At 45.9% G+C, this 57,671-nt stretch carries 56 protein-coding genes (2 of these 56 only partly in view); 46 read left to right on the top strand and 10 right to left on the bottom strand.

Annotation, left to right across the window (positions count from 1 at the left end; all coding sequences use genetic code 11):
* The 6 genes from trpS to P8F77_RS12410 all read left to right on the top strand — a co-directional run.
* Positions 1-117, top strand: the final stretch of a protein-coding gene (trpS, locus tag P8F77_RS12435) for a tryptophan--tRNA ligase (protein ID WP_148459026.1). Its footprint begins 891 nt before the window's first position; the window shows 117 of its 1,008 coding nt (coding positions 892-1,008); its start codon lies beyond the left edge, outside the window; the stop codon is at positions 115-117.
* A gap of 278 nt (positions 118-395) precedes the next feature.
* Entirely contained in the window at positions 396-1,550 is a 1,155-nt protein-coding gene (locus tag P8F77_RS12430) for a BMP family ABC transporter substrate-binding protein (RefSeq protein ID WP_148459027.1), read from the top strand.
* 139 nt (positions 1,551-1,689) lie between these two features.
* A complete protein-coding gene (locus P8F77_RS12425; RefSeq protein ID WP_024727005.1) occupies positions 1,690-3,246 on the top strand; it encodes an ABC transporter ATP-binding protein in 1,557 nt (518 codons plus the stop codon).
* Positions 3,233-4,327: an ABC transporter permease gene (locus tag P8F77_RS12420; protein ID WP_148459028.1), complete on the top strand. Its 1,095-nt coding sequence runs from the start codon at positions 3,233-3,235 to the stop codon at positions 4,325-4,327. Before P8F77_RS12425 ends, P8F77_RS12420 begins: the two co-directional genes overlap by 14 nt.
* Positions 4,324-5,280: an ABC transporter permease gene (locus P8F77_RS12415; protein WP_024727007.1), complete on the top strand. Its 957-nt coding sequence runs from the start codon at positions 4,324-4,326 to the stop codon at positions 5,278-5,280. The genes P8F77_RS12420 and P8F77_RS12415 overlap by 4 nt, the downstream gene beginning before the upstream one ends.
* Before the next feature lie 117 nt (positions 5,281-5,397).
* Positions 5,398-8,523: an LPXTG cell wall anchor domain-containing protein gene (locus P8F77_RS12410; RefSeq protein WP_287517897.1), complete on the top strand. Its 3,126-nt coding sequence runs from the start codon at positions 5,398-5,400 to the stop codon at positions 8,521-8,523.
* 253 nt (positions 8,524-8,776) lie between these two features.
* Here P8F77_RS12410 and P8F77_RS12405 read toward each other — a convergent pair whose 3' ends face one another.
* Positions 8,777-10,075 (bottom strand): polysaccharide biosynthesis protein, encoded by a 1,299-nt coding sequence (locus P8F77_RS12405; RefSeq protein WP_148459030.1) that lies wholly within the window; start codon positions 10,073-10,075, stop codon positions 8,777-8,779.
* Positions 10,076-10,215: 140 nt separating this feature from the next.
* Between P8F77_RS12405 and P8F77_RS12400 the strand changes: the two genes are divergently transcribed.
* From P8F77_RS12400 to P8F77_RS12380, 5 genes are read left to right on the top strand one after another with little or no spacing between them, the layout of a single operon-like run.
* Complete coding sequence (locus P8F77_RS12400; protein WP_287517893.1) at positions 10,216-10,674, top strand: Rrf2 family transcriptional regulator; 459 nt, start codon at positions 10,216-10,218, stop codon at positions 10,672-10,674.
* A gap of 8 nt (positions 10,675-10,682) precedes the next feature.
* Positions 10,683-11,861 (top strand): cysteine desulfurase NifS, encoded by a 1,179-nt coding sequence (nifS, locus tag P8F77_RS12395; RefSeq protein ID WP_148459032.1) that lies wholly within the window; start codon positions 10,683-10,685, stop codon positions 11,859-11,861.
* 51 nt (positions 11,862-11,912) lie between these two features.
* Positions 11,913-12,350, top strand: a complete 438-nt coding sequence (gene nifU, locus P8F77_RS12390; RefSeq protein WP_148459033.1) for a Fe-S cluster assembly scaffold protein NifU — start codon at positions 11,913-11,915, stop codon at positions 12,348-12,350.
* 9 nt (positions 12,351-12,359) lie between these two features.
* The gene (mnmA, locus tag P8F77_RS12385; protein ID WP_024727013.1) at positions 12,360-13,430 is read left to right on the top strand and encodes a tRNA 2-thiouridine(34) synthase MnmA; all 1,071 of its coding nucleotides are present in this window, start codon (positions 12,360-12,362) and stop codon (positions 13,428-13,430) included.
* Between the two features lie 23 nt (positions 13,431-13,453).
* On the top strand, positions 13,454-14,329 hold the full coding sequence (locus tag P8F77_RS12380) for a hypothetical protein (protein ID WP_148459034.1): 876 nt from the start codon (positions 13,454-13,456) through the stop codon (positions 14,327-14,329).
* A 56-nt stretch (positions 14,330-14,385) separates the two neighbouring features.
* On the opposite strand, the gene P8F77_RS12375 is transcribed toward P8F77_RS12380, so the two are convergent.
* Positions 14,386-15,270 (bottom strand): Cof-type HAD-IIB family hydrolase, encoded by an 885-nt coding sequence (locus tag P8F77_RS12375; protein ID WP_148459035.1) that lies wholly within the window; start codon positions 15,268-15,270, stop codon positions 14,386-14,388.
* Positions 15,271-15,449: 179 nt separating this feature from the next.
* Here P8F77_RS12375 and P8F77_RS12370 point away from each other — a divergent pair, with 179 nt between their 5' ends.
* The 7 genes from P8F77_RS12370 to P8F77_RS12340 all read left to right on the top strand — a co-directional run bounded on the left by P8F77_RS12370 (position 15,450) and on the right by P8F77_RS12340 (position 21,344).
* The gene (locus tag P8F77_RS12370) at positions 15,450-16,355 is read left to right on the top strand and encodes a DUF368 domain-containing protein (protein ID WP_287517888.1); all 906 of its coding nucleotides are present in this window, start codon (positions 15,450-15,452) and stop codon (positions 16,353-16,355) included.
* Positions 16,356-16,480: 125 nt separating this feature from the next.
* Positions 16,481-17,158 (top strand): response regulator transcription factor, encoded by a 678-nt coding sequence (locus P8F77_RS12365; protein WP_024727017.1) that lies wholly within the window; start codon positions 16,481-16,483, stop codon positions 17,156-17,158.
* Complete coding sequence (locus P8F77_RS12360; RefSeq protein WP_024727018.1) at positions 17,159-18,637, top strand: HAMP domain-containing sensor histidine kinase; 1,479 nt, start codon at positions 17,159-17,161, stop codon at positions 18,635-18,637.
* A gap of 49 nt (positions 18,638-18,686) precedes the next feature.
* Positions 18,687-19,469 carry a hypothetical protein gene (locus tag P8F77_RS12355; protein ID WP_024727019.1) on the top strand — a complete coding sequence of 261 codons (783 nt, stop codon included), beginning with the start codon at positions 18,687-18,689 and terminating at the stop codon, positions 19,467-19,469.
* A 3-nt stretch (positions 19,470-19,472) separates the two neighbouring features.
* On the top strand, positions 19,473-20,078 hold the full coding sequence (hisH, locus tag P8F77_RS12350; RefSeq protein ID WP_148459036.1) for an imidazole glycerol phosphate synthase subunit HisH: 606 nt from the start codon (positions 19,473-19,475) through the stop codon (positions 20,076-20,078).
* 12 nt (positions 20,079-20,090) lie between these two features.
* Entirely contained in the window at positions 20,091-20,852 is a 762-nt protein-coding gene (gene hisF / locus P8F77_RS12345; RefSeq protein WP_024727021.1) for an imidazole glycerol phosphate synthase subunit HisF, read from the top strand.
* A gap of 30 nt (positions 20,853-20,882) precedes the next feature.
* Positions 20,883-21,344 (top strand): hypothetical protein, encoded by a 462-nt coding sequence (locus tag P8F77_RS12340; RefSeq protein WP_148459037.1) that lies wholly within the window; start codon positions 20,883-20,885, stop codon positions 21,342-21,344.
* A gap of 145 nt (positions 21,345-21,489) precedes the next feature.
* On the opposite strand, the gene P8F77_RS12335 is transcribed toward P8F77_RS12340, so the two are convergent.
* The 4 genes from P8F77_RS12335 to P8F77_RS12320 all read right to left on the bottom strand — a co-directional run bounded on the left by P8F77_RS12335 (position 21,490) and on the right by P8F77_RS12320 (position 23,690).
* The gene (locus P8F77_RS12335; protein WP_347256141.1) at positions 21,490-21,720 is read right to left on the bottom strand and encodes a hypothetical protein; all 231 of its coding nucleotides are present in this window, start codon (positions 21,718-21,720) and stop codon (positions 21,490-21,492) included.
* An 89-nt stretch (positions 21,721-21,809) separates the two neighbouring features.
* Positions 21,810-22,454, bottom strand: coding sequence for an ABC-2 transporter permease (locus tag P8F77_RS12330; protein WP_148459039.1), 645 nt, complete (start codon positions 22,452-22,454; stop codon positions 21,810-21,812).
* On the bottom strand, positions 22,448-23,311 hold the full coding sequence (locus tag P8F77_RS12325; protein ID WP_148459040.1) for an ABC transporter ATP-binding protein: 864 nt from the start codon (positions 23,309-23,311) through the stop codon (positions 22,448-22,450). Before P8F77_RS12325 ends, P8F77_RS12330 begins: the two co-directional genes overlap by 7 nt.
* Positions 23,301-23,690 (bottom strand): GntR family transcriptional regulator, encoded by a 390-nt coding sequence (locus tag P8F77_RS12320; protein WP_148459041.1) that lies wholly within the window; start codon positions 23,688-23,690, stop codon positions 23,301-23,303. Before P8F77_RS12320 ends, P8F77_RS12325 begins: the two co-directional genes overlap by 11 nt.
* A gap of 145 nt (positions 23,691-23,835) precedes the next feature.
* Here P8F77_RS12320 and P8F77_RS12315 point away from each other — a divergent pair, with 145 nt between their 5' ends.
* Together P8F77_RS12315 and P8F77_RS12310 are read left to right on the top strand one after the other, a co-directional pair.
* Complete coding sequence (locus P8F77_RS12315) at positions 23,836-24,243, top strand: C-GCAxxG-C-C family protein (protein WP_148459042.1); 408 nt, start codon at positions 23,836-23,838, stop codon at positions 24,241-24,243.
* An 11-nt stretch (positions 24,244-24,254) separates the two neighbouring features.
* On the top strand, positions 24,255-25,181 hold the full coding sequence (locus P8F77_RS12310; protein ID WP_148459043.1) for a LysR family transcriptional regulator: 927 nt from the start codon (positions 24,255-24,257) through the stop codon (positions 25,179-25,181).
* A gap of 95 nt (positions 25,182-25,276) precedes the next feature.
* Here the strand turns inward: P8F77_RS12310 and P8F77_RS12305 are convergent, their stop codons facing one another.
* Positions 25,277-29,491, bottom strand: coding sequence for a 2-hydroxyacyl-CoA dehydratase (locus P8F77_RS12305; RefSeq protein WP_287517875.1), 4,215 nt, complete (start codon positions 29,489-29,491; stop codon positions 25,277-25,279).
* Positions 29,492-29,692: 201 nt separating this feature from the next.
* Here P8F77_RS12305 and P8F77_RS12300 point away from each other — a divergent pair, with 201 nt between their 5' ends.
* From P8F77_RS12300 to P8F77_RS12265, 8 genes are all read left to right on the top strand, one after another.
* Entirely contained in the window at positions 29,693-30,037 is a 345-nt protein-coding gene (locus P8F77_RS12300) for a LysM domain-containing protein (protein ID WP_024727030.1), read from the top strand.
* 86 nt (positions 30,038-30,123) lie between these two features.
* Positions 30,124-31,056: a magnesium transporter CorA family protein gene (locus P8F77_RS12295; protein ID WP_022260798.1), complete on the top strand. Its 933-nt coding sequence runs from the start codon at positions 30,124-30,126 to the stop codon at positions 31,054-31,056.
* A gap of 12 nt (positions 31,057-31,068) precedes the next feature.
* A complete protein-coding gene (locus P8F77_RS12290) occupies positions 31,069-31,953 on the top strand; it encodes a rhomboid family intramembrane serine protease (protein ID WP_024727031.1) in 885 nt (294 codons plus the stop codon).
* Between the two features lie 60 nt (positions 31,954-32,013).
* Positions 32,014-33,447 (top strand): pyruvate kinase, encoded by a 1,434-nt coding sequence (gene pyk / locus P8F77_RS12285; RefSeq protein ID WP_287517867.1) that lies wholly within the window; start codon positions 32,014-32,016, stop codon positions 33,445-33,447.
* A gap of 48 nt (positions 33,448-33,495) precedes the next feature.
* The gene (locus tag P8F77_RS12280) at positions 33,496-33,807 is read left to right on the top strand and encodes a hypothetical protein (RefSeq protein ID WP_024727033.1); all 312 of its coding nucleotides are present in this window, start codon (positions 33,496-33,498) and stop codon (positions 33,805-33,807) included.
* Between the two features lie 4 nt (positions 33,808-33,811).
* Entirely contained in the window at positions 33,812-34,732 is a 921-nt protein-coding gene (locus P8F77_RS12275; RefSeq protein ID WP_287517864.1) for a DUF2953 domain-containing protein, read from the top strand.
* 4 nt (positions 34,733-34,736) lie between these two features.
* A complete protein-coding gene (locus P8F77_RS12270; protein ID WP_024727035.1) occupies positions 34,737-35,114 on the top strand; it encodes a GerW family sporulation protein in 378 nt (125 codons plus the stop codon).
* Between the two features lie 118 nt (positions 35,115-35,232).
* Positions 35,233-35,370, top strand: coding sequence for a hypothetical protein (locus tag P8F77_RS12265; RefSeq protein WP_006565877.1), 138 nt, complete (start codon positions 35,233-35,235; stop codon positions 35,368-35,370).
* A gap of 87 nt (positions 35,371-35,457) precedes the next feature.
* Here P8F77_RS12265 and rpmB read toward each other — a convergent pair whose 3' ends face one another.
* Complete coding sequence (rpmB, locus tag P8F77_RS12260; protein WP_006565876.1) at positions 35,458-35,643, bottom strand: 50S ribosomal protein L28; 186 nt, start codon at positions 35,641-35,643, stop codon at positions 35,458-35,460.
* A gap of 190 nt (positions 35,644-35,833) precedes the next feature.
* Between rpmB and P8F77_RS12255 the strand changes: the two genes are divergently transcribed.
* The 8 genes from P8F77_RS12255 to P8F77_RS12220 all read left to right on the top strand — a co-directional run bounded on the left by P8F77_RS12255 (position 35,834) and on the right by P8F77_RS12220 (position 42,447).
* Entirely contained in the window at positions 35,834-36,190 is a 357-nt protein-coding gene (locus P8F77_RS12255; RefSeq protein WP_148459048.1) for an Asp23/Gls24 family envelope stress response protein, read from the top strand.
* Between the two features lie 17 nt (positions 36,191-36,207).
* Entirely contained in the window at positions 36,208-37,848 is a 1,641-nt protein-coding gene (locus tag P8F77_RS12250; RefSeq protein ID WP_287517859.1) for a DAK2 domain-containing protein, read from the top strand.
* 89 nt (positions 37,849-37,937) lie between these two features.
* Positions 37,938-39,968 (top strand): ATP-dependent DNA helicase RecG, encoded by a 2,031-nt coding sequence (gene recG / locus P8F77_RS12245; RefSeq protein ID WP_148459050.1) that lies wholly within the window; start codon positions 37,938-37,940, stop codon positions 39,966-39,968.
* Positions 39,969-39,980: 12 nt separating this feature from the next.
* A complete protein-coding gene (locus P8F77_RS12240) occupies positions 39,981-40,253 on the top strand; it encodes an acylphosphatase (RefSeq protein WP_024727039.1) in 273 nt (90 codons plus the stop codon).
* 113 nt (positions 40,254-40,366) lie between these two features.
* Positions 40,367-40,591 (top strand): alpha/beta-type small acid-soluble spore protein, encoded by a 225-nt coding sequence (locus P8F77_RS12235; RefSeq protein WP_006565871.1) that lies wholly within the window; start codon positions 40,367-40,369, stop codon positions 40,589-40,591.
* 189 nt (positions 40,592-40,780) lie between these two features.
* A complete protein-coding gene (gene rsmD, locus P8F77_RS12230; protein ID WP_347256140.1) occupies positions 40,781-41,344 on the top strand; it encodes a 16S rRNA (guanine(966)-N(2))-methyltransferase RsmD in 564 nt (187 codons plus the stop codon).
* Positions 41,345-41,347: 3 nt separating this feature from the next.
* Positions 41,348-41,845, top strand: a complete 498-nt coding sequence (gene coaD / locus P8F77_RS12225) for a pantetheine-phosphate adenylyltransferase (protein ID WP_024727041.1) — start codon at positions 41,348-41,350, stop codon at positions 41,843-41,845.
* Positions 41,842-42,447, top strand: a complete 606-nt coding sequence (locus tag P8F77_RS12220) for a hypothetical protein (protein ID WP_024727042.1) — start codon at positions 41,842-41,844, stop codon at positions 42,445-42,447. The genes coaD and P8F77_RS12220 overlap by 4 nt, the downstream gene beginning before the upstream one ends.
* Here P8F77_RS12220 and P8F77_RS12215 read toward each other — a convergent pair.
* Together P8F77_RS12215 and P8F77_RS12210 are read right to left on the bottom strand one after the other, a co-directional pair.
* Positions 42,430-43,338, bottom strand: a complete 909-nt coding sequence (locus tag P8F77_RS12215; protein ID WP_024727043.1) for a sporulation protein — start codon at positions 43,336-43,338, stop codon at positions 42,430-42,432. The two genes, P8F77_RS12220 and P8F77_RS12215, sit on opposite strands and share 18 nt — an antisense overlap.
* Before the next feature lie 40 nt (positions 43,339-43,378).
* On the bottom strand, positions 43,379-44,593 hold the full coding sequence (locus tag P8F77_RS12210; protein ID WP_287517853.1) for a nucleotidyltransferase family protein: 1,215 nt from the start codon (positions 44,591-44,593) through the stop codon (positions 43,379-43,381).
* Positions 44,594-44,837: 244 nt separating this feature from the next.
* On the opposite strand from P8F77_RS12210, the gene pta reads away from it, so the two are divergent.
* From pta to glgB, 10 genes are all read left to right on the top strand, one after another.
* Entirely contained in the window at positions 44,838-45,842 is a 1,005-nt protein-coding gene (gene pta / locus P8F77_RS12205; RefSeq protein WP_148459053.1) for a phosphate acetyltransferase, read from the top strand.
* A gap of 34 nt (positions 45,843-45,876) precedes the next feature.
* Positions 45,877-47,070: an acetate kinase gene (locus P8F77_RS12200; RefSeq protein ID WP_024727046.1), complete on the top strand. Its 1,194-nt coding sequence runs from the start codon at positions 45,877-45,879 to the stop codon at positions 47,068-47,070.
* A 63-nt stretch (positions 47,071-47,133) separates the two neighbouring features.
* Positions 47,134-47,652: a DUF177 domain-containing protein gene (locus tag P8F77_RS12195; protein ID WP_024727047.1), complete on the top strand. Its 519-nt coding sequence runs from the start codon at positions 47,134-47,136 to the stop codon at positions 47,650-47,652.
* A gap of 5 nt (positions 47,653-47,657) precedes the next feature.
* Positions 47,658-47,837: a 50S ribosomal protein L32 gene (gene rpmF / locus P8F77_RS12190; RefSeq protein ID WP_006565851.1), complete on the top strand. Its 180-nt coding sequence runs from the start codon at positions 47,658-47,660 to the stop codon at positions 47,835-47,837.
* Positions 47,838-47,946: 109 nt separating this feature from the next.
* Positions 47,947-48,957 (top strand): phosphate acyltransferase PlsX, encoded by a 1,011-nt coding sequence (gene plsX, locus P8F77_RS12185; RefSeq protein ID WP_024727048.1) that lies wholly within the window; start codon positions 47,947-47,949, stop codon positions 48,955-48,957.
* Between the two features lie 5 nt (positions 48,958-48,962).
* Positions 48,963-49,658, top strand: a complete 696-nt coding sequence (rnc, locus tag P8F77_RS12180; RefSeq protein WP_024727049.1) for a ribonuclease III — start codon at positions 48,963-48,965, stop codon at positions 49,656-49,658.
* Positions 49,659-49,660: 2 nt separating this feature from the next.
* A complete protein-coding gene (gene smc, locus P8F77_RS12175) occupies positions 49,661-53,221 on the top strand; it encodes a chromosome segregation protein SMC (protein ID WP_148459055.1) in 3,561 nt (1,186 codons plus the stop codon).
* A 25-nt stretch (positions 53,222-53,246) separates the two neighbouring features.
* A complete protein-coding gene (ftsY, locus tag P8F77_RS12170) occupies positions 53,247-54,179 on the top strand; it encodes a signal recognition particle-docking protein FtsY (RefSeq protein ID WP_024727051.1) in 933 nt (310 codons plus the stop codon).
* On the top strand, positions 54,180-55,397 hold the full coding sequence (gene ilvA / locus P8F77_RS12165; protein WP_024727052.1) for a threonine ammonia-lyase: 1,218 nt from the start codon (positions 54,180-54,182) through the stop codon (positions 55,395-55,397). It begins immediately after the preceding gene.
* A 403-nt stretch (positions 55,398-55,800) separates the two neighbouring features.
* Positions 55,801-57,671 carry the 5' portion of a 1,4-alpha-glucan branching protein GlgB gene (gene glgB, locus P8F77_RS12160; protein ID WP_148459056.1) on the top strand. The gene runs 394 nt beyond the window's last position, so only the first 1,871 of its 2,265 coding nucleotides appear in the window; its start codon is at positions 55,801-55,803; the stop codon falls past the right edge of the window.

The raw sequence follows: 57,671 nt of genomic DNA, 5'->3' as shown, positions 1-57,671 counted from the left end.
AATAAAGATTATTTGAATAAGATTATAAAAGATAATGGGGAAAAGGCTTCTTACTATGCGACGAAGACATTGAGAAAGGTACAGCACAAAGTGGGATTTCCCGACCGTATCCGCTGATATGTGCGGGATATGAGTATAAAATAGCAAGATCCGGTGTGAGCAGCTTTAAGAGGCTGTTTTCGCCGGATTTTTTGATGCATAAGGAAAGTTTATAATGAGCAACAGAAAACTGATTCGGGGATCATATTGCTCGCCATTTGAGGCCTGAATAGGCAGGCAAAAGTACCTTGCAGTGGACAGGCACTTTTGTTATAATTTTAATATCATTTAATGCGCGCAGGCGCAGTTTTGGCATCCGTGCACAAGACGGAAGCCAGGCAGAAGGAGGAAGGTTTATGAAGAAAAAAGTTTTGAAAGTCACTGGCATTATTTTGTCGTTAGTGCTTGTCTTGGGATTGATGACAGGCTGCGGCTCTAAAAAGACTACAAGCGACAAGAAGGAGGAGAAAAAACAGTTCAAGATTGCAAAGAAAGATCTGAAGATCGGGGTGATTCATATCTCTGATCCTTCAGAGGGGTCAGGGTATACATATACACATGATCAGGGCATCATAGCGATGCAGAAGAAACTTGGTCTGAAAGACAGCCAGATCGTGAGAAAGACCAATATCACAGACACAGACCCGACCAAGACAGAGACTGCGATCAAAGAGTGCATCGAAGACGGTTGCAATGTGATCTTTGGTACAAGCTGGGGCTATATGGACACGATGGAAGCTATGGCAAAAGAGTATCCTGATGTAGCATTCTCTCACGGAACCGGATATAAGAAGAATGATTCCAACTTTAACAACTATTTCGGAAGAATTTATCAGGCAAGATATTTAAGCGGTATCGCGGCAGGCCTTAAAACAAAGAGCAACAAGATCGGATATGTTGCCGCTATGGGCAAGGACAATGCCGAGGTTACCGGGGGCGTAGATGCATTTGCCATGGGTATTTACTCTGTTAATAAAAAGGCAAAGGTATATGTAAAAGTTACAAACAGCTGGTTTAACCCGAATGAAGAGACAAATGCGGCAAAAGCTCTGATCTCTCAGGGCTGTGACGTGATCGGACAGCACTGTGATACGCCGAACCCACAGCTGGAAGCGGAAAAAGCAGGTGTATGGGGTGTCGGATATAACTCTGATATGACAAAAGATGCTCCGAAAGCTACGCTGACTTCTACTATTTGGAACTGGGGTGCTTACTATACAGAGGCAGTTCAGGAGCTCATCGACGGAACATGGAAGCCGGAAGTTTACTACGGCGGCATGAAAGAGGGATTGGTTGACATTGCTCCGCTTAACAAGAAACTGATCGCTCCAGGTACAGAAAAGAAGATCGAGGAGGCAAAAGAAAAGATGCTTTCCGGCGATTTCAATGTATTTGACGGTGTCATCGAGACCAACGACGGCAAGAAGGTCGGCAAAAAGGGTGAGACTTTAAGCGACGAAGACATCAAAGGAAAAATCAACTGGTACTTCAAAAACATCGTTGTAAAATAAGCAGCACAGCAGAAATTTCCATGAGAGACATGGATGAATGAGAAGGGCATTGTATATTCTGAAACAGAAGGCAGTGCCCTTCTTTCTTGGAACTTAATGAAAGAAGAGAGGCAGAAAACACATGATACGAGGTGATGAAATGGCACAGGAGAAGAAGGATACATATGCCATAGAGTGCAAAGGCATCCGAAAGACTTTTGGGAGTGTTGTGGCAAACAATAACGTAGATCTGGATGTAAAATATGGTGAAATCCTTGCCCTTCTCGGAGAGAACGGTTCGGGAAAGACGACTCTGATGAATATGCTCTCCGGGATCTACCACCCGGATGCCGGAACCATCAGGATCGGAGGACAGGAAGTTTCCATCAATTCTCCGACGGATGCGATCGGCCTGGGGATCGGCATGATCCACCAGCATTTTAAGCTGGTGGATGTGCACAGTGCGATGGATAACATTGTGCTTGGGACAAAAGAAAAGAGAATCCGTCCGAAAGAACTGAAAGCAAAGATCGAAGAGATCAGTTCAAAATTTGGCCTGGAGGTGGATCCGGAAAAGAAGATCTATAATATGTCGGTCAGTGAAAAACAGACTGTGGAAATCCTGAAAGTCTTATACAGGGGAGCGAGCATCCTGATCCTGGATGAGCCGACGGCGGTGCTGACACCCCAGGAGACAGAAAAACTGTTTGCGATCCTTCGGAGAATGAAAGAGCAGGGCTGTGCCATCGTCATCATTACCCATAAATTAAATGAGGTGCTGGCTATCAGCGACCGTGTTGAGATCCTTCGAAAAGGGGAGAGCATCGGGACCGTGGACACAAAAGACAGTGATGAGAAAAAGCTGACAGAGCTGATGGTGGGACGTCCGGTGACACTGGAGATCGACCGTCCCGAAAGGAAGGCCGATGCAGTTCCTGAAATCGTCATTCGCAATCTGAACGTCGAACGTCCGGACGGCACACCGGGTCTTACCAATGTGAATTTTGAACTGATGGAAGGTGAGATCTTAGGAGTGGCGGGAATCGCCGGAAGCGGCCAAAAAGAGCTGTGTGAAGCGATCACGGGGCTCACGGAGATCAAAGAAGGAAGCATCGTTCACAGAGAAGAAGAACTGGTGGGTATGACGTTTAAGGATATCCGAAGCCGCGGCATTCGTATTTCTTTTGTACCGGAAGACCGGCTTGGCATGGGACTGGTGGCGTCTATGGGGATGGTGGACAACGTCCTCCTGAAACACTATCAGGATCAGCAAGGTATTTTTATAGATCGGAAAACTCCGAGAAAGATGGCGGAGAAAATGGTGAAGGAACTGGGCATCCTGACTCCGAGTGTGGATACGCCGGTGCGGATGCTGTCCGGAGGAAACGTACAGAAAGTACTTCTGGGAAGAGAGATTATTGCAGAGCCGAATGTACTCCTTACGGCATACCCGGTCCGCGGACTGGATATCAATTCTTCCTATACTGTATATGACCTGCTTAATGAGCAGAAGAAAAAGGGTGTGGCGGTGCTGCTGGTGGGAGAAGACCTGGATGTGCTCTTATCTATCAGCGACCGTATTTTGGTACTCTGTCACGGAGAAGTCTCCGGCATCGTGGATGCGAGAAAAACGACAAAAGAAGAAGTCGGCCTGCTTATGACAGGAGTAAAAGGAACGAAAGAGGAGAAGGAGGAGAGCACAGATGGAAGCAAGTAAGAAGACAGGAAGGAAACCGCTGCTGCGTACAGTGAAGCGGGCGGAGCTTTCCCGGGAAAAGACCATGATCCTGCGCGCTGCTTCCGTGCTGCTTGCCCTGCTGGCAGGAGGAATCTTCCTCCTGATCATCGGTTTTAACCCATTTACTGTGTATCAGACAATTATAAGCGGAGCCTTCCGGAGTGAGATGGCGGTCCAGGCTACGATCCGCATTATGATACCGCTGCTGATCTCTTCCCTGGGCGTTACCATGGCATTTAAGATGAGATTCTGGAATATCGGGGCAGAGGGGCAGATCATCATGGGAGCAATTTTTGCCACCTATTTTGCACTGTATCAAAATGCGATGCCTCATGTCCTTCTGCTGATCATTATGTTTATATTCAGTGTGATCGGAGGAGGGCTGTTCGGCTTGATACCGGCGTTTTTCAAGGCAAAGTTCAATACCAATGAAACATTGTTTACTCTGATGCTGAATTACATCGCTCTGAATGTGATCGTATATCTGAGGGACGGCCCGTGGAAAGATCCGGCCTCCTCCGGATTTCCCAAGATCGCAAGGTTTGATCTCAACGCACAGCTGGATTCAGTTCTGGGCGTCCAGGCCGGCTGGATCATTGCTTTGTTGCTCACCGCGATCGTCTATATTTATCTGAAATATACGAAGCAGGGGTATGAGATCTCCGTAGTGGGAGACAGTCATGCCACGGCCAAATATGCAGGGATTCCGGTAAAGCGTATGATGCTGCGGACCATGTTTCTCAGTGGTGCTATCTGCGGTATTGCGGGTATGGTGCAGGCAACGGGCTCCGACATGACATTGGCAACCTCTGTGGCAGGAGGAGTCGGATTTACGGCGATCATCGTAGCGTGGCTGGCCCGTCTAAATCCGGCTGCAATCGTGATCGTGTCTTTCCTGTTCAGTATTCTGGAAAAGGGAAGCAGCGTTATGCAGTCCACCTATGGGCTTTCCAGCTATTCGGCTGATGTTCTTCAGGGGATCATCCTGTTTTTTGTTCTCGGATGTGAGTTTTTTGTGCGTTATAAATTTGTCGGAAGAAAAGGAGGTGCCGGGAAATGAGTACGGTATTGAATCTGTTTGTGGCAGCAGTGCTGGCCGGCACGCCTCTGCTGTTTGGCACTGTCGGTGAGATCATGAACGAAAAGGTCGGACATCTGAATCTGGGTGTAGAAGGTATGATGTCGATAGGTGCATGTGCAGGATTTATGGTCGGGTATCAGACGGATAATGTTGTGCTTGCTCTTCTGGCTGCGTTCGCTGCCGGGGTGGCGGCGGCACTGATCTATGCGGTCCTGACGATTACGTTTATGGCGGATCAGAATGTAACGGGGCTTACATTGACTATTTTTGGCGTAGGACTTGCAAATTTTATCGGCGAATATATGCTGAATCATTCTGCCACTCAGTCATTAAAACTTCCGGAACACATTTCTGCACAGATTGCAAATCTGCATATCCCTGTGCTGAGTGATATCCCGGTGTTGGGGAAATTGCTGTTTTCCTACAATATCTTTGTATATATCGGTATTGTGACAGCTGTGATCTGCTGGTACTATCTGCAGAAAACAAAAACCGGGCTCAATGTCCGGGCAGTGGGAGAAAATCCTGGTGCTGCCGATGCAGCCGGAATCAGGGTTATCCGTGCAAAGTATATCAATGTACTGATCGGCGGAGGGATCTGCGGTATCGGAGGAGCCTATTCTGCCATGATCATCTGCGGAGGTGTATGGATCAGCAACTGTGTCAATGGATTGGGGTGGATCTCTGTTGCACTTGTTATCTTTGCATCGTGGAGTCCGGTAAAAGCGATCTATGGATCTCTGGCTTTCGGCTGTTTCAGTGTTTTGAAATACTATGTGCCGAAGAGCATCATCAGTATACCGAATGCATTTTATGATATGCTCCCATTCGTGATCACGGCGCTTGTACTTGTAATTTCCTCTGTCAGGCAGTCAAAAGAAAATAATCAGCCGGCATCCTGCGGGACAAACTATTTCCGGGAAGAACGGTAAGTGAATTTCCCTAAAAGCATTGAAAAATGCGATTTCTATGCTACACGTACACTACGTATAAGCAAAAACAAGAATAAAAAGGTTTATAAATATTTTTGAAGAAAGGAAAGGTCAATTATGAAACGAGCAAAGCAAAGTGAGTTGCTGGCGCTTATGCTGGCGATCACAATTTTGCTGACTATGTTTCCTGCTACAGTTTTTGCGGAAGGGGATAAAGCAGCGGATATGATGACCAGGGCATCAAAGCTCTCGGATAACAGTTCATGGGAGGAGTGTGTCGATTGTTCGCAGGATAAACCACATTTAATTTCAACACCTGCTGATTTAGATAAAATCAGAACACATACTCACACTGAAAACGGAAAAACATCAATAACTGGCTACTTTAAACTTGCAAACGATATCGTTTTTAATGACTCCGATTTTGAAGAAAACGGCGCTTTTTATAATGATGGAGCCGGATGGATTGCAATAGGTAAGGAATCAGCCCAGGCTACTTCTTTAGCCCACTATTTTTCTGGCATTTTTGATGGAGATGGACATTCAATTTGCAATATTAGAACCGGAAATCAGACTACTTCCGTAGGGCTATTCGGGAAAATTGGAGCCAATAATACACAGAGAGATGGTGTGGCAAAAAATTTCACACTCAAAAATTGTATTTTTAATGAAAATTATACAGTTGTATCAGGCAAGATGGATGGAAGAACAACAGGAGGCGTTACTGGTGCACTCCATGGAACAATTTCTAATGTAACCATTGATGGCTGTCGGTTTTATGCAGTAAAAGGGCATGTGGGTTCTATTACTGCTTGGCTTAGTGGCGGAATAGTTGAGAACTGCGTGGTGAAAAATACTACTGTTAAAGCAATTAAAACTCCAGATGGCGGCAACAATAATGGTGATAAAGCTGGGTTAATTTGCGGCAACGCAGATACCGATGCACAGATCCTAAATTGCTCAGTTTCTGACAGTAAAATTACTGCTGAAAGCCGTGGGGCAGGTGGTGTTTGCGGAATGCAATATGGAAGTTCCATCAAGAATTGTACAGTGACTAATTGTGAAATTAATGGAACTGAAAATGTAGGCGGTATTAGTGGGGGTAACTATGCCGGTACTTGGGAAAGCTTCATCGAAAATTGCATTGTATCAGATTGTCAAATCAATGCTACATTAAATGCCGGTGGCATTGAGGGTACTGTCTACGGTGGCACTATATCTGTAAACCTCAAAAATAACGCAGTATTAAATACGAATATAGCACTGATTGGAAATACTGCAAACAATAAAACTGCTGGTGGTCTCTGGGCAGGCTCGGGCGCTAATGTTACAGGAAAGATTGAAAACTGCCTGGCATCCAATGTTAAAATAGATACTACAAAAATTGAAACCCCCCCGACCAGCTTAAAACTTGGCAGCGTTTGCGGATCGGGTGTAGCATCAACAGAAATTTCTAATACGTTTGCCGATGTGGAAATAATTTGCAATGAAACTCAAAACGCAACAGTAGGGGGAATTTGCTCAAATCAAAACATTAAAAGTTCAACAAATAGTTTTTATATTCAATACAATGGATTTCCTTCAACGGATTTTTCTGAAGTATCAGATAGCAAATATGCATTGCAAAAACACAATAAAGCAACCGTTGAATATGGAACAGACATTTCATTGTTGAAACTCTTTAATGCGAAAAAGCTTCCAAGTGGCGATATGGTAAAATATCGCAGCAGTAATGAAGATGTTTTATCTGTTAAAGATAATAATTTAGTCGTTAAAGGAACTGGCGATGCAACTATAACTTGCTATATTGTTATCAATAATACTGAAAAAGCCTTTATTAGCGCTAAGGCTACAGTCACACCGTTATCAATCATCTACGGGACACCGAACGAAACTAACAAGGATGGCCTCCCGTACATTGAATATGCCTTGAATGCAGACGGCACAGCGCCAAAAATCAGCGAGCTGCTAGGGTTTTATCCGACAAAAAAAGGTCCAAACGGCACTTATGAAGCAGATACTTCTAGACGACCAATCTACCTAACCCCAGGTATGGGAAAAGATGGAGATGTGGAATATACCTATACAAACGATGTCAGTGGCAATATCATTATGACAGATACATTGCCGATACACCCGACGAAAGATGCAAACGGAAATCCGCACAGTATCCGAGTTGAAATGAAACTGAAAAATCCGAACTACCGGTTCTGCACCGTAGGTACAAATTGGAAGCCGAAAGATACAATAGTACTTTATGTTACCTGTCATGAAGAAGGACTGACCGAAGTAGATATGTATCTGAAAGGGGATAAAGAACCTCTGAAGAGCTTTGAAGACCGTCAAGAGTATGAGTACAGCGGAAAAGGTATCGTTCCGACAGAACGGAATCTGACCACATTATATACACAAGGTAAAAATAGCCAAAACAGCATTACGGAGTTTACCGTTCATTTCCATGCGGTAGATGAGGGAAGCTCCTTTACCGGAACACACTTGTATAATAAAAAGAGCAGTGAACTGACTGCGGAGGAGATCAGAAAAATTGCTCCGACAGAACCGGGGGTATATTCCTTCGTTGTGAACGGATACAACCCGGATACCAAGACATACTGCTACGTTTCCCGCCGATACAGCATCGTGAAAGGTAATCCCACCGGCAGTCCCACCGTTAACACCGTGAACAGCGGTGTGGCTCTGTCGGAAGTTACCCTGTCAGGCACGATGAAAAATGCACTAGGCGCTGAAGTTGAGGGTACGTTCGCTTGGGATAATGCAAGTCAGATTGTGGCATGCGGAACTGCGTACGGATGGACATTTACTCCGAAAGATATAGCTCATTATAACGCGGTAAAAGGTAAGTCAGTGGTATTATCGCACAACTGGGAAAATGAGTGGAAGAATGATAAAAATAGTCATTGGAAGGAATGCACAGGCTGTGGTGAAAAAAATACTGCAGCGGCTCACACATTCCAGTGGGCTATCGATAAGGAAGCTACGGCTACCGGCAAGGGCATCAAGCATGAGGAATGCTCTGTTTGCGGCTATGAGAAAGCGGCTGTTGAAATTCCGGCAACCGGCGGTACTGAAACCTCCGGAGATAACGACAAGCTGTCTAAAGCGGATACAGACTCTCCGCAGACAGGTGATACCAGCAATATCTTCTTATGGGTTGCTCTGCTGATTGTATCCGGCGGCGCAGTACTGGCGCTGAAGCTGAAAAGAAAACGTCAAAACATGTAAGCCGCATATGCGTTAAAACGCAATCCCGACTGAAAGGGCGGAGGCTTTGAAAGTATCAAAACGGAGCAAATAATTGATAGCAAAAATCCGATGAATACGAATTTCTTTCGATTCATCGGATTTTTTTCACGGTGCCTTTGCAATGCCAGATGATTCAGTACAGTTAATACTTCCTAAATTACTTCCTTATCAGGTGTTAGCAAAAAAAGAGATTCCTTTTTTGTGCTTTAAAAAGCCCGGAGCTGTATGGAGTTCATTTTATTTTCCGGTAATGCATGATGACCACCAGAAGAGTGCTTGCCATCAGTCCCCAGAGATATCCGTTGATCCCCACCATTGGGACCACAAATACGATAAAAGAGATCCTGAGCAGGAGGGAGACCGAATTGTTAAACAGCGTGGTTTTGGTCTTCCCAAGACCGTTCAGGATACTGGACAGGGTTCCGGAAAGATAGAGCACCGGACACAAAAAGGAGAGCATCCTCAGGAACATGCCGGCCTCTTTGCTGTGGAATACGATCAGTCCGATAGATGGCCCCAGAGTAAAAAATAAAAAGAAACTTACGATCCCCAGCAGAAAGCAAAAGGAAAGGGAGTATTTGGTGGCCCTGTGTAATGTGCGGTAATCCTGTTCCGCTGTCGCAGCTGATACTTTCGGCAGAAGCATCACAGAGATGGAGTTGGTGATGCTGGACGGAAAGTTGATAAAGGGAATCGCCATTCCTGTCAGGATACCATATACTTCTACCGAATAGTGCTGATTGCAGTAAAACCTGGTCAGCATCATCGGAATTAAAATATTTTCCAGACTCTGCAGCAGTGTAATGGAGAGGGAGTTGCAGGTCAGCGGAAAGCTGAGGGAAAGCAGGCTGCCAAAAAGCTTTCTGGAGGAAGCCGCCGGCAGTCCGCTGCTTTGCTGCTTTGTCTTTAAAAGGTGATAAACGACAGTGTAAAGGCAGGAAGCCATTTCTCCGGCGACCATTCCGAGAACCGCGATCAGCGCAGGTGTCTCAAGCTTTAAAAAGAAGGTGACAGAAACCGCATAAATCCCCAGTATCCGGGACACTTGTTCGATACAAAGTGAGACAGACGGGAGGCCGGGTTTGCCGAGACCGATATGGTAACTGTGGATACATGCTTTTACGCCTACAAATGGCATGGCAAAAACAGCGGCTTTGAGGCAGGGGATGCAGTCTTTCTCGTGGAGAAATTTCATGCAGAGCTCGTCGGCAAAGAAATAAAAGAAACAGGCACAGATCAAAGAGAGCAGGATCGTGACGGCTAAAGTGATCTTTAAGATTTTTCTGCAGTTTTCCGGACGGCCTTTGGCCATCTGAGCGGCGACGATCTGAGACAGGGCAGTCTCGTATCCATGAAAGCAAAGGGCAAAACCCACCAGGTAAATAGGAAAAATTAATTGATAGACTCCCATCTGATGGGCACCAATTAATCCAGCCAGAAATATTCTATTATAGAATCCAATAAATCTGGAAAAAATATTAGCGGCTGTTAAAATTAATGTACCTTGTACAAAAGGGCTGGATTTTTTCATAAGAACTCCCCAATTGATATTGTTCTATTGTATGTCAAGAAATACGCGGTTATGATTGGGATTGTGTTGACATCGGAAGTCCCAGGTGATAACATAGCAGTGTGATATCCGACTATTTTGGTCGGGATTGGAGTGGTGAGATGAAATTATCAACAAAAGGAAGATACGGCCTTCGCGCAATCGTAGATATTGCAGTGTTCGGGGAGAATGAACCTGCGGCAGTCAGTGCGATATCAGAGCGGCAGGATATATCCATCCGATACCTGGAACAGCTTCTTTCCAAGTTAAAGAAGGCGGGGCTTGTAAAAAGCATCCGGGGAGCCCAGGGAGGATATGTTCTGGCGGGAAATGCAGAAGATATTTCAGTGGGAGACGTGCTGAGGGCACTGGAAGGCGATCTGACGCCGGTAGACTGTACAGAACTTACCGATACAGAGGAAACATGCAGCAGCTCTAAGTACTGCGTGACAAAAACTGTGTGGAAGAGGATCAATGACAGCATTGCTAAAACAGTGGATTCTATTTATTTAGATGAGCTGGCGGACGAGGCAAGAGCTGTTCAGCAGGGGAAACCGGCGGAACGAAATTGTGAAAGATAGGAGAAGTTATGGAAAAGATCATATATTTAGACCATGCGGCAACAACACCGGCGAGACCGGAAGTAGTAGAAGCGATGATGCCATATTATACGGAGAAGTTCTGGAATCCGTCCAGCGTCTATTCACCGGCTTCTGAGGCAAAAAAGGCAGTAAACGAAGTAAGGGACAGGGTTGCCGAATCCCTCGGCACACAGAGCCAGGATATTTACTTTACGGCCGGCGGATCTGAGGCGGACAACTGGGCCATTAAGGAGACTGCCGAAGCCTATGCTTCAAAGGGAAAACATATTATCACAAGCAAGATTGAGCACCACGCAGTTCTCCACACCTGTCAGTATCTGGAGAGAAACGGATACGATGTGACTTATCTGGATGTGGATGAGAACGGATATATTAAGCTGGACCAGTTAAAAGCGGCGATCCGCCCGGATACGATTCTGATCACCATCATGTTTGCCAACAATGAGATAGGAACGATCCAGCCGGTGAAGGAGATCGGAGAGATTGCAAAAGAACACGGAGTTCTGTTCCACACAGATGCGGTACAGGCATACGGACAGGTTCCGATCAATGTAGATGAGATGAATATTGATATGCTGAGTGCCAGCGGCCATAAGCTGAACGGACCTAAGGGCATTGGATTTATGTATATCCGCAAAGGACTGAAACTTCGCTCGTTTATCCACGGAGGAGCGCAGGAGCGCAAGCGCCGGGCCGGAACAGAGAATGTGACAGGTATCGTGGGACTCGGAAAGGCTGTCGAGATCGCTTTTGAGACGATGGAGGAGAGAACTGCCAAAGAGCAGGAGGTGAGGGATTACGCGGTCCGCAGGATTCTGGCAGAGATCCCGTATTGCCGGTTAAACGGAGGAAGAGACAAAAGGCTTCCCAACAATATCAACATCAGTTTTCAGTTCATTGAGGGCGAATCCCTTTTGATCATGCTTGATATGGCGGGGATCTGTGCTTCCAGCGGATCAGCCTGCACGTCCGGTTCACTGGACCCGTCACATGTACTGTTAGCCATCGGACTCCCTCACGAGATCGCACATGGATCTCTCAGGATGACTCTGGGGGAGGAAACAACCAAAGAGGATATGGATTTTGTTGTGGAGAAATTGAAAGAGATCGTAGATAAACTGCGAAAAATGTCTCCGCTGTATGAAGATTTTGTAAAGAAACATTAAACGGGTTTATTTGCTCGATTTATATTTAGAAGAAAAACAGGAGGTACTGTTATGTATAGTGAAAAAGTTATGGATCATTTTGAGCATCCGAGAAATGTAGGAGAGATTGAGGGTGCCAGCGGCGTAGGTACTGTCGGAAACGCCAAGTGCGGAGACATCATGCGCATCTATTTTGACATTGATGACGACCAGATTATCCGGGATGTGAAGTTTAAGACATTCGGCTGCGGAGCTGCGGTTGCCACCAGCAGCATGGCAACCGAACTGGTGAAAGGCAAATCCGTGCAGGAAGCACTGGAAGTCACAAACAAGGCGGTAATGGAAGCCCTCGATGGTCTTCCGCCGGTCAAAGTGCACTGTTCTCTTTTGGCAGAAGAAGCGATCCATGCGGCTCTCTGGGATTATGCACAGAAGAACGGCATTCAGATCGAAGGCCTTGAGAAACCAAAATCCGATATCGGAGAAGAGGAAGTGGAAGAAGAGTACTAGGAGGCATCCGTGAAAGAGAAAGTAGTCGTAGGCATGTCAGGAGGGGTGGATTCCTCCGTGGCAGCCTATTTATTGAAAGAACAGGGATATGAAGTGATCGGTGTCACCATGCAGATCTGGCAGGATGAGGAGCAGGCACTTTTAGAAGAAAACGGAGGGTGCTGCGGCCTGTCGGCTGTGGATGATGCCAGGAGAGTGGCCCAGGCGCTCGATATTCCTTATTATGTCATGAATTTTAAACAGGATTTCAAGGAACATGTCATTGATTATTTCGTAGACGAATATCTGGATGGAAGAACTCCGAATCCCTGTATTGCATGCAACCGCTATGTCAAATGGGAATCCCTGTTAAAAAGGTCTCTGGATATCGGCGCCGATTATATCGCAACCGGACATTATGCCAGGATTGAAAAGCTTTCCAACGGAAGATATACGCTGAAGCGCTCGGCGACTCCTGAGAAGGATCAGACCTATGCTCTTTATAATTTGACCCAGAACCAGCTGTCCAAGACGCTGATGCCCGTGGGTGAATATACAAAAGATGAGATCAGGGAAATCGCAGAAAAGATACATCTGCCGGTGGCCCACAAACCGGACAGCCAGGACATCTGTTTTGTAGACGGCAGCTATGGAGACTTTATCGAAGAAACCACGGGACAGAAGATCCGGCCGGGCAATTTTGTGGACATGAACGGGAACATCCTCGGAACCCACAAGGGCATTGTATGTTATACTGTGGGACAGAGGAGGGGATTGGGCCTTTCCCTGAAACAGCCGGGATACGTTGTGCGAATAAATAAAGAGAGAAATGAAGTGGTGATCGGGAGCAATGCGGACCTGATGACAGATACCCTCTATGGAGACCAGGTGAATTTAATGTCGGTATCTTCTGTCAAAGACGGGATGAGATTACAGGCTAAAGTCCGCTATAACCACAGGGGAGCTTCATGCACGGTGAGCATGGCAGGAAAGGACAGGATAAAAGTCCTGTTTGATGAACCTCAGAGGGCAGTGACCCCGGGACAGGCGGTAGTGTTTTATGACGGCGATTATGTGGCTTTAGGAGCTACGATCCTGTAATTCCGATGGGAGCTTAATTTAATATGAGTGTATATTATCTTTTGTCATATTTTTTTATTTACGGAATTCTCGGCTGGTGCAGCGAAGTAGCTTTTGCTGCATTTAAGCAGAGAAAATTTGTGAACCGGGGGTTTTTAAACGGACCCATTTGTCCGGTTTATGGATTCGGCGTTGGATTTGTGGTGTCTTTGCTGATGCCGTATAAGTCCAATGTTTTTTTCATGTACATTGCTTCTGTCGCAGCCGTATCTTCCATTGAGTGGGTCACGGGCTTTGCGCTGGAGAAGATTTTCCACAGCAGATGGTGGGATTATTCGGACCAGCCGTTTAATTTAAACGGATATATCTGTCTTCCGTTTTCACTGATCTGGGGTGCCGCCTGCATGCTCATCGTCTATGTGGTTCATCCTCTGATTACCAAATTTGTGGGATTGATACCCAGTCTCTTCGGCAGCGTCCTGCTCATTGTGCTTTTGGCCGGCATGATAGCCGATCTTTGGGTAACGGCGGCGGGCATCTTCAGGATGAACCAGAGACTGCGCAAAATGAGTGAGATCGCAGAAGAACTGCATAATATCTCAGAGCAGCTGGGTGAAAACATTTATCTTGGTGTCATGTCTGCCGTAGAAAAACAGGAAGAGACGAAAAAGAAGCTGGATGAGGCGGGCCAGGAACTGGTGGAAAAAAGAAATGCCGTATCGGAAGGTCTGAAAGAACGGAAAGATACGATCAGCGGAGAACTGGAGCAGAGAATCGAAGAGCTGAAAAGCCGGTATCAGGAGATTGCGGAGAAGAAAAGTCAGACCAGCAGGAGACTTTTGAATGCGTTTCCTTCATTTAATTCCGGCAGATATAAAGAGGCACTGGATGAACTGAAAAAGCGGATGAAGATAAAATAAAAGAAGATCTGTAACCTCTCAGTGGGATTACAGATCTTCTTTTATAAAACGGTATTTTATGTCAGTTTAAAATTATCGCGGTCTGCGAGAATGCAGCGGATGATATAGGCAATGCCGTCCTTCGTATTGGCACGGGTCTGATAGACACAGATATTTTTGATGGCCTCCGTGGCATTTGCCATGGCAACGGAATGAATCCCCGGAATGGAGAGCATGGAATAGTCATTTTCGCTGTCTCCGATGGCAACGATCTCATCCGGAACCAGTCCCTTTCGCTTGGCATAGTCCATCAGGCCGATCCCTTTCTGGGCTTCTGAGGAGGTGATCTCAATATCCGTAGGTACGGTGGACACTACGGCAAGTCCCGGGATTTTTTCTAATTCTGCCCTGAGCCTTAACAGCGCATCAGGCTCTGTTGACTGGGAAATGAACTTTAAAACCCTGTGTTCGCTGTCGAACAGTCCGGCCTCGCCGTCTACATAGGTAACCTGGCTGATTAAATCTTCAAATTCTTCATCTGTATACACAAAGTCGGGATGATTGATCTGCATGGATGGAATCATGACTTCTTTCGTATATTTTTTTAATTCCTCTCTGGAAAGCAGGGAAATACGGCCCATCTGGGAAAATGGCGTCGGAACCAGGGTGGATTCGTGAAATACCCCGAGGATCTGTTTTACCGTCTCTGTCGGAATGGAGTGTTCAAACAGCAGGTTTCCTTCTTTATCATAACCGCAGGAGCCGTTGCTGCAGATCATGTCGCATTCAAGGCCTGCTTTTCCTAAAATATCTATCACATTCTGGTATTCGCGTCCTGTATTGATCATAAATTCGACGCCGCTTTCCTGGAGTGTGCGGATCGCATCGATATTGACCTGAGTGATCTGGCGGTAGCTGTCCAGCAGTGTTCCGTCCATGTCGGATGAAATTAATTTTATCATATAGAACCTCCTTCATATTCGTAATATTATACTATCATAAAAGCCAAAAGAAGGACATAGTTTCATAAATCTTTAAGATTTTCTTGCTTTTTATTTTACATAACGTGTGCTATAATACTAAAAGTTGTGTTGGAACAGATTCCAGCATTTGTATGTGTTCTTATAACAAAGGAGTCAGTATGCTAAATTTTATTCGGGGATTTTGTATGGCATTAGCCGACAGCGTGCCGGGGGTATCCGGCGGGACTGTGGCTTTTCTGCTCGGTTTCTATGACCATTTTATCTCATCCCTAGACGATTTAATTACAGGAAATAAACAAAAAAAGATAGAGGCTGTGAAGTTCTTGCTGCGCATCGGGATTGGCTGGGTCGTTGGCTTTGGGGCAGCGGTTTCTGTGCTGGCCGGTATTTTCAGTGACAGGATTTATGAGATCAGTTCCCTGTTTTTAGGACTGATTATTTTTGCTATACCGATCATCTGGTCTGAAGAAAAGGACTGTCTGAAAGATAAATACGGCAACGCTGTGTTTGCTCTGCTCGGAGTTGTCATGGTGGCAGCGATCACCTATTTTAATCCGGCATCCGGCAAGGGCATGAATGTGAGTGTGGAGCATTTAAAGCTGGGACTGGGAATCTATATTTTCCTCGTGGCCATGATTGCCATTTCGGCCATGGTCCTGCCGGGAATCTCAGGCTCTACCATGCTTTTGATCTTCGGCCTGTATGTGCCGATTATCTCGGCAGTGAAAGAAGCCATGAATTTTAACACGGCTTATTTTCCGGTGATTCTGATTTTTGGCTGCGGCATCCTGTGTGGGATTGCGTCAGTCGTAAAGCTGATCCGTACCTGCCTTGAAAAGTTCCGGTCGCAGATGGTATATTTCATCATCGGAATGATGATCGGATCTCTTTATGCTATTGTCATGGGACCGACCACACTGGAAGTTCCAAAACCTGCACTGACATCAGGAAGTTTCAGTATCCTGTTTTTCATCATCGGCGGGGTAATTATCTTTGGACTGCAGAAACTGAAGGCTATGTCTGACAGACAGGAAGCAGCGGCTGGAGTATCTGAGGCAGAATAGAAAAATCATGTAAGAGAAAGAGATATCAGTATTTTCAGTGCTGATGTCTTTTTTTCACAATTTTATCATAATCCTGTGGTAAACTATACATAGTGAATTGGAATATAACCGCAGGAGGAACCTTGATGAATGATCTTAAAATATTAGTAGTTGACGATGAGAGCAGGATGCGCAAACTGGTAAAGGATTTCTTAAACCGGGCAGGATATCAGGTGCTGGAGGCAGGAGACGGGGAAGAGGCAGTGGATGTGTTTTTTTCCACTAAAGGGATCGATCTGCTCGTTTTAGACGTGATGATGCCCCGGATGGACGGATGGGAAGTTGTAAGGGAGATACGGAAAGTTTCCGAAGTACCGATCATCATGCTGACGGCCAAAGATCAGGAAAACGATGAGCTTCAGGGCTTTGACTTGGGAGTGGATGAGTATATATCGAAGCCGTTCAGTCCGAAGATTTTAGTCGCCAGGATTGAAGCTATTTTAAGGAGGACCAGACAGCAGGACGGAGAAGTGCTGAAAGCCGGCGGGATTGTTCTGGATGAAGCGGCCCATATGGTTACCATCAATGATAAGAGCATTGATCTGAGTTTTAAAGAATTTGAACTTCTGTCCTACTTTATGAAAAATGAAGGACGGGCACTCACAAGGGAAAACATATTGAATCAGGTGTGGAATTATGATTATTTCGGAGATGCCAGGACCATTGATACCCATGTAAAAAAACTCAGAAATAAAATGGGAAGCAAAGGAGCATATATCCGCACGATATGGGGTATGGGCTACAAGTTCGAGGTGCAGGAGTAAGTGAAAGAAAAGATACTGAAGAATCAATCCATCAAAGTAAAAATGACGCTGGTGCTGATCGTGATTATGGCATCCACCATTCTTCTGTCTATCTGTATTAACATCCTGATGATCGAACCATACTATGTGTTTAAGGAAAAAAAGAATATCACACAGGTTTATGACTCTATCAACCAGCTGCTCAATACAAAAGGCGCCGATAATAATTCCTATAAGATATCAAAGATCGTCAGAGAGTCTAATTACCGGATGCTGATTGTTAACAACGAAAACGGACAGGTTATATATTCGTCTGAGGGGAAACAGGGGCTCATGTACAATGACATGATCAGCACGCTGGAGGATATGAGAAAGATCAAAAGGCAGATCAGTGAAAAAGGTTATGCCGTAGTGAGCGGGTCCGACAAGGAATCCACCGGGACCAGCATCAATCTTCTCGGATATTTTGACAACGGCTATGCCGTGGTGATCAACACTCCGATGGAAAGCATACAGACCAGTGCGGTGCTGTCCGGGAGATTTACTGCCTACGTGGGAGCTGTTTTGATCGTGGCCGGGGGAATCGCCATGTATATTTACAGCAAGCAGTTTACAAAGCCCATTGAAGAAATGGCTGCGGCTGCAAACCGGATGAGCAATCTGGATTTTGACGTGAAGGTCATAGACTGCGGTGAAGATGAACTGGGGCATCTTGGTGAGAGTTTAAATGAACTCTCCTCAAAGCTTGAGTACACGATCTCGGAGCTCAAAACAGCCAATAATGAGCTGCGCCAGGACATCGAGCAAAAGGTTCAGATTGACGAGATGAGAACGGAGTTTTTATCTCATGTCTCCCATGAGCTGAAAACACCGATTGCCCTGATCCAGGGATATGCGGAAGGTCTGAAAGACAATGTCTCAGCGGATGAGGAGAGCCGTGAATTTTACTGTGATGTGATCGCGGACGAAGCTAAGAAGATGAACCGGATGGTACAGAAACTTCTGACGTTAAACCAGATCGAGTTTGGCAATCACCAGGTCAGCATGGAGCGGTTCAATATTCAGGAGCTGATCCAGAACATGCTCTCTGCAAACACAATCTTTTTCCAGAAAGAAAATATTACGGTTGAATTTCATGAACCGCCCACCTATGTATGGGCCGATGAGTTTATGATGGAGGAAGTATTTGGAAACTATCTGAGCAATGCCAGAAACCATGTTTTAAAAAACGGCAGGATTGCTATTTCCTTTAAACGGATAGAGAATGATCTCAGGGTGACCGTGTTTAACTCCGGAAGCCATATACCGGAAGAAGATCTGGATAAGCTCTGGGTGAAATTTTATAAAGTGGATAAGGCAAGAACGAGAGAATATGGAGGCAGCGGCATCGGACTGTCCATTGTAGCCGCAACCATGAAAGCCCACGGCAAACAATATGGAGTGGCTAACGTGGAGGGAGGCGTTGAATTTTACTTCGATGTGGATTGTGCAAATGCCTGAAAATGTGATAAAATAGTGGATATTTCACATGGAAGCAAAGGAGCGGCATATGTTAAAGGATTATGTTAGCAGGATACAGGATGCGGATCTGGTTTTGGTGGGCATTGGACCGGAACTTAGCGCATATGAGTTAATGGATTTTGAAACAGAGATACAAAATGAGCATTACCAGAAGCTTTTAAGGATGGATGAAGAAGACAGGGATGCCGCATGGATGAGCCAGGTGTATGAAAGGCACCATTTGCTGAATCTCTCCCAGGTTCCTTATTTTAAGAATTTGGAGGAGGTATTAGATCAAAAGGATTATTTTGTAATCACGAGCAATAATGACGGCCTCATTTTCCATTCTGCTCTGGATAAAAACCGTCTGGTTGCCCCGTGCGGAAACGGAGACTTTTTTCAGTGTAAAGAGCCGTGCAGTGAACAGCTGTATCCGGCTAAACCGGGCCTTGAAGATTTGATCCGCCACTATGAGACTACTGGAGAGATTGAGCACCTGGAGTGTCCAAAATGCGGTGAGCCATTGATCTATAATATACGTACCGAGGATACGAAGAGTACGTATATTGAGGGAGCTTATCTGAACAGCTGGGCAGCGTATACAAAATGGCTTCAGACTACACTGAACAAGAAGCTTTTCATTCTGGAACTGGGAGAAGGCTTTGGAGTGCCGAGCCTGTTTCGGTGGCCGTTTGAGAAGATGGCTTTTTATAATGAGAAAGCCTATATGGTAAGGGTCAACCGCACTTTATATCAGGTAGGTGAGGAACTGAAGGGAAAAGCAGATGCAGTAAAGATGGACAGCAAAGATTTTCTTGAAATTGAGAGGTAGGATATGGTAGCGATTATTGACTATGATGCAGGAAATATTAGAAGCGTTGAAAAAGCAATCCAGTTTCTGGGTGAAGATGCGGTGATCACGAGAGATAAGAAACAGATCTTAGGAAGCACCCACGTCATCCTTCCGGGAGTCGGTGCTTTCGGAGATGCCATGGAAAAGCTTCATCAGTATGGACTGGCGGACACGATCCATCAAGTTGCAGAGCAAGGAATTCCTTTTCTGGGGATCTGTCTGGGTCAGCAGATCATGTTTGAAAAGAGTGAAGAAGCGCCGGGTGTTGAGGGCTTGGGCCTTTTAAAAGGTGAGATCGTAAAGATCCCCAAAAAGGATGGGTTAAAAATTCCTCATATGGGATGGAATAACCTGAAGATAAAAGCGGGAGCAAGGCTGTTTGAAGGTGTGCCGGAAGATCCTTATGTATACTTTGTTCATTCGTATTATCTGAAAGCTTCGGAACCGGATATTGTTGCGGCGACCACAGAGTATTCGGAGGTGATCCATGCTTCTGTGGAAAAAGGCAACCTATTTGCGTGTCAGTTCCATCCGGAGAAAAGCAGCACGGTAGGTCTTCAGATTTTAAAGAATTTTATTTCACTGTAGGAGGAAAGGGACATGCATACAAAACGAATCATTCCATGTTTGGACGTACATAACGGCCGTGTAGTAAAAGGGGTCAATTTTGTAAATCTGATCGATGCGGGAGATCCGGTTGCCATTGGTGCGGCCTATGACAAGGCTGGAGCTGATGAGCTGGTATTTCTGGATATTACGGCGTCCTCCGATGCGAGAAATATTATGATCGATATGGTGAGAAAAGTAGCAGAGACAGTTTTTATTCCGTTTACAGTGGGCGGAGGAATCCGAACGGTAGATGATTTCAGGGCAATTCTCAGAGAAGGGGCCGATAAGATTTCCATCAATTCTTCTGCCATCAACACCCCGGACCTGATCAGCGACGCGGCTGATAAATTCGGCAGCCAGTGCGTGGTCGTGGCAATTGATGCAAAACGCCGGGAAGACGGCACCGGATGGAATGTTTATAAAAACGGAGGAAGGATTGATGTAGGACTGGATGCCGTTTCCTGGGCGGCTGAAGCAGAGCACCGCGGCGCCGGAGAAATCCTTCTGACCAGTATGGACTGTGACGGCACGAAGGCAGGATATGACAATGAGCTGACCAGTGCAATTGCAGAGACTGTAGATATTCCTGTGATCGCGTCGGGAGGTGCCGGAACAAAGGAACATTTCTACGACACCCTGACAGAAGGAAAAGCAGATGCGGCTCTGGCGGCATCCCTGTTTCATTTCAAAGAGCTGGAAATCATGGAGTTAAAAGATTATCTGGCTGACAGAGGTCTCAGCATGCGCAGGTGATTTTATTGACATGATGTGGGAGGAATAGATATGAAAAAGATATTTTGTTTGACAGCAGTTCTTATCCTGAGCATCGGTGTGTTCCAGGGATGTTCTGTCAGGAAGCAGAAAAGCCAGATCAAAGTGACAAGCAGGCAGGACGATATCAGCCAGGTCAGCAAAGCGCAGAAGATTGAAATCATATCCTGCAAGGACCGGAAAACGATTGCTGTGCTGAAGAATAAAGATGGTATCCAAAAATTGATCGATAAGCTTAGGATTGATGACTGGAAGACCGTAAAAACCATACCGGATGAAGAGAAGGCCGTATACCGGTGTGACCTGTATCAGGCAGGAACAAAGAAACTCAATGGGGATTCAGAGAGCAGCATGAAGAAGATGGTATCTCTGACCTTTTACAAAGACAGTACCTATGCATCCGCGGAAATCCTGAACCTTCGGCTGAATTTTAAGATACCGTCAGGTGCGGAGAGCATCCTGAAGAACTTTTAATGTGTAAAAAAGCCCGCGTTTGATTCACGAAGCATGCCGGGCGTGAGTTTCAGTTCTTTCATTATGACACTTCGGGCTAGGCTGGCGCGCAAAGTTGTCAAGCCCCTCAAAGATTGAGGGGCTTGACAACTTTGTTCTATGGAAATTATGTGCGATCGGCATATATTTCAGCATTGATATACCATTCTCCTTCAACCGAACAGGACAGATTGTGGTCAGTATAATTGAGTTTCCAGCTGCCGACAAGTTTTCCAAAATAATTATATTCTTCAGGCAGTTCTGCACTCTTACTTTTGCTTGTCAATGCTTCAATAAATTTATTCATTTCTGATTCGCCTAATAACCGGCTGCGGCTGTGCTCCATGGCTTTTTTCAAGGTCTGCAGAAAGTTAATTCTGCAAATTGTTGTCCAATTACTACATATTATAGCATATAAACAGGGAGTAACCCAGCGGCTTTTGCGTGCTAATATTCTTTTCTGGTAAAGATGCTGCAGGAGATACAGTATGATACAAAGATAATAACCAGAATCAGAGGAATGAGCAGGTATTTGCCGCTTCCTGTGAAAAAGCTGGTGACGGACTGAAGTTGCAGATCCATGGTCATCAGTGCTTTACCTAATAAAACTATAAAAATAGAAATTCCTGCAAATATGCCGAATATTACAAACCGTCCCTTTTCCGTTCCGAATCGGTAGGCAATGGGATACATCAGAGACATCAAAACGGATGCTATGAAGATACCTCCTAAGGCTGTGAGAAAGACCTCTTTGCCGGGCACAGATATATCCTTTATGGCAATGACTACGAATGACAATACAGTTCCTAAAATTGTACCAAAGGCCAAAAGGCATGTGGAAACGATATATTTGCTCCGCACACTGTCTTTTGGACTCACGGGAAGCGTTAATGAATAGGCATCCCAGTGATAATAGTCATCGTAGCTTATGAGCGTAAAGCACAGGATGGAAAACATACATGGCAGAGACACGGCAAGGAAAGAGTAACTTTCGTTGATCAGCGAAAGGCCTGAAAACATTGCCGTGATCAGCAGCAGATTCTTCAAGTATGACTGCAGAAGCAGCACATCTTTTTTTATTAACCCTAACATAATTTTTCCCCCTTAATATATAAAAGCATTAAATCTTCGATTGTAATTTTCTCAATGACCGCATCGCGGTATGTCCTGCGGATACTGTGCCGGTCATTTACCAGCACCTCATAATTATAGCGGTTTCTGCGGTAGCGGATGACATCGGATGGTTCCAGGCGCTCAAACTTTTTCTGGTCACATTTTAAAATTCCGTAACTGTCAAGCACTTTGTCGCGTGTTTCAAAGAAAATCATTTGTCCGTTGTCGATAAAGGCCAGGTAGTCCGCGATATGTTCCAGATCACTTGTGATGTGGGTGGAAAGCAGAATACTGCACTCCTCATCTAAAATAAAATCCTGAAAAATATCTAAAATCTCATTTCTCACAACAGGGTCCAGGCCGCTGGTCGGCTCATCCAGGATCAGAAGTTTCGGATGGTGGGAGAGAGCTGTCAGTATCTCCAGTTTTTTCTGCATACCTTTTGACAGCTCCTTGATTTTTTTGGAGGGATCAATGCCGAACCGCTGCAGGTAATCGTAAAACAGAGCCGTATCCCAGTTGTCATAGATTCCTTTCATGACAGTGTCAATGGCCTGAACCTTTAAAAGTTCCATAAAGAAGCTGCCGTCCAGGACAACGCCGATGTTCATTTTGATCTCTTTCATAGAAGTTTTGGCATCTTTGCCGAAGATCAGGACTTCGCCTTCTTCCGGATGGACTAAGCCCAGCATTCCTTTGATCAGCGTTGTCTTTCCAGCTCCGTTTTCACCGATCAGCCCTACGATGGAGCCCTTTGGTACTGAAAGATCCACACGATCCAGCCGGAAGGCGGGATATGTTTTTGTCATTTGCCTGATTTCTATATTATTTTCCATGATCTATACCCTCCTCATAAAGGCAGGAAAGAATATCTTCCAATTCTTCCTGCTCAATTTCATAAGATACTGCCATATGTACGGCGTTTACAAGATGCTCCTCGATCTTTCTCAAAACTTCCTCCTTCAGAAGTTCTGTGCTCTTTGCTTTTACAAAACACCCCTTTCCGGGGATGGTTTCTATGAAACCTTCTTTTTCCAGTTCTTCATAAGCACGTTTTGTTGTGATGACACTGATCCTCAGATCCTTGGCAAGAGAACGGATGGATGGAAGAAGTTCACCCCCGGACAGCTCTCCGGAGAGGATCTTTTCTTTGAAGCTTTCCGCTATCTGTTCATAAATCGGAAGATCACTCTGGTTGCTGATAATAATATTCACATGAATTCCTCCTGACTGTATATATACAGTATATACGCCATATATACAGTTGTCAATGGTAAAACAAGGAAAATTTAGATGAGTTGTATTTAGGGATTGGATATGTTTTAATTAGTTAGAAGAAACAGACAGAGGAGGTATCAGAATGAGTAAGATAAAAGAAGCGGCCGCAAGACATGAGAGTGGTTATAACTGTGCACAGGCAGTTGCATGCTGTTATTGCGAGGAGATGGGCATTGACGAACAGACCGTGTTTGAACTGACAGAAGGCTTTGGACTCGGCATGGGAGGAATGGAAGGGACCTGCGGTGCGGTTTCGGGTGCAGTCGCTGTGCTGGGAAGGATGAACAGCACCGGGAACCTTGCGAAACCAGACTCAAAAGGATCTACATATCAGCTGACAAGAGAGCTCATCAGGCGTTTCCAGATGAAGAATCAAAGTACGGTATGCAGGGAGTTAAAAGGAATGACTACCGGCACGATGCTCAGAAGCTGCCGGGGATGTGTGGAGGACTCAGTCCGGATTCTCGACGATATTCTGGAGAAGCTGTAAGATATAGCAGGATGAAAAATGGCAGGGAAGGTGATTTTTTGTTGTTGAAACAATTAAAGTATTATACAGAGGTAATCACATGTCAAAGCTTTACTGATGCGGCGGAAAAATGCGGGATATCCCAGTCCGCCATGTCGCAGCAGATACGCGCTTTAGAAGAAAATCTTGACACAGAGCTGATTAGGAGAGGGAACCGGAAATTTTTTATGACACCTGCCGGGGAATATTTTTATCGGCGCGGCCTTGTGCTGCTGGATGAGGCGGGGCGTCTGAAAAAAGAGACCGCCCAAATCGGAAGACAAATCAATCAGTGTCTCCGGGTCGGATATTTAAAATATCTGCATGCAACGGAACTCTGCCGGGCAGCAGCCATATTATCTGAGAAGTATCCCGCGATGGAGCTGGAGACCGCCGCAGGGTATACAGAAGAGCTGATTGACATGCTATGTTTCGGAGGAACTGATGTCATTCTTTGCAGCCAAAGGCCGGGTGATTTACAAGACGTTGAATATATTCCTCTGACCAAAGGCAGATTTTTTATTGAGATATCGGAGAGAAGTCCTCTGTGTGCCCTGGATTATGTGAATGTTGAAGAGTTACGCAGAATCCCCTGTATTATTGCCGCACCTGATGACCAGAGAGAACGGCAGAGAGATGACTGTGTAAATATGCTGGGATTACAGGATAACATTATATTTGCCGATACTCCGGAAGAAGCCAGGTTTTTAGCAGCCTGGGATAAAGGATTTCTGCTCACGGAAGAAACAGGGGAAAGGCCTGGACAGGATGATATCCCACTCCGAAGCATTCCGCTTTGCGCAAATGGAAAGCAATTAAAAAGAAATTACATTGCCTGCTGGAGGAAAGACCGGGAAGACGAATACATCAGGGAGTTTGCAGAAATACTTCAGAAAGAATATGAAAAACAGAATATATAAAATAGAAACAGCAGCCTGCAAATCACAGACTGCTGTTTTTTCTCTTTTGTATAAAATTATAATATCATAATATGTCGAAAGATTCAAGGAAAATGTCACATATTTTTAATCGCTGCCGACAGCATCAGTTTTATCCTGTTGATCTGGTTGACTTCGCTGGCACCGGGATCGTAGTCGATGGCAACGATGTTGGATTCAGGGAAAGCCTGGCGCAGCTCCTTGATCACGCCTTTTCCTACCACATGATTCGGCAGGCATGCAAACGGCTGTGTGCAGACGATGTTCGGCGCACCGCTGTGGATCAGTTCTACCATCTCTCCGGTGAGGAACCAGCCCTCGCCGGTCTGATTGCCGATGGAGACGAACGGTTTGGCGTAGGCAGCCAGATCCTTAATGTATGCCGGTTCATCAAATCGTTTGCTCTTTGCCAGTTCTTTTCTTAACGTTTTCCGGTACTGTTCCACGATCCAGATTCCGGAATTACATATGAGCGCCGTCTTCTTTGATTTTCCAAGGTAACGGTATTTAAAATTGCTGTTGTAAAATCCGTACATGAAGAAGTCCAAAAGGTCAGGGACAACAGCCTCTGCGCCTTCACGCTCCAGGAGTTCTACCAGATGATTGTTGGCATCCGGCAGGAATTTTACGAGGATTTCACCTACAATACCGACTCTCGGCTTCTTTTCATTCGTCAGAGGAATCTTATCAAAGTCGCGAATGATACCTTTGATGTTCTTCTTGAAGGTAGAAAGATTTCCTTTCATGACATCTCGCTTGCACTTGGCTTCCCAGCGTTTGTGCAGACGGTTTACAGAGCCTTTTTCCTTTTCATACGGGCGGGTGCGGTAGACCACTCTCATGAACAGGTCACCGTAGACTATGGCCTGGACCGCACGGTTTAAAAGACCCGGAGTAAGCTTAAATCCACTGTTTTTTTCGATGCCCTGGGTACTGATTCCGATGACAGGAATGTGTCCGTAGCCTGCTTTCTCAAGAGCCCTGCGGATAAAGCTGATGTAGCTCGTTGCACGGCAGCCTCCTCCGGTCTGGCTGATCGCAAGGGCGATCTTGTCTGTATCATATTTGCCTGACAGCAGTGCATTCATCAGCTGTCCGATGACAATAAGAGAAGGATAGCAGGCATCGTTGTTGACATATTTAAGTCCTGTGTTGACATCCTTCATTCCCTGCTGTCTGAGTACTTTGACTTTGTAGCCGCAGGATTTTAAGGCAGGCTCCACCATGGAAAAATGGATCGGAGACATCTGCGGGATCAGAATCGTGTATTCCTTTGCCATCTCTTTCGTAAACTCAATTCTCTTCATGGCAGCAGATACCGGTTTCGGCTCAATATTATGTTTTTTTCTGACACGGACGGCACTGATCAGAGAACGAATCCTGATCCGGGCTGCCCCCAGGTTATTGACCTCGTCAATCTTTAATACTGTGTAGATCCTTCCGGAACGGGTGAGGATATCGTTGACTGTATCTGTTGTGACCGCATCCAGGCCGCATCCGAAGGAATTCAGCTGAATCACTTCCAGCTGCTTGTTGGATTTGGCGTAGTTGGCAGCTGCATACAGTCTGGAATGGTACATCCACTGGTCCGATACGTTCAGCGGCCGGTCCACCTTGGAGAGGTGGGAGATGGAATCCTCTGTCAGCACGGCAATTCCGTAAGAATTGATCAGTTCCGGAATTCCATGGTTGATCTCGGGGTCGATGTGGTACGGACGTCCGCAGAGTACAATTCCGGTACGTCCTGTCTCTGCCAGATAAGCGAGGACTTCCTCACCCTGGTTCTGAATGTCTTTTCTCACGCTGTCGAGTTCCTCAAAGGCCGCACGCACAGCGTCGTTGATCTCCGGCGCGTCAATATCGTATTTTTCACCCAGCTCTTCAAAAAGCCTTGGCTTTAAGGCTTCTTCATTGTCCAGGGCCAGGAATGGATTCATAAAGCTGATATTTTCTGTCCGCAGTTCTTCCATGTTATTTTTAATATTTTCCGCATAGGAAGTGACGATCGGACAGTTATAGTGGTTATTGGCCTCTTCGGTCTCATTCCGTTCATAAGGGATGCACGGGTAGAAAATATCCTTAATGCCCTGCTTAATGAGCCACATCACGTGCCCGTGGGCAAGCTTTGCCGGATAGCACTCGGATTCACTCGGAATGGATTCGATGCCCAGCTCATAAATCTCCCTGGAAGACTCAGGGGACAGAACCACAGAAAATCCAAGCTTTGTGAAGAAAGTGTGCCAGAACGGATAGTTTTCATAAATATTTAAAACCCTGGGGATGCCGATGACACCGCGTTTTGCTTCTCCGGCAGGAATGGATTCGTAGCCGAAGGTGCGTTTTAATTTATACTCATACAAGTTCGGAATATTGTCCTTATTAGCCTTGCCGCCTATGCCGCGCTCACAGCGGTTTCCAGTGATATAGCGGCCGCCGTTGGAGAACTTGTTGATGGTTAAAAGACAGTTGTTGGTACAGCCTTTGCACCGTGTCATAGAAGTATCCACAGAAAGAGCGAAGATCTCTTCCATCGGCAGCATCTGTGTCTTCGTGTGTTCTGTCTTAAAGCGTTCTTTCGCGATCAGAGCGGCTCCGAAGGCACCCATGATGCCGGCGATATCCGGACGGATGGCACTGCAGCCGGAGATCCGTTCAAAACTTCTTAATACAGCGTCGTTGTAAAAGGTTCCGCCCTGAACAACGATGTGTTTTCCGAGTGACTTTGGATCTGTCAGTTTAATAACCTTTAAAAGAGCATTTTTGATGACAGAGTAAGCAAGACCCGCAGAAATATCACCAACGCTGGCCCCTTCCTTCTGGGCCTGCTTTACCTTGGAATTCATAAACACGGTGCATCTGGAACCTAAGTCGATCGGTGTCCTGGCTGTCAGAGCGACTTTTGCAAAGTCCTGTACAGAATAGTTTAACGACTTGGCAAAGGTTTCAATAAAAGAACCGCAGCCGGAAGAACAGGCTTCATTCAGAAGAACGTTGTCCACGACTCCGTTCTTGATTTTGATGCATTTCATATCCTGTCCGCCGATATCCAGAATACAGTCCACGCTCGGATCAAAGAATGCAGCCGCGTAATAATGTGCGATGGTCTCCACCTCTCCGTAATCCAGATTGAGGGCAGCTTTGATCAGGTGTTCCCCGTAGCCCGTGGAGCATGAAGATACGATGTGTGCCGTGTCCGGCATCTGTGCATGAATTTCCTTCAGCGCATCGATAGTCGCATTCAGGGGATTTCCGTTATTATTTGTATAATAGCTGTACAGCAGGTCGCCTTTGTCGCTGACCAGAGCTACTTTGGTAGTAGTAGAACCGGCATCGATCCCAAGATAGCAGCTGCCTTCATATGTAGAAAGCTCTCCGCGCTTTACGACGTGGCGGTTGTGCTCCTTAAGGAACATCTGGTATTCCTGGTCATCCTTGAACAAAGGTTCCAGGCGGTCTACCTCATGGCCCAGCTCGATTTTTCTTTTAAAATGATCCAGCAGATCCGTGAAATTGGTTGTCACTTCTTCCCTGGCATTCAGAGCGGCACCCACAGCGGCAAACAGATGGGAATGATTCGGGGCGATGATCGCCTCTCCTTCAAGGCCGAGTGTGCGGATAAAGGCTTCTTTTAATTCGGAGAGGAAGTGGAGCGGACCTCCCAGAAATGCAACGTTGCCGCGGATAGGTTTTCCGCAGGCCAGGCCGCTGATGGTCTGGTTTACCACTGCCTGAAAGATAGAAGCCGCAAGATTTTCTTTTGTTGCCCCCTCATTGATCAGAGGCTGAATATCTGATTTCGCGAATACACCGCACCGGGCTGCGATGGGGTAGATCGTATCGTAGTTCTTTGCATATTCATTGAGGCCTGACGCATCTGTCTGAAGCAGTGAGGCCATCTGGTCAATAAAAGAGCCGGTGCCTCCCGCACAGACGCCGTTCATCCTCTGGTCAATGCCGTTGGTAAAATAAATGATCTTAGCATCTTCGCCGCCGAGCTCAATGGCGACATCGGTCCTTGGGGCATAGTCCTGGAGAGCTGTGGAGACGCAGACAACTTCCTGGCAGAACGGGATTTCCAGATAAGAGGAAATAGAAAGCCCGCCGGAGCCTGTGACTGTTGGGGCAAAAGTGACGTCTCCGATCTGATCCTTTGCCTTTCTTAAAAGTGATGCCAGTGTTTCCTGTATATTTGCATAATGTCTCTCATAGTCTGAGAACAATATATTGTGCTGCTCATCGATCACCGCTACTTTGACGGTGGTAGAGCCGATATCAATTCCTAATCGTTTCATCTAACTGTAACCTACTTTCCTTTTCGATAGTAGTCTTATTATAAAATAAAGATTTTGAAATAACAAGATTCAAGTGTAGTCTTCTTACCTATTAAATAGGCGAAGAAAATGGAAATGAGAAAAAAATTCACTAAAATTAATCGGAAACAAATAAAAAACAAGGCATAGTCTATAATAAAAAGGCAAAGGAAAGTATAAGATATGGCAGAACGGGGAAACTGTAATGGAACAGTTTATGTAATTAAGGAAAAAGATACCTTATATCAAATCGCAAAACAATATAATGTGAGTGTAAGGGAGATCATGAGGAAAAACCCCTATGTGAACATTTATAATCTGCAGATTGGTGATGAATTATGTATTCCGTCAGCGGGACCGGTGATTTCGGGTGCTTTTGAGCCATATGTAGTGAAAAAAGGAGACACTCTTATGAATATTATGAAAAATAAGAATGTTTCCTTTGAAAAATTAGCAAAATCAAACAAAAGCGTCAGAGAGCTGACCCTTCCTGTCGGGACAGTGCTCTTAATTGACAAAGGGAAATAATATCTCTATAATGAAACGTGAACTCGTGGAAAACAGGCGGATGATCTCATCTGCCTGTGACCGCAGCGGAGTGGAAGGAGACTCAAATGATACAGATTTTTCGGACAATGGACGGCCGGATCAATGAAATATCTGAGCCCATAGAGGGCTGCTGGATTTCCGTGGTAGACCCAACGGCCACTGAGCTGGTGGAACTCTCCCAGAAGTACCAGATCGATCTGGATCATTTAAAAGCACCGCTGGATGAAGAAGAGCGCTCACGTATCGAAGTTGAGGACAACTATACGCTGATCATCGTGGACGTGCCGATCACAGAGGAGAGAAAAGAGAAGAACTATTTCGTGACGATTCCATGCGGGATCATATTGACGGAACTGTGCCTGATCACCATCTGTCTGATGGACACGCCGGTGCTCTCTAATTTTAAAGAGGGAAGGGTACGGAATTTCTGGACATATAAGAAGACCAGATTTATCCTGCAGATCCTGTTTCGGAATGCATCCCTTTATCTTCAGTACCTGCGGATCATCGATAAAAAAAGTGACGAAGTCGAAAAACAGCTCCATATATCTACGAAGAACCAGGAGCTCATCGAGCTTTTGGAACTGGAAAAGTCACTGGTTTATTTCTCAACATCACTGAGGGGAAATGAACTGGTATTAGAGCGCCTGTTAAAGATTGAAAAGATCAAACAGTATCCGGAAGATGAGGAACTGCTTGATGACGTTATCATTGAGAACAAGCAGGCGATCGAGATGTCGGATATTTACAGTAATATTTTAAGCGGTACGATGGACGCCTATGCGTCTGTTATCTCCAATAACCTGAACATCGTTATGAAGGTTCTGGCGGTTATCACGATCGTCATGTCCATACCGACCATGATCGCAAGCTTTTGGGGAATGAACGTGCCTGTGCCGTTTGCGGACAGCCCATTCGGATTTTTCGGACTGGTAGGGGTGTCTTTGGTGCTGACAGTGATCGGAAGTATTGTATTAGGAAAGAAAAAAACATTTTAGGAAAGGTTTCTTATGAATTGGTTAAATAAGCTGGAGAGGAAGTTTGGACGGTTTTCTATTCCGGGACTTCCAAAGTATATTATTCTTTTATATGTCGTAGGGATCATGGTACAGTTTGCCGCGCCGGAGCTGTACAGTCAGTTTACACTGAATCCATACCTTATACTGCACGGACAAGTCTGGAGGATTTTTACGTTCCTTCTGATCGCACCGTCTACCAATTTGTTCTTTATGATTTTTGTACTGCTGTTTTATTATTCTATCGCTTCATCGCTGGAACAGGTCTGGGGGAGTTTCCGATTTACCATGTACTATATGATCGGTGTGCTTGGGACCATTTCAGGAGCGTTTCTTACATACCTGATCCTTGTCTTATCAGGGGGAGAGTTTAATGCCATGTTTGTGCAGATGGACACCTTCTATCTGAATTTATCTCTGTTTTTGGCCTATGCCATGATGTTCCCGGACATGCAGGTATTGTTTTACATGATCATTCCAATGAAGGTAAAGTGGCTGGCATATCTTGACGCCGCATACCTGTTTTATACATTTTTTATTGCAACAGACTTTACAGTTACGGGAATTTCGATTAAAGTATCAATAGTAGTCGCTTTGCTGAATTTTGTTCTGTTCTTTTTCTCAACGAAAAAGATGAAGGCAAAGGGTGCCATGTTTGGCCAGAAGGTGCGGCAGAGAAAGCGGAAAGCGAGTTTCGGGGAATCTGCCGGACACGCGGAGCCGAAAAAGAACGGCGCCAGGCATGAATGCGCTGTCTGCCACCGGACAGAATTGGATGATCCCACATTGGAATTCCGCTACTGCTCTAAGTGTGAAGGCAATTATGAATACTGCCAGGATCATTTGTTTACACACGTCCATGTGAAAAAAGACAAATAAGGAAATAATTAATTTTTATAGATTAATTTATTATACATTGTTATGAAAAGGAGATTAACTATGCTGACGAAAAAAACAAAAATTGTTTGCACAATGGGTCCTGCGACGGATGACGACGCGGTGCTCAAACAGCTGATGCTGGAAGGAATGGATATTGCGAGACTAAATTTCTCACATGGTGACCATGAAGAACAGCTTGGAAGGATTAAGAGGATTAAAAGATTCCGTGAAGAACTGAATATTCCGATTGCGATTTTATTGGATACAAAGGGACCGGAAATCCGTACCGGACTTTTGGATACAGACGGAGACGTAGAATTAAAAGAGGGACAGGAGTTTGTCCTTACCACAAGAGATATCAAAGGAAATGATTCTATCGTAGGGATTACATACGAAGAACTTCCTCAGGACGTAACAGAAGGCAACACGATCCTGATCGACGACGGTCTGATCGAACTGAGAGTCAAAGAGATCAAAGACGGGACAGATATCGTATGTGATATTATCAACGGCGGATTCTTAGGAAGCCGCAAAGGTGTCAACGTGCCGAATGTGCGTGTGAATCTTCCTTCTATCACAGAAAAAGATAAGAGCGACATTGAATTCGGACTGGAAAACGGCATTGATTTTATCGCTGCCTCTTTCATCCGCAACGCTGACGCAGTCAATGAAATCAAAGAAATTGTAAAAGCTCACAACCTGGAAGTGGGTGTCATCTCCAAGATCGAAAATGTAGAAGGTGTAGAAAATATCGAGTCCATTATCCAGGCTTCCGACGGGATCATGGTAGCCCGAGGTGATTTAGGTGTGGAGATTCCTGCAGAGGAAGTTCCTTTCATGCAGAAAGCCATCATCAAAAAATGCAACAACGCATTTAAACCGGTTATCACGGCTACACAGATGCTGGATTCCATGATCCGCAACCCGCGTCCTACGAGAGCAGAAGTAACAGACGTTGCCAATGCTATCTATGACGGCACTGATGCGATCATGCTTTCCGGAGAGACCGCAAAAGGGAAATACCCTGTGGAAGCAGTCAGGATGATGAATCAGATCGCTATTTCTACGGAGCTTCATCTGGATACGAAGATCAAGGATTTCCGCTCTATCTATGTGAACCGGGGAATCTCAGCGGCAGTTGCCTATTCTGCAGTACAGACTGCGCATAACATCAATGCAAAATGTATTCTGGCTTCCAGCATGTCCGGATTTACGGCAAGGATCGTATCCAAGTTCAAACCGGATGCACAGATCATCGGATTATCTCCGGATGAGGCGGTTGTGCGTAAAATGCAGCTTTACTGGGGTGTGCGTCCATTCAAATCTCACAAAGCATCATCTACGAGGGAACTTTTGGATGAGGCTACGGAAATCGTAACGAGTGCAGATCTGGCACAGGAGAATGATATTCTCGTTCTGACCGGAGGCGGTCCGGCAGACCACCGCGGAAAAGGTGTGACCAACATGCTGAAAGTTGTAAAGATCGGCGAATAAAAAGGATCAGGGGGTGTGAAAACATCCCCTTTTTGGTAAGGTGAATATATGAAGGCTGCTGAAAAGTTTTACATATCGGAAATTTTAACGATAACGAAAGAAAAGTTAATAAAGCGGATTGTAAAAGGAAAGAGCATTCCTTCGCTGTATTGTATTACGCTTCCGCTTGGAAACGTAGGAGTGCTGGAGATTTACGAATACCGGGAACTGCTGAAAGATTATTATCGGCAAAGGGATGTCACGGTTGTGGGATGTGCCGTGTCAAAACAGGATGCCTTCGTGGTACTCAGAAGGATTGTGGAAGACATCAGACAGCAGGATTCTATGTTTCGGATACCGGAATTTTTTGAAGAGGAGTGAGACGATGGCAGTTTTATGGATTATTATAAAAATCATAGGAATCCTTCTGCTCTGTATCCTCGTGTTCCTGTTTCTGATCTTGTTCGCACCGGCAGGCTATCGCGCCCGGGGAGTTTACAATGACTGTGGGAAATGGGCCAAAGGCCGGGTATCATGGCTTTTCTTCTTTCTCCGCATGAAGGTGTCATGGAAAGAGGGAGAAGAACCGGCAGTATCTTTTAGAATTCTGGGATTTCCCGTCTATCACTCGAATGAAGAAAGATGGTCGCTGCTCAACAGGAAAGCGGCTGAAGATGTGGTAGAAATCAGGGAATCTGGGAAGGATATAAGAGACCGGACAGAAGTGCCCCGGGAAGAAACCGGACAATCGGCTGATCCTGATCCGGAGACAGGTTTTTCAGGAGATATTCTGGATTATACCGGAGACGGCGAAGAGTTTGAATCTGTCACAGAGGAACCGTCCGGAAAGCAGCCGTTCAGAAAAAGGGTGAAAAGTTTCTTCCAAAGATGCTATAATACAGGTAAGCGTCTGTATCGGAGATTAAGAGGCGCCTTAAAACAGGCAGAATCTTTCAAAGAACTGCTGGGAGATGAGGAATTGATCCGCGTCGTCAAACGCTTATTTGGATATGGGAAAAAAGGGATCAGGCATTTTCTGCCGAAGAAATTTTCGGGAGACGTGGCCTTCGGCTTTGATGATCCCTCTATGACAGGACAGACACTTGCTGCTGTCAGTGTTTTTATGCCGCTGTTTAACGACAGACTGTCTGTGGAGCCGGACTTTACGGAAGCCAGATTTGAGGCCGCACTGACAGTTTCAGGCCGGATATACGCGTTTCATTTTCTGAAGATCTTATGGGATGTTTACCGGGATAAGGAGCTTTGGAGACAGAAGGAACGTATTATGAGAACAATAGGAGGTTAGTTTTATGAACAAAGAAAAGTTTAATGAGACCGTGGACTCGTTATTTCAGGGAATCGAAGGATTTATGACTTCAAAGACAGTGGTCGGAGATCCTATTTATGTGAAGGACACGATCATTCTGCCTCTGGTAGACGTATCTTTTGGCATGGGAGCCGGGGATTACCGCGGAGACAGGAAAGCCAGGGGATACGGAGGTATCGGGGGCAAGATGACGCCAAGCGCGGTTCTCGTGATCAGAGACGGGCAGACGAAGCTTGTAAACGTCAAGAATCAGGAGACCATCACGAAGCTTTTGGATATGGTGCCGGATGTGATCGATAAATTTGCGAAAAAAGAAGAGACACTGGAAGATATAGTGGAAGACTTGGAAAACGAACGATAACCTCCCTGCTTTAAAATACCTTGTATGAACAGAAATCTGTAATACAGGGTATTTTTTATTCAATACTTTGTGTTGTTCTGCATATACTAGCTAATAAGCTTAAATTAGGTGTGTATGTATGAAACGTGTTTGCGGAGTTGCTTTTTTCTTTTTCGGCCTCGGGCTGTTTATCGGAATGTTCATCCAAAGAGATTTTACACAGTTTGCCATGACAGGAGTCAGCATCACGCTGTCCTATTTTCTGTTCTTTCAGTAAATTTTTCGGCAAAGAGAGCCGGGGAGAAGATAATGAAAAAAAGAGCCGGATATTCCAGCTCCCTAGGTTTATAATAATCGGGAAAGATTACGCTCTTTCGACTTTACCTGATCTCAGACAAGAAGTACAAACGTACATTTTTTTAGCTGCACCGTTTACCTTCACTCTTACAGATTTGATATTTGATTTCCACATCTTATTTGATCTTCTATGTGAATGACTGACTGCATTACCAAAATGAGCGCCTTTTCCGCAGATAGCACATTTTGCCATGTTAGCACCTCCTTAACTCGATCTTATCCCTCTCTGGGACTGACAACTATTTCATTCTACCAGATTGATTTCTAAAAATCAAGAAGAAATTCTCTTTTCTTTTTCATAGGTAAATAGTATAATCTAAGTAGCGTTCCGGGTAAAATGAGCTGTGTGGGCGCACAAGAATACGAAGTATGGAGGTAAAGCGATGAAAGGACATATGAACACGAAGAACGGCGAAATTTCTATCGAAAATCAAGTGATTGCCAAGTATGCCGGGATTTGTGCCCTTGGTTGTTTTGGTATTGTCGGCATGGCAATGGTCAATATGAAAGACGGAATCGTAAAGCTGCTGACTAGAGATAATATAAGAAAAGGTGTTTTTGTTTCTGTGAAGAACAACAAAATTTCCATAGATTTTCACATTATTGTTTCTTATGGTGTATCCATTTCTGCGGTGGCGGACAACCTGATGTCTTCTGTGAAGTACCAGGTAGAAGAGTTCACCAGTCTGGAAGTAGAACGGATCAATGTATACGTTGAGGGTGTGAAAGATATAGGATAATTACGGAGGCAGGATAAATGAAGCAGATTGACGCGGCTTTGCTCAAAAAGATGTTTATCGGCGGAGCGAAGAGACTGGAAGCTCAAAAAGAGCATATTAACGAATTGAATGTATTCCCGGTGCCGGACGGCGATACGGGAACCAATATGACGATGACGATCATGTCGGCGGCAAAAGAAGTCGGTGCGATTGAAGATCCTACTATCGAGGAGCTGGCAAAGGCTATCTCGGGTGGATCATTAAGAGGAGCCAGAGGAAACTCAGGGGTGATTCTGTCCCAGCTGTTTCGGGGCTTTACAAAACAGATCAAATATTTGGACAGACTGACAACCAGAGATGTGGCGGCGGGATTTAAGAAGGCTGTGGACACTGCCTACAAGGCGGTTATGAAGCCGAAAGAGGGAACGATCCTCACCGTTGCCAAGGCGGCTGCAGACAGCGCATTGAGATCGGCAAAGAAGACAGACGATTTTGAAGAGTTTGCCCGGAATATCATGCAGGAAGCCAATACAGCACTTCAGATGACACCGGAGATGCTGCCTGTTTTAAAAGAAGCCGGGGTCGTGGATTCCGGCGGACAGGGACTCTTGGAAGTTCTTCAGGGAGCCTATGATGTTCTGCTCGGAAAGGAAGTAGATCTGAAAGTTGAAGCAGTTTCCAAACCGGTGCAAAAACCGATGGGAGCCGTATCCGGAGAGACAGCGGATATTACGTTCGGATACTGTACAGAGTTTATTGTCATGCTGGAAAGAGAATTTGGTTCGGCGCAGGAACAGGAGTTTAAAGATTATCTGACCGGTATGGGAGACTCCATTGTGGTTGTGGCGGATGAAGACATCGTGAAAGTGCATGTCCACACGAATCATCCGGGCAAGGCTATTGAAAAGGGACTTTCTTACGGTGCACTGACCAGCATGAAGATCGACAACATGCGGGAAGAGCATGAGGAGCGTCTGAATCTAACCCGTCAGGCAGAGGAAAAGAAAACGGCTCCGAGAAAGGATATGGGATTCGTTGCGGTTTCGATCGGACGCGGCCTCAACGACATTTTCAGGGAATTGGGTGCAGATTATCTGATAGAAGGCGGACAGACCATGAATCCGAGCACGGAAGATATGCTCAATGCAATCGGACAGGTCAATGCGGATCATGTGTTCATCCTGCCGAATAATAAAAATATTATATTGGCTGCCCAGCAGGCGAAAGCCCTGGTGGAAGATAAAGAGATCATTATCATTCCAACCAAGACTGTACCGCAGGGTATTTCTGCTTTGATTGCATTTGAGGCGGAGAGCAGTGTGGAAGAGAATGAGGCTGCCATGACCGAGATGATGAACGGCGTAAAAACCGGAGAAGTCACCTATGCAGTCCGTGATACGACCATTGACGGCAAGACGATCAAAGTCGATGACATTATGGGAATTGACGACAACGGCATTCAGGAAGTTGGGAATGATGTAGAGGTGGTGACGCTGGGACTCCTTCGCAGTATGGTGGACAAGGAAAGCGAACTGATCTGTATATATTACGGGAATGAGACGCCGGAGGAGAAGGCTGTGCAGCTTTCTAAAAAGGCAGAGGAACTGTATCCGGACTGTGAAGTCCAGATGGAATATGGAGGACAGCCAATTTATTATTTCCTGCTGTCTGTAGAATAAGAAAAGAATGGACAATCAAAAGGGAGCAGATGCTGTTCCCTTTTCCTTTTTCATAGGGAGGTCCACATTTATAAAGGAGTAGTTGATTTATGAACGGGGATACAAATATCCAATGCCTGAAGGGGATCGGTGAAAAAACATATAACGGATTTAAAAAGCTGGGAGTCGAGAATGTGGACAGCCTGATCACCATGTATCCCAGATATTATCTGACTTATGAAGATCCTGTCCTGCTCTCTGAACTGACGGCAGGGGAGAGAGCCGCGGTTCAGGTGAGGATTACATCAGATGTGAATATCCGATACGTAAGAGGATTAAAGATTGTCTCCTGTCTCGGAAGGGACAGTTCAGGCACTATGACATTTACCTGGTTTAATATGCCATACTTAAAAAAACAGATCCACCGGGGAGAGGATTATATCTTCGTGGGTACACCGGTATTTAAAAACGGACGCCTGATGATGGAGCACCCGGAGATTTTTAAAGAGGAGGATTACAGCGCAAAACAGCAGACCTTACAGCCGGTCTATCCGCTGACTTCGGGAATTACGAATAAAACAGTCAGCAAGGCTGTCATGCAGACCGAGGAGTATATAAAGGAGATCCGGGAGTATCTGCCGGAGCAGATCCTTCAAAAATACCGTCCAATGGATTACAGCGAGGCCATCTGGAATGTTCATTTTCCAAAAGATAAGCAGACACTGGTAGAAGCAAAAAAAAGACTGATCTTTGATGAGTTTTTTATCTTTATGGCAGGGATGAACCTGATGAAACAGGAGCACCGGGAGGAAAAAAACCGTTATCTGATCCCGGTATGCGGCGAGGCGGACAGGCTTATCAAGTCACTTCCTTATGAACTGACCGGAGCACAGAAAAGGGCTCTTTTGGAGATGCAGAAGGATTTAATGGGAGAGAAGGTCATGAACCGCCTCGTGCAGGGGGACGTGGGATCAGGGAAGACGATCCTTGCGGTGATCCTTCTTTTGATGTGCGCGAAGGCCGGGTATCAGGGCGTTCTGATGGCTCCGACGGAAGTACTTGCAAGCCAGCACTACGAGACTTTCCAGGAACTTCTTGGACCGTTCGGCGTGTCTGCGGCACTGCTCACAGGCTCTGCAAAGGCAAAAGAAAAGAGAGAAATCTATCAGGGGATTAAAAACCATGAGTATGATATTGTCATCGGGACCCATGCCCTGATTCAGGATGCTGTGGAGTATGACCGGCTGGCCCTGGTCATCACGGATGAACAGCACAGGTTCGGGGTCCGGCAGAGAGAGATCCTCTCGAAGAAGGGGAAGGAGCCCCATGTCCTTGTCATGAGTGCCACGCCTATCCCGAGGACCCTGGCGATCATCATGTACGGCGATCTGGATGTGTCCATCATCGATGAGCTGCCGAAAAATCGTCTCCCTATTAAAAATTGTGTCGTCAATCAGAGTTACCGTCCGAACGCATATCGGTTTATGGAAAAGCAGGTGGCAGAGGGGCGGCAGGTCTATATCATCTGTCCGATGGTGGAGGAGAGCGAGGCCATGGAGGGTGAAAATGTGATCCAGTATGCCAATATGCTGAGAGAACAGTTTCCTCCCGGTGTACAGATCGGGGTGCTTCATGGTAAAATGAAACCAAAGGAAAAGCAGAAGATCATGGATGAATTTTCGGAGCAGAAAATCCACATCCTGGTGTCCACCACGGTCGTCGAGGTCGGTGTCAATGTGCCCAATGCCACGATCATGATGGTGGAAAACGCCGAACGATTCGGCCTCGCCCAGCTGCATCAGCTGAGAGGCAGGGTGGGGAGGGGAGAACACCAGTCCTATTGTATTTTCATGAGTGGAGCAAAAAAGAAAGAGACTATGGAGCGGTTGGAAGTGTTAAATAAGTCCAATGACGGATTTTACATTGCCAATCAGGATTTGAAACTCAGAGGTCCGGGAGACTTTTTCGGGGTCCGGCAGAGCGGGATGATGGATTTTGTCCTGGCCGATATTTATACCAACGCAGATCTTTTAAAACAGGCAAGCGATGCGGTACATCAGCTGTGTGAGGAAGGATTTGATTTCTCCACATTAAAAAACAGCCGACTGGAAAAACAGATTTCGCTTGCCAACAGGATATAAAGGAGGTTCGCTATGATTCGTGTACGTTTGCGGTTTACAGGAAGAGTCCAGGGAGTAGGATTCCGGTATTTTGCACAGATGAATGCTGCACAGTTTCATGTGACAGGCTGGGTGAAAAATATGTATGACGGTTCTGTCACCGCAGAAGCCCAGGGGACAAAAAAACAGATTGAAGATTTTATGGAAGCCATGAAACACGGACACAGATTTATGCGGATCGACCATGTAACAGTTGAAGAATGTCCGCTCAGTGAGGGAGAAAAGGACTTCAAAGTAAAGTATTAAACTTCCAAAGAAAAAAATGTTATTCCATGTAAAAACTCTCAGTGTATCTTTTGTATTATTAAACATACTATCTTCGTAACAAAAAACAACAAAAGAAACGGAGGTCTTTCAAAATGGAAGAACGTACTTCAGCAAACAGCAAAGGAAACAACAGAGTGGAAGTTCCAGAGGCTAGGGAAGCACTGGACAGATTCAAATTCGAGGTTGCTAATGAAATCGGTGTAGACTTAAAAGAAGGATACAACGGACATTTAACAACTGCTCAGGCAGGTTCTGTTGGAGGAGAAATGGTTCGTAAAATGATCCGCAGACAGGAAGAGGAAATGTCTGGCCGTTAGTTAACGGATTCAAACGAATCAGTTTTTACTCGTAATTTTGATGAGAGAACGAAAGAAAAAAGAGGAGCAATCAGAGCGTCAGTTCTGACTGCTCCTTTTGCATGGTGCAGGAATTTCTTTGTTATTTAGTTGACAAATTATCTGAATATAATACAATAGTAGGGAGAAAAAACGAAGGAAGATAAAAAAATGCGAGTGATTTCAGGAAAAGCCAGAAGTTTAAGGCTTAAAACAGTGGAAGGCATGGATACGAGACCGACACAGGACCGCATTAAGGAAACATTGTTTAATATGATCCAGCATGAACTTGCAGGAAAAGATTTTCTGGACTTGTTTGCGGGCAGCGGAGCCATTGGGATAGAGGCTCTGAGCAGGGGCTGTAAGCATGCTGTTTTTGTGGAAAACAATAAAAAGGCGGCTTCCTGCATTCAGGACAACCTGGTACATACGAAGCTTGCAGATGAAGCGCAGATCCTCGTGACAGATGTCATAAGTGCATTGAGGAAGCTTGGATCAGAGGGCCGGAAATTTGACTATATTTTTATGGACCCTCCTTATGACAGAGGAATGGAGAATGCAGTGCTTAACGAACTGGATCATTCGGATCTCTTGAAGGAGAACGCCCTGGTCATTGCCGAATCCAGCTTACAGACAGAGATTCAAGATGAGATGTTTGAGTATCTCAAGGTTCTAAAGATAAAGGAATATAAAACTAATAAGCATACTTTTTTGCAAAAAGTGCAGGAGGGCTGAGAAATGAGCATCGCAGTGTATCCGGGAAGCTTTGACCCGGTAACTTATGGGCATTTGGATATTATTAAACGTTCTATCAGAGTTTTTGATAAACTGGTCATAGGGATTTTGCTGAACAGTGAAAAAAATCCGTTATTTTCGATGGAAGAAAGAGTGGAATTTCTCATGGAAGCCACAAAGGATATGGAGAATGTTGAGGTGAAATCTTTTTCCGGTCTGCTGGTGGACTTTGCAAGGGAAAACAACGCGGATATTACGGTCCGCGGGCTCCGCGCCGTCACAGATTTCGAGTATGAACTGCAGATCGCCCAGATCAATAATAAGCTGGACTCTAATCTGGATACGATGTTTTTTACTACAAGTACGGAATATGCATACTTGAGCTCTACAATCGTGAGGGAGATCGCATCCTATCACGGAGATGTCAGTGAACTGGTGCCTCCGTATGTGGAACAGAAGCTGAAGCAAAAATTTAGAGAAAGAATAGAGGGAGAAGCATGAGTGAGAAATATTTGCATGAAATGATCGATGATATTGAAATTTTGATCGATGAGGCCAAGCCGGCAAGGTTTAATCCGGGCAAAGTTGTCATTGACAGGGATGTGCTGATCACGGTCATCGAGGAGCTGAGAAAACAGATTCCGGGTGAGGTGGAGCGCAGCCGCAAGGTCATGATGAACAAAGATGCCATCTTGGAAGATGCCAGGATCAAGGCCCAGAATATCGTAGACCAGGCGGCCAGAGAAGCCGGAGAGCTGATTGATGAAAATGAGATCGTAGAGATGGCAAAAATGCGTGCGAAAGAGATTGAAGAGGCTGCTTTAAACCACGCAAATGATGTCATTCATAATGCCAATGAAGAGGCTGATCAGGTGAGATACGGCGCATTGCAGTACACGTGCGATATTATGGAAGATGTCCAGGACTACATAACAAAAGTAAAAGAGGGTCAGCAGAGCCTTTTTGAACAGCTTTTATCTACCTTAGACAGCGATATAGAGTCGATCAGCACCAACTATGAGGAAATCCGGCAGCAGCTTGACGGGGCTTCCCGGACGAAGGCGAGAACCGCCGAAGATTTCGTGTCACAGGAAGAGGAGTAGCATTCCGCTGCTTATGCAGGCAAAGAGCATCTTAAAAATTAGATAGCTTTTCATAGACAGCTGTGATTTTTGGCAGACGCTCTTGACCTGTGCCAGGCTGCACAGGCCGCCGAAAGAGCTGACGGCAAGGATTGCGGCTGCTTTTTGTCTGAAGCCCAGGGTCAGAAAACTTATATGAGAGATCCCTGTTGTGATCTCGAGCATTCCGATTACCGGTGCCGTGACATAGGAGGGGAGCATGCCGCTTTGGAGAAGAGAAGATACGATGGAGAATACCATGATAAAAATACCGATGGTAAAAATCGTCTTCAAACTGTCAAAAATAATCTCGTCAAAGGATTTGATCGCCGCAGTCCTCGGGTGTTTCTGATGCACGTGTAAAAATCCTGTACCTCTGAATTTCCAGAGGATGAAGATAAAGTACAGGAGATTGGGCGTATAAAGGCAGAAAAAATAAAGGGGTACATTAAGGGTCCCTTTTAAGATCAGGGTCAGCGTAAAGCCGATCGAAAACATCGGGCTTACATTGTTGCAGAGCACAAGAAGGGATTCCCCTTCTTTTTTTGTGTAGGAACCAGAAAGCACCAGATCGTTGATGATCTTGCCGCCCAGAGGATAGCCGCACAAGAAGCCAATCAGAATCGTATAGGCCAGGTCTTTGTTCAGCCATGGAAATATTTTAAACAGAGGATAAAACAAATAGGAAATATAGTGGACTGTCTGGTATTTCATCATAAGGTTTGTCAGAAGAAAAAATGGCAGGAGCGTGGGTACGATGGTTCCGGACCAGAGCAGCAGGCCGTTTTTGGCACCTGCCACGCACTGTTCCGGAAATAAAAATAGAAGGAACGCAGTTAAAATCAAACAAAACTGATAAAAGTATTTACCCATAGAAAAACCCCCTGTCCTCTTAAGCCTATGAGACGGACGGTTATATTATGATTTGTTCTTCTTTTACCTGAGTCTTAAATTTTGCCCGAAGCATCATCTGGTAGAGGGCATCCGCTTTTCTCTCTGTTTGAAGCATCTGTTCCTGGACCTTCGTAAGCGGATCGTCAAGCGGTCTTAAATGCCGGACCATCGGCCAGGTTTTTTTCTTTTTGATTTCCCGGATCAGAGAGGAAGCCTCTTTTTTAAAGCCAAGGATCTGAAAATACAGGGGCTGTTCTGAGCGGGTATAGCTGTCCTTTATTTCCTGCTTCATGCCGAGGAGGATGTGCAGGAGACCTCTGCTTATACGGCTCCAGGTCAGGCTTTTGTTTTTGACGGCTTCGATCTGGCAGGAAAAGGGCTGGCCCGGAACGGTCATACTGATCAGACGGTCACTCAGATCCTTTGAGACGTCCCAATAGTCCTCAAAGGAATCTTCCATGCAGAGTTTATAGGACAGCAGATCGGAAAAATCATCGAGCAGGATGGGAAACCGGCGCCGGTAATCCTCACGGAGGATCGGGTGCAGATTTTCCGGCATGCTTTCCAGACACTTGTTAAGGCCGTCAAAAACAGCCAGCTGTGACCGGATGGCGGAGGCAGAGCTGATGCTGCCAGTCAGGTCAAGACTCCGGTGGCTGCTCTGTTTCCTTGGGATACAGAATGGACGGATGCTGCTGTTTCTGCGTTTCAGCGCCATGATATATTCGAGCCCCAGAAGGTTGTTTGGCTCTCTGAGGATATCGGCGTCACTCTTGGAACAGCCAAGTGAGAGAATCGCTTTTTCCCTCGCTTTGGGATAGGAAATGCCGGTCTTTAAAAATTTTTTGATCTGCTCCGTGAGATCCTCCTCTCTGTCTGCAAGAAGGCTTCCGAGGGAGATCAGAAGGCTCAGAGATCCGCATTCACTCCCGAAAGAGAGAATGTCTACCACACCAAGGCCTTCCAGGAGGGCGACACTGCCGTCTGCAAAATACGGGGCGCTGCCGGAGGAAAACCAGAGCGGCAGCTCCAGCGCCAGGTCGGCTCCGTTCATGAGTGCCATTCTGGCCCTTGTTTTTTTTTCGATGACGGCCGGGGCGCCGCGCTGTACATAATTTCCGCTCATCAGTGCAATGATATAATCAGCGCCTAAGATGCGCTTTGTCTCTTCGATATGATAAAGATGTCCGTTATGAAACGGGTTATACTCACAGATAATTGCCGCAGTTTTCATTGCTGCTCTCCTTTCTTTTGTGAAATCATTATAACAAAGAACTCAAAAAAGGTAAAATTGCACAAAAAAGAGGAAATAAAAGGCTGAAACTTGCTATTAAAAATAAAAGATAGTAAAATGAAAACATTATGAGATGAGATGTACTAGGAAAAGTACAACAAGGCATATTGTATACAACAAACGAATATTGTATAATTTCCATGAGAAGAATTCATCTTTGTAGAAAGTTGGAAGGAGCAACGTAATGAGTTTTATTGATGTGATTAAAGAACGAGCTAAGAGTGAGAAAAAAAAGATTGTTTTGCCTGAGACCGGAGATCCCCGTACTCTCGAGGCGGCAGACACAGTGCTGAGAGAAGGGATAGCTGACATTATTCTTGTGGGAAACGAGGAGGAGATTTTAAGCCGCGCAGAGGGATTAGATCTATCCAAGGCCTATTTTGTAGATCCAAATAACTGCGAAAGACTCAATACATACATCGAATCTTTGTGCGAAGCCAGAAAGAGCAAGGGACTGCTTCCGGAAGACGCAAAAGAAATCCTGCTTTCCAACCCGCTGTTTTTCGGAGCTACGATGGTGCGTGCCGGAGATGCGGACGGTATGGTTGCGGGGGCGGTAAACTCATCCGCCAACGTTCTGCGGTCTGCCCTTCAGGTTGTCAAGACGGCTCCGGGGACAAGGATCGTTTCTGCCTTCTTCCTGATGGTAGTGCCGGACTGTGAACTCGGCGCCAACGGCACTTTCGTATTCGCAGACTGTGGATTGAATCAGAATCCGAATTCAGAACAGCTGGCAGCCATTGCCGGAAGCTCTGCGCAGACGTTTAAACAGCTGGTTGGAGAAGAACCGAGGGTTGCCATGCTTTCCCATTCCACAGTGGGAAGTGCAAAGCACGACGATGTGACAAAGGTTGTGGAAGCAACAGCGATCGCAAAGAGAGATTATCCGGATACACTGATCTGCGGAGAACTGCAGCTGGATGCGGCGATTGTTCCTGAGGTGGCTGCATCAAAGGCTCCGAGAAGCGAAGTGGCAGGAAAAGCCAATGTGCTCGTCTTCCCGGACCTGGATGCAGGAAATATCGGATACAAATTAGTCCAGAGGCTGGCAAAAGCGGAAGCCTACGGCCCGGTTACCCAGGGGATTGCAAAGCCTGTCAATGACTTGTCCCGTGGATGCAAGGCGGAGGATATCGTCGGAGTTGTGGCGATTACAGCAGTGCAGGCGCAGCTTACGGAGAACAATTAGAGATTAAAAGATTAGAATATATAGGAGAATGAAGATGAAAGTTTTAGTTATTAATTGCGGAAGTTCCTCCCTCAAATACCAGTTGATCGATTCAGACACAGAAGACGTACTGGCAAAAGGTCTCTGTGAGAGGATCGGGATTGACGGAGCCCTGACGCATGAGCCTGCCGGAAAAGACAAGATCAAGACTACTCCGGCTATGCCGGACCACAAGACGGCCATCGGCATTGTGCTTGAGCAGCTTACAGACAAAGAAAACGGTGTGATCGCATCTTTGGACGAGATCAGTGCCGTGGGACACAGAGTCGTACACGGCGGAGAAAAGTTTACGAAATCCTGCATTATCACAGAGGATGTGTTAAAAGAGATCGAGGAGTGCAACGTATTTGCACCGCTCCATAACCCTGCGGCTCTGATCGGAATTGAGGCCTGCCGGGAACTCATGAAGAATAAGCCGATGGTGGCAGTTTTTGATACCGCATTCCATCAGACGATGCCGGAAAAAGCATTTCTCTATGGAATCCCGAGAAAGTACTATGATGAAGACGGAATCCGCCGCTATGGATTCCACGGGACTTCTCATCAGTTTGTTTCCCGTGAGGCTGCCAAAATGCTCGGAAAAGACATCAAGGATATCAATATCATCGTATGCCATTTAGGGAACGGTGCCAGTGTCACAGCAGTCAAAGGCGGAGAATCTGTAGATACTTCTATGGGGCTGACACCGCTTGAAGGGCTGATCATGGGTACACGTTCCGGAGACCTGGACCCGGCGATCCTTGAGTTTATCGCTAACAAAGAAAATAAAACCGTGTCCGAAGTAGTCAGTATCTTAAACAAAGAATCCGGAGTGCTCGGAATGTCCAGCGGTATTTCTTCTGATTTCAGAGATGTCAAAGCCGCAAAGGCAGAGGGCAACAAAGCGGCAGAGGCTGCGATGGCTGCTTATGTTTACCGTGTGGCAAAATATATCGGAGCTTACACTGTGGCTATGAACGGGGTGGACGCCATCGCCTTCACAGCGGGACTGGGAGAAAATGACGACGCCACGAGAGCGGCCATCGGAGAATATCTGGATTGCATCGGTGCAAAGATCGATGCTCAGAAGAACGATGTGCATGGAAAAGCGGCGGTCATTTCAACGGATGATTCCAGGGTCAAAGTGCTCTGTATTCCGACCAACGAGGAAGTGATGATCGCAAGGGATACGGTAGCCCTTGTAAAATAAAATTACTTGACAAACAAATATTGCGTTTGTATAATAGACAAGTATGAAATTTTAGGAGATAGTATGCTGATTCAGTTATCAAAATTGTTATCAATGCCGGATCATGAAGAGACGGTGGAATGTTCCATGGATATGGAGGAGCTTATTCTCAAAAGAGAAAGCTATCCGATCCTCGAAAAGCCTTCTTTTCCGGTTATTTTAAAAAATGAAGGGAAGAGGACGGTTTCCGTCTCATTTCAGACAAGCATCACAGTCGGGATGCCCTGTGACCGGTGTCTCACCGAGGTTCCGGAAAAGATCAGGCTCAATGTCTCAAAGACATTGGATTTTGATGACATAGAAGAAACTTGTAAGGATCAAGTGTCTTTCGTAGATGGAAGCAGTCTTAATGTGGATAAACTTATTCTTGAAGAAGTGATTCCCCTGCTGCCAACAAAGGTGTTATGCGGTGAAGACTGCAGAGGGCTTTGTCCAGTGTGCGGAACGAATCTGAACAAGGAAGAGTGTGGCTGTGACCGGGCGGTTAAAGATCCGCGGATGGCAGCTATCCAGGATATTTTTAAGAATTTTAAGGAGGTGTAATACCAATGTCAATCTGTCCGAAGAATAAATCTTCAAAAGCGAGAAGAGATAAACGTAGAGCTAACTGGAAAATGACTGCACCAGCTTTAGTAAAATGCAGCAAGTGCGGTGAATTAATGATGCCTCACAGAGTGTGCAAAGCCTGCGGATCTTACAATAAAAGAGAAATCGTAAATGCTCAGTAAGAGTTGACAGCAGCATATGTTGTCATGAATTGCCATGCGTTTAGACTTTATGAGTTTAAGCGGATGGCATTTCTTTTCATCTGGTAATTTTGTATCAAGGAGGTTGCAAATGGAAAAGATAGTTAAAGTAGCGCTGGATGCCATGGGAGGGGACAATGCCCCCGGAGAGATCGTAAAAGGCGCGGTGGATGCGGTGAACGAAAACAGCAATATTAAAGTTTACCTTGTCGGAAAATCCCCGAGAATCCACGAGGAATTAAAGAAATACCGCTATAAGAGCGAGCAGATCGAAGTGATCAATGCAGAAGAAGAAATTTCTTGTGATGAATCACCGGTAGAGGCGATTCGTAAGAAGAAAGATTCTTCCATGGTAGTCGGGATGAAGATGGTAAAAGACCAGACTGCAGATGCATTCGTATCAGCGGGAAGTTCAGGAGCGATTCTCGTGGGAGGACAGTTCGTGGTGGGCAGGATCAAAGGGGTGAAACGCGCCCCTCTGGCCGCTCTGATGCCGACTACAAAAGGGGTTTCCCTGATCATCGACAGCGGCGCCAACATGGACGCAAAACCGGAATACCTTCTGGAATTTGCAAAGATGGGTTCTATTTATATGGAAGACGTGGTAGGTGTTAAAAATCCGAAAGTTGCCATCGTAAATGTCGGCGTGGAAGAGGCAAAGGGAAACGCACTTGTAAAAGAAACATTTCCTCTTTTGAAGGAATGTGAGGAGATCAACTTTACCGGAAGCATCGAGGCCAGAGAAATCCATTCCGGTCAGGCAGATGTAGTAGTCTGTGATGCTTTTGTGGGAAATGTGATCCTGAAATTGTCAGAAGGCCTGTCCTCAACACTGATGTCAATTGTAAAAGACGGAATGATGCAGAGTCTCCGCGGAAAGATCGGAGGGCTTCTCGTAAAACCGTCACTGAAAAAGACCCTGAAACGCTTTGACGCATCGGAACACGGCGGAGCTCCTCTTCTCGGTTTAAACGGCCTGGTCGTGAAGATGCACGGAAGTTCCAAGGCAAAAGAGACGAAGAATGCGATCATACAGTGTATTGCTTTTTCAGAGGCAAAAATCAATGAAAAGATCAAAGAACAGATTGTAAAGGAAAAATAAAAGGTATGAATCAATCAAATCAGGAAGATTTCCAGAAAAAAATCAAGATTCGTTTTCATGACAAGAAATTGCTGACGACTGCACTGACCCACAGTTCCTATGCAAATGAGCGGAAACTTCCCCGGGGGAAAGACAATGAACGGCTGGAGTTTTTGGGAGATGCGGTGCTGGAACTGATCATGAGCGACTATCTGTTTAAGACTTACAAAGACGAACCGGAGGGAAAACTGACAAAAATGAGAGCCAGCCTTGTCTGCGAGCCTACTCTGGCATTTTGCGCCAAGGATCTCGCTCTGGGCGATTATCTGCTGCTGAGCAAAGGGGAAGACCTGACCGGAGGAAGGGAGAGGGATTCCATCTTATCGGATGCGTTTGAGGCCGTGATCGGAGCCGTATATCTGGATCAGGGCTTCGATGAGGCCAGAAAGTTCGTGGAAACGTATCTGCTTCAGGACGTGGATGAAAAGGTGTTGTTTTATGACGCCAAAACTTCGCTCCAGGAACTTGTGCAGAGCTTCTCCAAGCAGCCCCTTACTTATGAACTGATAAAGGAAGAGGGACCTGACCACCAGAAGACTTTCACGGTGGAGGCCAGGCTCGGGGAAAAAGTCATTGGAACCGGAACGGGAAGAAGCAAGAAAAGTGCGGAGCAGACGGCAGCCTATGAGGCAATGAAACATAAGGACGGGATATTGAGGTAGCTATGTATCTGAAAAGCATTGAAGTGAATGGATTTAAATCCTTCGCCAACAAAATGATTTTTAAATTTGACAGCGGCATCACGGGAATTGTTGGTCCCAACGGAAGCGGAAAAAGCAATGTGGCGGATGCGGTCCGGTGGGTGCTCGGAGAACAGAGCGCAAAACAGCTCCGGGGCGCCAAGATGGAAGACGTGATTTTTTCCGGCACGGAGATGAGAAAGCCGATGGGTTCTGCTTACGTTGCCATCACTATGGACAACAGCGACCACAGTCTGCCGATCGGGTTTGAAGAGGTCACGGTGGCCAGGAGAGTTTACCGCTCCGGTGAAAGCGAATATCTGATGAATGGCAGTCCGTGCAGGCGGAAAGATATCGTGGAATTGTTTTTTGATACCGGAATAGGCAAAGAGGGCTATTCTATTATCGGTCAGGGACAGATCGACCAGATTTTGAGCGGTAAGCCGGAGGATCGGAGAGAACTGTTCGATGAGGCTGCCGGCATCGTAAAATATAAAAAGAATAAACTTGAGACAGAAAAATCTCTGGAGGCAGAACGGGAAAACTTAAACCGGGTAACGGATATCCTTTCGGAACTGGAACGGCAGGTTGGCCCTCTGAAGTCTCAGTCTGAAAAGGCAAGAGAATATCTCTCATACAGAGACAGGCTGAAGGAATATGACACATCAATGTTCCTCGTGGAAAACGGCCGGCTGTCCGATGAGATCGAGAGTCTGGATGGGAAGATCCGGATCGCCCAGGGAGAAGTGGATGACGCGGACAGGCGCCTGGAACAGACGAAAGCCGAGTATGAGAGACAGGACCGGTATTTAAATGAGCTGAAACACAAGATCGAGGCCGGGACAGAAGAACTTTCTATGGCCAAAGTCGACAAAGAGAAACAGGAAGGCCAGATCAAGGTCTTAAGAGAACAGATGAACACGGAGCGGATGAGGGAGACTCATCTGACATCTGACATCCGCCGGCTTACCGGAGAAAAAGAGGACAAGTGCTCACAGCTTTCTGAACTTCGAAAAGAGCGCAGGGAAATCGAAGAGGCGGTTTTGAAAGCCCAGGAAGATACTGTGGAAAGAGAGAGCAGAGTCGCATTTCTCCAGAAGGATATTCAGGATACGGAGAAAGAACTTGAGAAGCTTCGCAGAAATCAGCAGAGTTTTGCCAACAATCAGATGAATCTTTCCAACAGGCTGCAGCATGTGGAGACTGTGAGGGAGCAGCTGGATGTGCGGATTCGCCATCTGATCTCGCAGGCAGAAAACTCCGGACATCACAGGGCAGAGCAGGAGAAGAGAAAAGAACAGGAAGAATATAAGAGGCTCGGACTGGCGGAAGAAAAAAGGCGGATCCTCAAGGAACTGGAGACAGAGCAGGAGATCTGCGGCGGACTGGGAGATGAGAGAAGATCCGTCCAGGAGGAGCTCACCCTGAAAAAGGAGGGTTTCCACAGGAGCCAGTCCAGCTATGAGACGTTAAGAAACATGGCGGAACGCTATGAGGGATATGGATTCGGCATCAAGAGGGTGATGGAGCAGAAGGAGAGATATCCGGGTATCATCGGTGCTGTAGCCGATATCATGAAAGTCAGGAAAAAATATGAACTTGCCGTGGAGACTGCTCTCGGAGGAGCGATTCAAAATGTAGTCACGGATACCCAGCAGACAGCCAAGGAAATGATCGAATTTCTGAAAAAAAACCGGTACGGCAGGGTGACATTCCTTCCGCTCAACGCAGTAAAGCAGAGGGGCGGATTTCCAAGGCCTGAGGCAGTGCATGAGAAGGGAGTGATCGGCACCTGTGACCGTCTCGCCAGCTATGAAGACAGGTTTTCAGACTTGTTCCAGTCACTTCTCAGCCGTGTACTCGTAGTGGAATCCATCGACGACGGGATTCGGATCGCGGCAAAGTACAAACACTCTTTCCGCATCGTAACGCTGGAAGGGGATGCACTGAACCCCGGAGGTTCTATGTCCGGAGGTGCCTATAAGAATAAGAGCAATCTTCTCGGAAGAAACCGTGAATTAAAAGAACTTGAGCAAAAGCTCCTAAAGGACAGAGATGAAATTCTGCGTCTCTCCAAAGTGCTTGAAGAAAAGACAGAGCAGTACGGGCAGGCGGAAAAGAAGATCAGCCGTTTAAAAGGCAGGATTCAGGAAAATACGCTTCGGGAAAACACTGTGGTGATGACGATGAAATCCATTGACAAACAGATTCATGAGGAAGCAGAGAGGGAGCAGGAATATTTAGATCAGGCTCAGGCTCTGCGCCAAGAATACCGGTCCATGGATGGCGATGTGACATCTTTATCTGATAAAAAACAGGTGCTGGAGGAAGCAAACCAGACCGAAGAACAGAAGATCCACAGCCTTTCCAAACATTTGGAGGAAGCCAGACGCATGGCAGAAGAAAAGGCCAGGGAAGTTTCCGAGGCACATATGAAAGCCGGCCAGCTGAAGCAGCGCCAGGATTTTATCATGAGCGGCGGAGAACGGCTTCGTCTGGAACTTTTAAAAATTGAAGAGGATCTGGAGGCACTTGGCAGGCAGACCGGTTCTGTCGATTCATCCATCGGAGACATTGAGAGGCAGATAGAAGCATGCAGACAGGGGGTCCAATCAAAAAGTCTCTGGATTGAAAAAGAAGAGAAGAATCTTTCTCAAAAGCAGAGGCTGCTTTCAGAGACTGAGGAGAAGTATAAGGAGAGTCTGAAAGTCAGAGAAGAACTTATGCAGAGAGTCAACGGTTTTGACAAAGAAGTGCTGAGGCTTACGTCTGCAAGGGAAAAGCTTGAGGAAAAACAGCAGGAGCTCCTGGAATACATGTGGGAGAATTATGAGCTTACATATCATCAGGCAAAGTCGCTGTCAGGGGAAGAACCTCAGGAAAGCCTTACAGAATTGAAGAAGAAAATTGCTGAGATCAAGACACAGATCAGGGAACTGGGGCCGGTGAATGTCAATGCAATAGAGGACTACAAAGATGTTTTGGAGAGATATGAATTTCTGAAAAAACAGCACGAAGATATCGTAAAGGCGGAGGCACATCTGGCAGGGCTGATTAATGAACTGGAAGCTGCCATGAGGAATCAGTTCAGAGAGAAATTTAAGGATATTCAGGAGATGTTCCAGACGGTGTTTCAGGAACTTTTCGGGGGAGGATATGCAAGGCTTGAACTCACCGACGACGATGTGCTGGAGTCCGGTATCCGGATTATTGCACAGCCGCCGGGGAAAAAACTGCAGAATATGATGCAGCTTTCCGGAGGAGAAAAGGCCCTGACAGCTATTTCCCTTCTGTTTGCTATTCAAAATCTGAAACCTTCGCCGTTTTGCCTGCTGGATGAAATCGAGGCTGCGCTGGATGATTCCAATGTGGCAAGATTTGCACAATACCTGCATAAGCTTACAAAAGAAACACAATTTATTGTAATTACCCACAGACGTGGTACAATGACAGCAGCGGATATTTTATATGGGATCACCATGCAGGAGAAAGGTATCTCCACACTGGTGTCCGTGAGTCTGATCGAAAACGATCTGGACGAATAAAGCTTTGATGGGAAGGAGATTTGAAATGGCAGAAAAGAAAGGATTCTTCAGCAGACTGGCTGCAGGACTTACAAAGACCAGAGATAACATTGCCTCAGGTTTTGACTCTATTTTTAAAGGGTTTTCCAGCATTGACGATGATTTTTATGAAGAACTGGAAGAGATAATGATCATGAGCGACATGGGGATTGATACTACCATGAGCATCATTGAAAATCTGAAAAAGAAAGTAAAAGAAGATAAGATCAAAGAGCCGGAAGAGTGCAGGCAGGTTCTCATTGACTCCATTAAGGAGCAGATGAAGCTGGACGAAGAGGCATATGATTTTAAAGATAAAAAGAGCGTTGTGCTGGTCATCGGCGTCAATGGCGTGGGCAAGACCACATCAGTGGGCAAAATGGCATCCCTGCTGAAAGGCGAGGGGAAGAAGGTCATGATGGCGGCGGCGGACACATTCCGTGCGGGTGCTATTGAACAGCTGAAAGAGTGGGCAGGCCGCGCCGGTGTAGATATTATCAGCCAGGCTGAAGGGGCGGACCCGGCAGCCGTGGTGTACGATGCGGTTTCCGCTGCGAAAGCCAGGAATGTAGATGTGCTTCTGTGTGACACGGCCGGAAGGCTTCACAACAAAAAGAACCTGATGGATGAACTGAAGAAGATCAACCGCATTGTTGAGCGGGAATACCCGGAAGCGTACAAGGAGACACTCATCGTACTGGACGGCACGACGGGTCAGAATGCCCTTGCACAGGCAAAACAGTTTAAAGAGGCCACAGACATCTCCGGTATTATCCTGACAAAGCTGGATGGTACGGCAAAGGGAGGCATCGCCATAGCAATCCAGGCAGAACTGGGAATTCCGGTGAAATATATCGGAATCGGCGAACAGGTGGATGACCTGCAGCCGTTTGATCCGGATATGTTTGTAAACGCACTGTTTGATAGAGGAGATGAGTAGATGTTAACATTAAACAAATTCGAGAAAGCATATGACAAAGTACAGGAGATCGTTCTGCCCACAAAACTGATCAAAAGCGATTATTTTTCTGAGCAGACAGGAAACCTCGTTTATTTGAAGCCGGAAAACATGCAGCTGACCGGTGCCTATAAAATACGGGGAGCGTATTATAAGATCAGCACACTGAACGAAGAAGAAAAAGTAAAAGGACTGATCACCGCATCTGCCGGAAATCACGCGCAGGGAGTGGCGCTGGCCGCAAAGAGACAGGGTGTGAAGGCTACCATTGTTATGCCGACTACGACTCCGCTTTTGAAAGTCAACCGGACGAAAGATTTAGGCGCAAAAGTGGTCCTTTACGGAGATGTCTATGATGAAGCGTGTGAACATGCGCTGAAGCTTGCACAGGAGAAAGGATTTACATTTGTGCATCCCTTTGATGATCTGGCTGTTGCAACAGGGCAGGGGACCATTGCGATGGATATCTTCAAGGAACTGCCCACCGTGGATTATATTTTAGTACCGATCGGCGGGGGAGGACTTGCGACAGGAGTTTCTACCCTGGCCAAGCTTTTAAATCCAAAGATCAAAGTCATCGGTGTTGAGCCTGCGGGAGCGGCCTGCATGAAGGCTTCACTGGAGGCCGGAAAAGTTGTATCCTGCGAACATGTAAATACCATCGCCGACGGTACGGCTGTTCAGACGCCGGGGAAAAAGATATTCCCTTACATACAAAACAATATCGACGATATCATTACGGTAGAAGATGAAGAACTGATCCCGTGCTTTCTGGATCTTTTGGAAAACCATAAGATGCTTGCAGAGAACTCAGGCCTCCTTACCATTGCGGCACTGAAGCATCTAAAAGCAGAGGGGAAAAAAGTGGTCCCGATCATCAGCGGCGGAAATATGGATGTTATTACGATTGCATCTTTGGTACAGCACGGTCTGATTATCAGGGACAGGATTTTTACGGTTTCCGTATTTCTGCCGGACAAGCCGGGGGAACTCACGAGAGTTTCAAGGGTTATCTCCCAGGCTCAGGGCAATATCGTGAAGTTAGAGCATAACCAGTTTGTAAGTATCAACAGAAACAGCGCAGTGGAACTTACGATCACGATGGAAGCTTTCGGAACAGAGCATAAAAACAAGATCATCAAGGCGCTTCAGGACACCGGCTATAAACCGGAAATCAGAAGCTCAAAAAGTGTGTTTTAGCAATTTTTACAAAGGATAAATAAAAGTCATCAAAAAACAGTTTCCGCAGAAGACAGAAACTGTTTTTTTGCACTTTTTAGTGCATCACAGTGTTACAATAAGTGCAAAAATTAGGTTTTCAAAATTAACAAAAAAAGGACGGAAAAAATGTATTAAATTTTGTACAATTTGTTGTATAAAGTCCCCTTTTTATGTTATAATAGGTTTATGAAACAGATGTCAGCAATTTGATCTTGTAAAGGACAGCATCGGTTACGTTCTTAGCTATACAGAATTTGATTATACGTAGATTAGGAAGTGTGATTTTGACCATTTGCAAGGACAAAATGGTGAAATTTGCACTTTTTTTATTAGCTTATACATATAATACTTAGTATGTATTTGAAGGAGGAGGATTTATCCCATGGAAACAAACATTAGCAAAGAGGACTTATATTTATTTCAGACGGGAAAAGCGCAGAAAGCATATTTAATGTTTGGATGCCATTACTTGAAAGAAGCGGACTCCCACGAGTTTGTGGTATGGGCGCCAAATGCCAAGTCTGTCAGTCTGGTCGGAGATTTTAATCAGTGGAATCCGCTTTCACATCCGATGAAGCAGACAGAACCGGGGATTTACTCGATCCAGGTAGAAGGACTGGAAAAAGGGGATTTATATAAATACTACGTGGAAGGCATGGACGGCAAATGCAGATATAAGAGTGATCCGTTCGCATTTTATTCAGAGATGAGACCGGATACGGCATCTGTTGTGTGGGATGAGCTCGACGGTTTTTCGTGGAGGGACAAGCGCTATTTAAGCCGCAGAAAGAAAAAACAGGATGTAAGCCAGCCGATGTCTGTTTACGAGATGCACCTGGGCACATGGAAGATGCCGAAAGAGGAAGAGCGGGAGTTTTATAATTACCGTGAGATTGCAGACATGCTCGTTCCATATCTGCAGAAGATGGGATATACCCATGTAGAACTGATGCCGGTGACAGAATACCCGTATGATCTTTCATGGGGCTATCAGGTGACCGGATACTATTCTGTGACTTCCCGCTACGGCACACCGGAAGATTTTATGTATTTTATAGATAAGCTTCACCGGGCAGATATCGGCGTGATCTTAGACTGGGTGCCTGCACATTTTCCGAGGGATGAACACGGACTTGCCCTGTTTGACGGGTCCCACATTTATGACCACGCAGACCCGAGAAAAGGAAGCCAGCCGGACTGGGGCACACTGCTGTTTAACTATGGAAAGCCGGAAGTGCAGAGTTTTCTGATCTCCAGCGCCGTATTTTTTGCCGAGAAATATCACATCGACGGTATCCGAATTGATGCGGTCAGCGCCATGCTGTATCTGGATTTCGGCAAAAAGCCGGGAGAGTTTGTGCCCAATGAAGACGGTACCAATATCAATTACGAAGCCGTAGAGTTTCTTCAGAAGCTGAATCATACGATGCGCTCTAATTTTGACGGGTTCATCACAGTGGCTGAGGAATCTACCGCGTATCCTAAAGTGACCAGCAGTATAGATGATGAAGAAGGACTTGGATTTACATATAAGTGGAACATGGGATATATGCACGACTCCCTCTATTACATGGAACTGGATTCCCTGTTCCGGAAAGAAAACCATGGAGCCATTGTATTCTCTATGGACTATGCGTACAGTGAAAACTATATCCTGCCATACTCACACGATGAAGTTGTGCACGGAAAAGGTTCCATGATTAACAAAATGTTCGGAGAATACGAGCAGAAGTTTGGGTCACTGAAAACGCTGTACGGATTTATGTTTGCTCATCCGGGAAAGAAACTGCTGTTCATGGGCGACGACTTTGCACAGTTTGTAGAGTGGAGAGACAAGGAAGAATTAGACTGGTTCCTGATCGATGAATACGAGACACATAAAACCATGAACGATTATGTGGCGAAGTTAAACGAACTTTACTGCAGCGAACCGGCTCTGTACGAACTGGACAACAAACCGGAAGGATTTGAATGGCTGCTTCAGAGAGATGCAGATCACAGTGTTGTGGCATTCATCAGAAAATCTAAAAAGCGCAGAGGAAAACCGCAGGAGCAGATCGTGTGTATCTTTAACTTTACGCCGGTAGAGTGGGATAAGTACCATATCCCGATGCCGAAAGGCGGAAAGCTTACAAAGATCCTGGATACCGGGGATAAGGTATACGGAGGAACCGGAGAAGTCAGCCAGAAGTCGGCGAAAGTCCGGAAAAAGAAGATCAAAGGCAAGAGGAACGCCTGTGAGCATTATGCGGT

The sequence above is a fragment of the Anaerostipes sp. PC18 genome (assembly GCF_039789045.1).
In the GTDB taxonomy this organism is placed as follows: Bacteria; Bacillota; Clostridia; order Lachnospirales; family Lachnospiraceae; genus Anaerostipes; species Anaerostipes hominis.
Note: the sequence above shows the minus strand (reverse complement) of the source record. Positions and strands in the feature narration are given on the sequence as shown.

Bases quoted from the DNA above. Each gene is read 5' to 3' on its own strand.
- ilvA (WP_024727052.1), top strand. From the start codon at position 54,180: ATGTTAACATTAAACAAATTCGAGAAAGCATATGACAAAGTACAGGAG.
- nifS (WP_148459032.1), top strand. From the start codon at position 10,683: ATGGAAAAGATCATATATTTAGACCATGCGGCAACAACACCGGCGAGA.
- rpmB (WP_006565876.1), bottom strand. From the start codon at position 35,643: ATGGCAAAATGTGCTATCTGCGGAAAAGGCGCTCATTTTGGTAATGCA.
- pyk (WP_287517867.1), top strand. From the start codon at position 32,014: ATGCTGACGAAAAAAACAAAAATTGTTTGCACAATGGGTCCTGCGACG.
- P8F77_RS12315 (WP_148459042.1), top strand. From the start codon at position 23,836: ATGAGTAAGATAAAAGAAGCGGCCGCAAGACATGAGAGTGGTTATAAC.
- P8F77_RS12420 (WP_148459028.1), top strand. From the start codon at position 3,233: ATGGAAGCAAGTAAGAAGACAGGAAGGAAACCGCTGCTGCGTACAGTG.
- P8F77_RS12425 (WP_024727005.1), top strand. From the start codon at position 1,690: ATGGCACAGGAGAAGAAGGATACATATGCCATAGAGTGCAAAGGCATC.
- P8F77_RS12365 (WP_024727017.1), top strand. From the start codon at position 16,481: ATGAATGATCTTAAAATATTAGTAGTTGACGATGAGAGCAGGATGCGC.
- P8F77_RS12270 (WP_024727035.1), top strand. From the start codon at position 34,737: ATGAACAAAGAAAAGTTTAATGAGACCGTGGACTCGTTATTTCAGGGA.
- P8F77_RS12375 (WP_148459035.1), bottom strand. From the start codon at position 15,270: ATGATAAAATTAATTTCATCCGACATGGACGGAACACTGCTGGACAGC.
- hisH (WP_148459036.1), top strand. From the start codon at position 19,473: ATGGTAGCGATTATTGACTATGATGCAGGAAATATTAGAAGCGTTGAA.
- P8F77_RS12415 (WP_024727007.1), top strand. From the start codon at position 4,324: ATGAGTACGGTATTGAATCTGTTTGTGGCAGCAGTGCTGGCCGGCACG.
- rpmF (WP_006565851.1), top strand. From the start codon at position 47,658: ATGTCAATCTGTCCGAAGAATAAATCTTCAAAAGCGAGAAGAGATAAA.
- plsX (WP_024727048.1), top strand. From the start codon at position 47,947: ATGGAAAAGATAGTTAAAGTAGCGCTGGATGCCATGGGAGGGGACAAT.
- recG (WP_148459050.1), top strand. From the start codon at position 37,938: ATGAACGGGGATACAAATATCCAATGCCTGAAGGGGATCGGTGAAAAA.
- P8F77_RS12235 (WP_006565871.1), top strand. From the start codon at position 40,367: ATGGAAGAACGTACTTCAGCAAACAGCAAAGGAAACAACAGAGTGGAA.
- P8F77_RS12255 (WP_148459048.1), top strand. From the start codon at position 35,834: ATGAAAGGACATATGAACACGAAGAACGGCGAAATTTCTATCGAAAAT.
- P8F77_RS12220 (WP_024727042.1), top strand. From the start codon at position 41,842: ATGAGTGAGAAATATTTGCATGAAATGATCGATGATATTGAAATTTTG.
- P8F77_RS12325 (WP_148459040.1), bottom strand. From the start codon at position 23,311: ATGGAAAATAATATAGAAATCAGGCAAATGACAAAAACATATCCCGCC.
- P8F77_RS12305 (WP_287517875.1), bottom strand. From the start codon at position 29,491: ATGAAACGATTAGGAATTGATATCGGCTCTACCACCGTCAAAGTAGCG.
- P8F77_RS12215 (WP_024727043.1), bottom strand. From the start codon at position 43,338: ATGGGTAAATACTTTTATCAGTTTTGTTTGATTTTAACTGCGTTCCTT.
- P8F77_RS12380 (WP_148459034.1), top strand. From the start codon at position 13,454: ATGAGTGTATATTATCTTTTGTCATATTTTTTTATTTACGGAATTCTC.
- P8F77_RS12355 (WP_024727019.1), top strand. From the start codon at position 18,687: ATGTTAAAGGATTATGTTAGCAGGATACAGGATGCGGATCTGGTTTTG.
- hisF (WP_024727021.1), top strand. From the start codon at position 20,091: ATGCATACAAAACGAATCATTCCATGTTTGGACGTACATAACGGCCGT.
- rsmD (WP_347256140.1), top strand. From the start codon at position 40,781: ATGCGAGTGATTTCAGGAAAAGCCAGAAGTTTAAGGCTTAAAACAGTG.
- P8F77_RS12430 (WP_148459027.1), top strand. From the start codon at position 396: ATGAAGAAAAAAGTTTTGAAAGTCACTGGCATTATTTTGTCGTTAGTG.
- coaD (WP_024727041.1), top strand. From the start codon at position 41,348: ATGAGCATCGCAGTGTATCCGGGAAGCTTTGACCCGGTAACTTATGGG.
- P8F77_RS12340 (WP_148459037.1), top strand. From the start codon at position 20,883: ATGAAAAAGATATTTTGTTTGACAGCAGTTCTTATCCTGAGCATCGGT.
- P8F77_RS12210 (WP_287517853.1), bottom strand. From the start codon at position 44,593: ATGAAAACTGCGGCAATTATCTGTGAGTATAACCCGTTTCATAACGGA.
- P8F77_RS12405 (WP_148459030.1), bottom strand. From the start codon at position 10,075: ATGAAAAAATCCAGCCCTTTTGTACAAGGTACATTAATTTTAACAGCC.
- nifU (WP_148459033.1), top strand. From the start codon at position 11,913: ATGTATAGTGAAAAAGTTATGGATCATTTTGAGCATCCGAGAAATGTA.
- P8F77_RS12330 (WP_148459039.1), bottom strand. From the start codon at position 22,454: ATGTTAGGGTTAATAAAAAAAGATGTGCTGCTTCTGCAGTCATACTTG.
- P8F77_RS12410 (WP_287517897.1), top strand. From the start codon at position 5,398: ATGAAACGAGCAAAGCAAAGTGAGTTGCTGGCGCTTATGCTGGCGATC.
- P8F77_RS12400 (WP_287517893.1), top strand. From the start codon at position 10,216: ATGAAATTATCAACAAAAGGAAGATACGGCCTTCGCGCAATCGTAGAT.
- smc (WP_148459055.1), top strand. From the start codon at position 49,661: ATGTATCTGAAAAGCATTGAAGTGAATGGATTTAAATCCTTCGCCAAC.
- P8F77_RS12265 (WP_006565877.1), top strand. From the start codon at position 35,233: ATGAAACGTGTTTGCGGAGTTGCTTTTTTCTTTTTCGGCCTCGGGCTG.
- P8F77_RS12370 (WP_287517888.1), top strand. From the start codon at position 15,450: ATGCTAAATTTTATTCGGGGATTTTGTATGGCATTAGCCGACAGCGTG.
- P8F77_RS12250 (WP_287517859.1), top strand. From the start codon at position 36,208: ATGAAGCAGATTGACGCGGCTTTGCTCAAAAAGATGTTTATCGGCGGA.
- P8F77_RS12290 (WP_024727031.1), top strand. From the start codon at position 31,069: ATGAATTGGTTAAATAAGCTGGAGAGGAAGTTTGGACGGTTTTCTATT.
- ftsY (WP_024727051.1), top strand. From the start codon at position 53,247: ATGGCAGAAAAGAAAGGATTCTTCAGCAGACTGGCTGCAGGACTTACA.
- rnc (WP_024727049.1), top strand. From the start codon at position 48,963: ATGAATCAATCAAATCAGGAAGATTTCCAGAAAAAAATCAAGATTCGT.
- P8F77_RS12240 (WP_024727039.1), top strand. From the start codon at position 39,981: ATGATTCGTGTACGTTTGCGGTTTACAGGAAGAGTCCAGGGAGTAGGA.
- P8F77_RS12275 (WP_287517864.1), top strand. From the start codon at position 33,812: ATGGCAGTTTTATGGATTATTATAAAAATCATAGGAATCCTTCTGCTC.
- P8F77_RS12280 (WP_024727033.1), top strand. From the start codon at position 33,496: ATGAAGGCTGCTGAAAAGTTTTACATATCGGAAATTTTAACGATAACG.
- P8F77_RS12310 (WP_148459043.1), top strand. From the start codon at position 24,255: ATGAAAAATGGCAGGGAAGGTGATTTTTTGTTGTTGAAACAATTAAAG.
- P8F77_RS12295 (WP_022260798.1), top strand. From the start codon at position 30,124: ATGATACAGATTTTTCGGACAATGGACGGCCGGATCAATGAAATATCT.
- P8F77_RS12200 (WP_024727046.1), top strand. From the start codon at position 45,877: ATGAAAGTTTTAGTTATTAATTGCGGAAGTTCCTCCCTCAAATACCAG.
- P8F77_RS12195 (WP_024727047.1), top strand. From the start codon at position 47,134: ATGCTGATTCAGTTATCAAAATTGTTATCAATGCCGGATCATGAAGAG.
- P8F77_RS12300 (WP_024727030.1), top strand. From the start codon at position 29,693: ATGGCAGAACGGGGAAACTGTAATGGAACAGTTTATGTAATTAAGGAA.
- pta (WP_148459053.1), top strand. From the start codon at position 44,838: ATGAGTTTTATTGATGTGATTAAAGAACGAGCTAAGAGTGAGAAAAAA.